The sequence below is a fragment of the Variovorax robiniae genome, from assembly GCF_037889955.1.
Classification (GTDB): domain Bacteria; phylum Pseudomonadota; class Gammaproteobacteria; order Burkholderiales; family Burkholderiaceae_C; genus Variovorax; species Variovorax robiniae.
On sequence record NZ_JBBKZS010000033.1, the window covers coordinates 1 to 44837 of the forward strand.

Sequence of the window (44837 nt, forward strand, 5' to 3'; positions counted from 1 at the left end):
ACCGGCGAGGCCTCCTGGAGCGTGTCCTACGGACACCTTCGACGGGTCATCGACATCTGACTGGTCCGTAGCTGTTCGCCGTCAAGCGACGGGGAAGACCGGACAGACACGCTGATCATCTGGGGATCCGAGGCCAGCGCCAGCGGCGCGTCGGCGGTGCCGACCACCACGATACTGAACTTCAGGTCATTCGCAAGGAACTTGAGCAGGTTCAACGAAGCCCGCTGCTCGCGATAGTTTCCGGCCAGCAGATGGTGAACTTCATCGACGATCAGCATGCGCGGAGCGATGCGACGAAGGAGTTCTCGGGCCAGACGTTCGAGTACCGAGAGGCTTGCAGAAGCACTGTGTGGCGCCCCAAGCTCGAACAGCAGGGCAGAGTAGAACCGATGCTGGTCCGGCGTCGCCGGCATCTGCATCCCGACAACGTCACGCCGCTCCACGCCCTTGACCTCATCGAACCGGTCGGGATGTTCTCGCTGGAACTTGGCCACGATCAACGTCTTGCCGATGTTGGAGTCGCCGTGCAGCACCATGCACGGCATTCGCGCCCTCGGCGGCATTTCCAGCAGCCCCTCGAGCTTCAAAAGCGCCTGGCTTGCCCTCGGGTAGTCGATCCATCGGTCGCGCCGCAGCCCGCGGATTCTTGCGTCGGCTTCCAGCATGGCTTCGGCGCGCTTGGACGCGTGCAGGTGACCGAGGATCGCGGTGCTCACGACATCACCAGACTTCTACGTTGAACGGCCTGAGCGTCTTGCTGTAGTCGACCTCTGCCCGCTGCACGACGGGTTCCAGCGGCGGCGCCCAAGGGGGAGGGCGCGACTTGGGCTTGCGGCTTGGGGTCTCCCGTCGTTGTAGCCGGGTGTCCGCTCTGGCCTTCACAATGATCTGCCGCTGGGCTTCAATGGCCTTGAAGATGGAAGCCTCCGATACCGGCCGCTTGTCGCCGCGCAGCACACGACACATCGCTCGCTGCTCCCACAGCGAGATGGCAGGACGCCGAAGGTCGGCGTACCGCGCCTCGATGTACTGCCTTCCGTTAGTCGACACGAAGATACGCGAGAGATCCTCCGGGTGGTAGCGCACCAGCACTTTCTTTCGCTCGACGCGCCACGCCGTAAAGATCGGATGCCAGTACCTGATGTGGAAGATCGTGACGCCGTCTCCCTGGACAGTGCGATGGGTCAGGGGCATAAAGTGCACCAGCCAGTTCCAGGCTTCCTCCGGGCCGGGGACCAATTGGCGAGGCTGTTGGACCTCGGCGAGCGTCTGCCACGCGTTGGCGGGTGTGGCGCCCATCAGACCGCGGTGCTCGCTGTGGTGATAGCGCAAGGCGACCTCGACTGCCAGCCAGCGCTCGAATTCAACAAGGGTCAGCGCGGCCTTCTCCTCAGGCTTGCCCGCCTTTCGGCCCTTGACCGAATTGCCTGTGGCGCCCGGCACCCCCTTCAGGCGCTGCATGAGCGTACGGTTCAGGCGTTCAATGTGACCGCCGAAGTGCGGTCGACCGACCGGGCGGTACATGAGGTCGATTCCGTACTGCGAACAGCCGACTCTCAGCGCCTTGCTCTTGAACTCGGCGGCGTTGTCGAGATGAAGGATCTTGGGTATCCCCTGCATGGGCCAAGCCGCGTCCACGCCGAGCGTCTTGAGCCACGGTGCCTTGGGCAGCGCAATGCGGCTGAGCAACAGGGCAACTGTGCCGGCATTCGGGCGTTCCATGCCGACATAGCACCCGACGACGCAGCGCGAAGTGATGTCGATCGCCAGCGTCAGCCAGGGGCGGCCGATGGTGCGCCGGAACCATGGGTCCACCACGAAGGCATCGGCTTGCGTGTGATCGATCTGCACGATGTCGAGCAGTGACTTTGCGTTGAAGTTGCCAGGTGCCTTCTGGGCCGCCGGATCTTTTGCGAGCAACGCTGCTTGCTCCTCCCGATAGACCGCCCAACGCGCCGCCACGGTATTCCTGGAGGGCGCCTTGACCTTCGCGGCTTTGCACTGGCGTTTGATCTCAGTGCACAGGTCGAGCAGCGGGTGCGCCAGTTGCCGCTGCTTGGGCAACCACAGGTGGAGTGCCTTCTGCAAGATCGTTTCGACGTCCGGATCCAGCCGAGGCCCGGGCTTGCGACCTGTCTTGCGGGGAACGACCGAACTCACGACCGGGCTCGCAAGGAAGCGCTTGCGCAATCGGTAGACATGAGTCCAGTGAACGTTCAGCAGGTCCGCTGCCACAAGTGCCTGATCGCGGGTGAGGGCGCCCGTACCCAGCGGGCGCAGCACATCTGCAATCTGGATCTCTCGCTCAGTGATCGCGGGCGAACGGGGCATATCAACGGCTCCTGTAGGTGCGCTAGCACCATTTGGCGCCTTGTTGCCCGCGCTAGCAAGATTAGATGCCATCCGAGGGCTCTTGTTGCCCCACAGCAACAACGCCCCAACAGCAACGAGATCCACAATTCCTCAATTAAATCAACAGTCTTTCCGATTTCTGGCTAGCATCATTTGCTGACCTAGCTAGCGGCGTTAACTGACCTCAACACGTCGTGCACAAGATGAAGGCAGCAAACAAGACCGCTGCCGTGGTCCAGGCGCTGATCTCCGGACTGCTGCACTGAGCGCAGCGGCGGACGCACCCAGATCAACACATCCGATGACCGACAAGACGGCCAACGAAGGACGGAGCTCCCGGCCCTTCGATCGTCGCCGTCGTAGGAGCCCGATGACGGCATCCCGTCGGAGGTAGCTGCTCTTCAAGCTTCGTTGCGGCCTTCGCGGCTGGATAGCTACGCAATCGCCAACGATCCGTGTTGCCTTCGGGAAACGCGCAGCGTAGCCGCAAGCGAGTCGATTCCGGCCCGCATGCACGCTTCTTCCAACTCTGCAATCAAGCGGTCGATTCGAGCAAGGAATGCAATCCTGTTTGCTGCCGGCGCCCGGACGCAGAGGCTCCATGCGAGATCTGCCAGCCGCTGTTCGCCCGCGCCCCGGGCCCACGGCCGAACTTCGCAAAAACACAGGGCTGGGAGACGACCAAGGTCATCATGCCTGCGGGCGTGAGCGATCTCGGCCCCGAGATCTTCAAGGCGCAAGCGCGAGGCAAATGTGACGGCGGATGCATTCATGTTGCAATGCAACATTGCCGCCAGCGCGAGCCACCGTCAAGCTCACGACTAGAGTGATCGCCCTACACCGGACCGGTGCGCCGCCGAGCGTTTGTGCAAAGCATCATTGAAGAAGCTCCGGCGTGAAAGGTCGCGCCACTCGATCCGTTGCGTCTGCAATCCCTTCGTTTTTCCGTTCGCGCCGCATCACCAGGGGCGCGGATGCACGTCGCTGTCCATTGCCTCGCGCGGGACGATTGAGGTTGCATTGCCGCAATGGGAACAACTTTGCTGCGCAGATCTCCAGGGCGCCGCTTCCGGTGGAATTGTTTTCGGAAGCTGGTGCCCAAGGCGTCGCGGATCGGGCCGATCTCGGTTGCGTGCATTCTGTGGCGCTTGGCCCGACTTTGCTGGTGTAAATCAGGAAGGTGCAGACCTCTTGACGATGAACAGGTTGGTCAGTCCAAAGAGATCGAACGGCGGCGCCTTGTTCTTCGCGAGGCCGTTGTAGCGAGTCTTCCTGTGTCAGAAGGGGTTCTTCATCACGTGGAACGGAAGCTCGACCTTTTGGCAGTCAGCACTTGTAGGCCCTCGCCAAGGCACGGGTGCTGTGATAGCCCTGCGCCGCTGGGATCCATACGACGCGGTTGGCCCCAAGCAAGCGAGCCTTTTGCAGGGCGTCGGCACGCGCATTGCGGTCGCCAAGCCCAGCGTCCGCGCCGTACAGCCCCGAGGATCCCATCGCCGTTCCGACGTACTGGCAGTCCGCCACCCCGGCCTCGTCGGATGGCTGCACGGCGGCCTCGACCCTTTTGACCTTCTCGACCTGCACTGGCGCGGCTGGCCTCGCGCAGCCACCGAGCGCAACTGCCGCAAGGCAGAGAACGCGGGCGGATTTCATGAAGGCGGTCCAAGTCACCGGGAGGCCTTGAATCACGGGCCAATGAGCCCCTGCACGCGCCCCAGACCAACTCGAATACGGCCACGTCGTGCGGACCACTCGGTCAAGCCGCGCCAGTGTGTAACGGTCGCCAGGTCCTTCGCACGGCTTTCGATGGCGCCGTGGTCTGCCCAATTCGCCGACCAGCCCGAGCCGTTCCAGTGCGCGAAGCAACGCTGACTGCCCGCCGCCAGCAGGACCTCATAGGTGCCCTGTCGCTCGGGTCGGGCAGCCGCCGGATACCACTCGGAATAAATGGGGTCGCTATGCCAGGGAGCCATGCAGTACCTCGTGTGCGGCGTCCGAGGCGCCATCAGGAGCAATCGTACTTCAGTCCCCGTCGCTTGATCCGTTTCCGTACTGCTTCGCGCGTCGCGTGCATGATCACGATCGGCACTGGCGCGTCACATCGACACGTCGAGAAAATTCATGCTGTCGTCTCTGTGCCGCAAGGGATTGCGGGGTGGACGAAGGATGAAATTCGCCCGTATTCAGGTTTAACCGATTGCGTCAATGAATTCGCGCTGTGCGACAGCGGGCTGAGATCCTCATGCGCTACCTGATTCGCAGTGCCGGCCTCACCAACTACGTCAAAGGTGGCGCGCTCGGCGGGCCTGGAGCCGTACCAGCACGTGCGTGCGGCCGGCATCCATCCCTCCGCGCTGTGCTATCCGGATGTGAAACTGTCAGCCGAAGCCATCGGGCGCCTGCTCGAATCATTCACGTGGACCGAACTGCAGGCGATGCAATGGCCGCCGTCACCGTGAGCAAATCAGTAAAGCGAGCCGCTCGCGCAGGCTGCATCGCGGCGATTTCGCGCCCCGAGCGGCATCTGGAGCTTCGCGGGCTGAGATAGCATTGCCTGTCTGAGCCATGCCCAACATCGTGCAGACCATGAGCGATTTCCCCGCCACCTACGGCGAAGTGATGAAGCCGCTGGACCTCGATGCGCTGCCCGGCGAACTGGCTCAGCGCTGCAGCACCAGCCCGATGATCCGCGAATGGGTTCGCTTGTACGACAGGGTCCAGCGTGCAGAAAAGGTCTCGAGCCCGACGCAGTGGAGCCCACTGGAAGTGGTCGCCTACGAGCACGACGACTGGACGTTGTTCTCGCGATTGCGTGGCTACACGACTTGCGAGATTGCGGACTTCAAGGCCTACCTTGCCCTGTGCGAAAGCATCAAGCGCTCAGAGCCCGATGGCGAAGACTTCCTCTTGCAGGCCTCGCTGGCGATCCAGCGCCTGGTGAGCACCGAAGCCTTCAGGCAGGTCGAAGCGCGTTTGCTTGCGATGTCGTACGCCCAGCCACTGGCGCCCAACACAACGGAAGAATCAGACTCCAGTGGCCTTCTCCACGGATGAGTTGCGCTCTGGAGTCCTTGTGGCTTCTAGGTGAAACCGCGGACTGTTCGATGGCCTCAAGGCGCGGCCTGGGTCATCTCGGGCGGAAGCAAAGGTGGTCACGCCGTGGCGCCATGGCCAGAGCCTTTCCAAGGCTGGATGAAGCGATGCCGGCCAAGATCGGAAAGCCAGATCTCGAACGGGGCGTCTATCCCTTGCGCGCCCAGACGCAGAGGACGTGGACTGACCTGGTGGCAGTGGAACGGGACGGGCGCCCCCAAGCAGCACCGGCCCACCGCGGGAGGTCAGCGCCACAATCGCAGCCTGATCAAAGAATTCCCGCGATGCTGCCAAAACAATACCTTCTACTTTCACTTGCCGAACACGGTTCGGCATTGCTGGAGCATCGCGATCACGGCGGCCCGGCAACGCTCTACATCCGCTATCTCAACATCGATGGACGGTGGGCCGTGCACGGGTCACTACATGCGCCTTTGCTCGTGTGGGACATGTCGCAGGCCTCCTCAGCGCAGGCCGCAGCGCAGACAGCCTCCAAGGCCCGCGGCCGAGCCGTTCAGGTGATGACCCGGAGCGACTCGAGTTGGGAAGAAGGGCGCCAGATCAGAGTCTTCTCGACCTCGAATGGCGCCGCGCTTCTCGGGCATGTAGCGCAAGGCGAGGCGAAGGCACGCCGGCTGCGACTCGAAACCGAAAAGCTCGAGGCCTACTGCACAGTGGTGCGCGCGGCCACGGCCGCCGAGGACCACACTGCATTCGCGACGATCAGCCGCGCGGCGGCCACCGCCCTTCATGCCAAGTTCGGCGGCGGGTCGGTCAGCGCTTCATCGTCCTGGCTGGCGGGGAAGAAAGGACGCGCCGCGATGGACAGCGTGCTCGCCGGAGAGGTCGAACTCACGGGGCCGCTTTCAATTCAGCAAGTCGTCGAGACGGTTGAGCACGCGAAAGAGGCCGAGCGGCATCGCGCGTCTTCGTAGAGGTCGTCTCGGTTTGCGTGCATTATCTGGCGCTTCGCGAAAGACGCCTTTCCCGAGAAGCGCACCGTATCGAATGCGACAAAACCGCCAATGTCTCTGTGCGCAACTAGCTCCCCGCCAACAGCGCTTTCAGGTGGCGCGCGTCGGCCGGCTTGAATAAGACCGCATAGCCGGCGCGCTCGATCTCTGCTCGGTGCGCCACCGCCGTCTCGCCCGTCACGATGGCCACACGCCGCACCTTGCCGACGGCATGCAACGCTTGGGCGGCCGCCAAGCCCGACAGGCCGCTGCCCAGCCGAAGATCGCCCAGCAGCAAGTCGTAGTGGCCGGGCTGCTGCCAAGCCTCGTCGGGACTGGCCGCGAGCGCCACGTGGTGGCCCCAGCCGCGCAGCAGGGTGGCCATGGCACGGCGCACCGGCTCCTCGTCGTCCAGCACCAGCACGCGGCGCGGTGCCTCGACTGCGCCCAGCGGTGCCGGCGCAGAAACGGCTGAAGCGGCAGGCGCGGCTTGCGCGGCCTGCAGTACCAGGCTGAAAGTGCTGCCCCGCCCCGTCTCGGAGCGCACGACGATGCGCGAGCCCATCATGCGCGCCATGCTGGCCACCAGCGCCAGGCCCAGTCCCAAGCCTCGGCTACGGTCGCGGCCTGGGTTGTCGACTTGGAAGAAGGCCTCAAAGACCTGCTCGCGGTGCTGTGTGTCGATGCCGACCCCAGAGTCACGCACCTCGATGCGCCAAGCCGGCCCCTCGGCGTTGCGGCTGCGCCGCGCGGCCACTAGCACACGGCCGCTCGGCGTGTACTTGATGGCGTTGTCCACCAGGTTGCCCAGCAGGCGCGAGAGCACCCGCGCATCGGCCTGCACCACCGCCTCGGTGGGCACGAACCGCAATGCCAGCCCTTTGGCCGCCGCTGCGACCGTGAAGCGGCCGCCCAAAGCCTGGAACAGGGGGGCCAACCGCACCGGCTCCGGCACGAGTTTTTGCGCGTCGCCGTCGAAGTGCGCGATGTCCAGCAGGGCGTCGACCGAGGTGCGCAGAGCGTCCACGCTGTCACGCATGTAGCGCAGGGTTTCTGGCGTCGGCGGACGGTCGGGGCGCAGCGCGTCGACGAATATGGACAACGCGTGCATAGGCTGGCGCAAGTCGTGGTTGGCGGCGGCGAAGATGCGCGTGCGCTGCGCCGACAGCTGCGCGACCTGCTTCAGCTGGCGCGCGAGCTCCTGGGTCAAAAGCGTATTCTCGAAGCCGTTCTCCAGCGACTGCACGATCAGCCTGTGCTGCTTGAGCGTGTAGTGCAGCGTGCCCCAGAGCTGAAACAGAGCCAGGCTGCCCATCAGCAGCGTCAGCTTGTCGCCTTCCAGCATGAGCCGCGCCGACAAGCTCACATAGCCGGGCACGGCGAACAATACCGCCGCGCGCCACCACTGCGCCAGCGCGGCGGTCGAGACCGCCGTCACGGTGCTGATGAAAAAGTACATCAGCAGGATGTAAGTAAGGTTCCCGCTGGGGAAGAACAGCCATGGCGCCAGTGCCCACACGATGCCGGGGATCAGCATGCGCGACTCGAGCCGGCGGCGGATCGCAAAGGCCCGCTCCAGACCATAGCCATCGGGCCGCTCGCCGTGCAGGTGGAAGTACATGCTCAATTGCATGCCATGCACCAGCACCGCCCAAATCAGCGTCCCTTTGTCGCCGGTCAGGAGAAGGAAGGTGATCCAGAAGATGGCGGCGGCCACGCCGGCGCTGTAAGGTTGGTCGCGCGTGTCGAGGATGTAGGCGCTCGCCAGCCGCTGGTCGACCAGCGGACTGGGATGAGGCGTATCGGTCCAGAGATGTCGCAGGCCCTGTCGCAGGGCGGTCAGCGGACCGCGCTGGCGGGTATCGGCGGCTTGGAGCATAGGCTGTCCTATTGTTGCCGAATCTTGCCTCGGCGCCTGGGCCCTCAAACCGCCGCGTTGCGATCGAGGAACGTCGGGTGAGGGCGGCTCGGCCATCGTGATCACAAGTGCACCAACCCCGCAAGACATTCCGAGGGCAGCTTTCGGAAACCGCGCTTGGACCGGTAGCCCTTGCTTGCACGCATGGTATCGGTGGACGCTACTTGGTCGGCATGGCATTGCTTTCATCGCGCGACGAGCGCAGGCTGTGCACCTCGCATCGTCAGAGTTCCGCATGCTGGTTCACGCCCGCTTTATCTCAATATGGGTGGCCGCGCTCATCGCCGGTTGCGTACCCCTTTCGCTCCCGTACTACGTGGGCGATGAAAGCGTTGGCCGGCTCACGTACAACAGTTGCTCACTCGGCGCGATTCCCGAAGGACTCGTGGTCTCGCGCGCTGATATCGAGCTGCTGATCCGTGTGCAGCCACGGCGCGAGGACGAGGTGGTCCACGTTCGGTACGACATCGGCAAGGACCATCGCGCGCAGCTTGCAGGTCGTGAGGTGGCCATCGACCTGCGCGACGGCAGCGCGCCTCGGATCGGCAAGATCGGTTGGATCGACCTCTGGGACCGCGTGGAGGAGGACGGGTACGTGCGGCTGCCGGCGCGCCGGGCGGGCTTGGCCGCACCCGACCTGCTGATGGACGATTCACAGTTGCCGACGCTACCGACCGGGCCGCGACCCTTCTTGGCGGTGCGCCACTATTGGGTCGCGGCGCACGTCCAGACAAGACATGCGGATCGCGTCTGGGTGAAGTTGCCCGACCTGACTGTCGACGGCGCGACAATCGTGTTTCCCGAGATTCGCTTCGAACGCCGGCTCTATGTGGGCTTGGCGCCCCTGAACTGCTGAGGAACCCGACGTCAAACCCGACCTGACTTGAAGAACAATGGCGATGAGTTTCCATGCAGCAGAACAACCGGAAAGCGCTAGCAAAACTCGATGAAGCCGTGCTGACTTGACTTCGGCCGACAAACCCAGTTTGCAGTAGTAGCGGCAGGCGTCGTACTCAAATCCAAAGGAGCTCCCATGCCTACACGGCGTCTGGTCACTGGGCACAGTGCAGAAGGCAAGGCGGTCGTTGCGAGCGATGCGGTGATTGAACCACTCACCATCAGCTTCCTGCCGGGCAGCGAATGGCTCGCGCTCTGGTCCGCGCAAAGTCCCCCAGGCCTTCCGGACAACGGCGCCGTACCGCCCCTCTCGACCTACTTTCCACCTCCTGGCGGCTTCAGCTTCGGTGTCGTCACCTTCCCGCCTGACTCCGCGCCGCGCCCGGTTCCGAGCGATCGCAAGGCGGCGTGGCTCGAAATGGAACGGGTGCTGCCCGGATTTGCGGCGCACATGGAGCGCTCGAATCCAGGCATGCACACGAGCGACTCGATTGATTTCGGGTACGTCATCTCTGGCGAGATATGGCTCGAGCTGGATGACGGAAAGCAGACGCTCCTGCGCGCGGGCGACACCTTCGTTCAAAACGGCACCCGGCACGCCTGGCGCAAACAAGGGCAGCGACGCTTGCAAGGTGCTTTTCACGACGATCGGGGTGCACCGCCAACCCACCGGCATCGAAGTCGCGAAGTCGGCAACCTAGAAACTGTTCGTGTGATTCTTTGCCATGACGCCCATGAAACATCCACTCATCTCTTGCGTCAGCAATGAAGTGCAGAGCGGTCTTTCAAATCAACCGAATCGAACTTGCAGTTGACTACTACTCCTGGCCGCATCCCATCAGCGGGCTCGGCTACTAGAAGGTCCATCGCGCGCTGACCCTCGCGCTGCGCGGATCCATCGGATGCACGTGCTTGTCCTCGATGCCGGTGCCGCAGGCGCCGCTCGCGACCTCGCCCGCCGTGCAGGAGGCATAGAAGTATTCGATGTCGTTGCCCTTGCTTCCAGCGATGTTGAAGACGTCGAGGCCCAGCGTCAGGTGCCGGTTCACCGCGTAGCGCGCACCGAAATTCAGCAGGGTGTTCGGACGCGAGCGCACGGTGTTGGTGGTGTCCAGCGCGCGCGGGCCCATGTAGCGCAGCCACAGCGAGGCGGTCAGCGGTCCCTCGATGTAGGTCAGGCCGGTCGACAGCACGCGTTCGACCGCGTTGTCCACGTAGTTGCCTTCGCCTGCGGGCGGCGTGCCCTGGAACCGGGCCTTGGACAACGCGGCGTCGACCTCGAAGCGCCAGGCCTTGTCGACCTTCCACTTGAGCGTGGCCTCGATGCCGCTGCGCTTGCTGGCACGGCCCGGCTCCGTGGTGCCGGCATCGCCGACGTAGACCAACTCCGAGTCGAGTTTCAGTTGCCACACAGCGACGGTGGCTGTGAGGTCCTCGTTCGGCTGGAAGCGCCATCCGAGTTCCGCGCCCTTGCCCTTGACCAATGCGGGCACGCGGTCGGCCGGCAAGCCGGTCTGCGGATCGGTGGAGATGGTCGCGCCGCGCACGTCGTTGCTGTGGAAGCCGACGCCCGCGTTCAGGTAGAACTCGTTGGCCGGATTCAGCGTGTAGACCAGCCCGAACTTGGGGCTCGCGAGCGAGTCGTGGCCCTTGCCGCTGTTGATGGCACCGTACAGGGGCTCGCGGCCCTGCACGTCGTAGCGCAACGCATCGCCGCGCAGGCCGACGTAGCCGCGCCAACTGTCGTTGAAGTAGACGAGTTGCTGTGCGTAGACGGAGAAGAGGTCCTCGCTCACCTTGTCATTGCGCACCGTGGACAGCCGCTCGCGCGCCTGCGTGTCGTAGAGGCCCACTTCCTCGATGCGGTCGCCGCGCCATTGCGCGCCGAAGCTCAGGATGCCGTCGAGGCTACCGAGCTTGACGGGCATCTGGTGCGAGGCTTGCGCGCCGAACACGTTGCGCCGGTCGGTCTGCTCGAACTGGTCGCCGTTCACCGGGTTGTTGAGGAAGTAGGTGAAGTCGGAGAACAGGTCGAAGCGGTAGTTGATCGCGTAGGCGCTGATGTTGGTCTCGCCGGCCGCGCTCTTGTTGAACCACTTGCCCGACAGGCTCACGCGTTGCGTCTCGCCGCCATCGGTCGGGTTGAGCGAACCGTAGCGCGAGAGCTCGCCGCTCTCGATGAGGCGCTCGGGTACCTGGTCGGTCGAGGTCCAGCGACTCTTGTAGGCCATGCCGGTGAGGCTGAAGCCTTGTGACGCCGAGCCTTGCGAATAGCGCAGCACGGCGTTGGCCTTCTTCAGGTTCTCGGGCACGTCCCACGGGCCGTCGTTGCCGACCAGTTCGACCGCGCCGAGCCAGGTCTGGTCTGCGATCGAGCGGGAGCCCGCGGCCAGCAGGCGCTTGTAGTTGTTGCTGCCGAACGTTACTTCGGCGAAGGGCGCGGGCAGAACGCTGAAGTAGTCGAGCGTGGCGCTGCCGGCCAGCGAGAAGTCGCCACTGTCGGCGAAGTAGGGACCCTTGCGGTAGCCCACGCCCGAGACCAGTTCGGGGATCAGGAAGTTGAGGTCGGCGAAGCCCTGGCCGTGGCCGTGCGTGGGCATGTTGACCGGCATGCCGTCGACCTTCATCGAGAAGTCCGTGCCGTGGTCGAGGTTGAAGCCGCGCAGGAAGTATTGGTTGGCCTTGCCGTCGCCGGAATGCTGGGTGGCGACGACGCCGGGCACGGACTCGATGATGTCGCCGGGCCTCAGCTTGGGACGGGCCTGGAACACCTCGCGCTCGGCCGCGCCTTCGCTGGCGCTGGCGGCCGCGCCGATCGTGGCATCGCGCGGGCCGCTCACCTGGATCTCCGGCAGCGACGCTTCCTGCGCACAGGCGGCGGCGCTGCCGAACAAGGCGGTGCAGAGAACGCGGCGGCGGAGGCTTCGCTGGAGTTGCATATTCGGCGGGAGTATGAGGAATTCGATATTGTTCATACAGCGCATGGCCATGCCATACGCCGTATGCCGCATGCCTGATCAATGGCCGAAGCCAGGCGGCGCTTACTTCGGCAACAGCACCTTGTCGACGACGTGGATGACGCCATTCGACTGGATCACGTCGGCGATCGTGACCGTCGCCGTGCCGCCGTTCTCGTCCGTGACCATGACCTTGCCGCCGCTCGCCTTGGCGGTGAGCGTGCCGCCCGAGACGGTCTTCAGGGTGGCGGTTCCCATGCCATCCATGATGGCCTTCAACAACGCCGGGGCGTCCATCTTCCCGGGCACCACGTGGTAGGTCAGGATGGTGGTGAGCTTCGCCTTGTTCTCGGGCTTCAGCAGCGCGTCGACCGTGCCGGCTGGCAGTGCTGCGAAGGCTGCGTTGGTGGGCGCGAAGACGGTGAACGGGCCCGGGCCCTTGAGCGTATCGACCAGGCCGGCCGCCTTGACGGCCGCCACGAGCGTCGTGTGGTCCTTCGAGTTGACCGCGTTGTCGATGATGTCCTTGGTCGGCAGCATGGGCGCACCGCCGACCATGACGTCGGCCATGGCAGTGACGGCGCCGGCGGAAAGGGCGATGGCGAGGGTGAGGGATGCGAGGCGGTGAAGGCGTGGGTGCATGGCTTGACTCCTGGATGGGACCGGCACAAAGGCGTGACGGTTGCAACCAATACGCGCGCATCCACCTGGCGGATTCAGCGAGCTTGGATGTGGAGGCCGCGACTTATGATTCCGCGCACCTCACGCACCCGGTCCGCCATGCAACGCTTCACCATCTCCCTCGACGAAGACCTGGCCCGGCAGTTCGACGAACTCATTGCCCACAAGGGCTACGTCAATCGCTCGGAGGCGGTGCGCGACCTCATTCGCCACGGCCTGGGCAAGGCGGCACTCGATGACCATGCGCGCAAGGCCGCAGCGACCTGGTGCGTGGCGAGTCTCAGCTATGTCTACGACCATCACGACCAGACCGTGACGGCGCGCCTGCTCGACGTGCAGCACGAGCACCATGACCTGGTCGTGAGCAGCCTGCACACCCACCTCGACCATGACCATTGCCTGGAGACCGTGGTGCTGCGCGGCAAGGTCGTGCCGGTGCGTGCCTGCGCCGAACAGATCATCGCGCTGCGCGGCGTGCGGCATGGCCAGTTGCACTTGGTGCCACTGGAAGCCGTTGCAGCAAGCCAACATTCGCATAACCGTCGTCAAGGCAAGGCGCATGGTCACTTGAAGCCTGTCAATTGACGCAGGCCGGAGGTGGCATAGCCCTCCGGTTGCTACGCCACACGGTGTCAACTTGCGGCTTCAGAACTGCCGTCCAATTGGCGCGCACGGGAGTCTGCTCGTGGGCCGTGAAGCGCGGGCGGGCGCCTCGCATCAGTTCGCCTGCTCAGCTGCTGGCGGTTGCCAATGACCTTCCAAGATTTCCACCTTGGGCCAGTAAGCGCGGATGTACAAGGAGAACTCATCGACCGGCGTTGGAACCCAATTGCTCTCCTTCTCCTTGCCGGGAGACTGGTTCTGGAAGTACAGGGTGAGCGATCCGTCGGCGTTCTTCTTCAAGTCCTTGCTCTTGGTGCCCAAAGAGAATCGGTTGAGCGCATTGGGCTCGAACAGATGTTCCTTGTTGTAGACGGTGAGCGACCAGAAGCCGTTGACCGGCGGCGTCTGCCCTGCAGCGAAGGTGACGCTGTAGCGCTTGCTGCCGTGCAGCCGCTGGCCGGCCTTGTCGACATCGGTGTAGATGTAGCGCGTCTCCTCCGGCGCGTTGTCGTACATATTCGAGCGTGCGGTGGCGGCGCGCGAGAGGTAGTCGTAGCCCCAACGCGCTCCATTCGCCGGCGAGTTCCAGCCGTTGCCGATGGGCCGGCCGTTGTTGCGGAACTCGAAGAGCGGCTTGATGACCTCGTCTTCGGCGCTGGCCGCCGTCTGCACGAGCGCTGCCTTGAGGTCCGGGTTCCTGGCCGCAGCGTCAAGTACCGAGCGGATGGTCGAATACAACGCCTCCTCGCCGGGCAGTGGCGGGACCTCATTCATCACAATCGGCAGTTCTTCCCAAAACTTCTCGGGCAAGACCCACTTGGTCTCGCCCGCCCCCTGGCCGGGCGGAGCAGGGAAGGACGGCGTCTTGCTCCAGTCCTTCGTCTTCATCTTTCCGGTGTACTCCGATAGCGGATACACCATCACCTGGTTCACAAGCGACTGGATGGCCTGCTTATCCTGCGGCGTATCGTCCTGGAAGATGCGCGGGAAAACCGCCACCAAGTCGGTGGACGAGCGCAATACCGCCCGAACGCCTTTGGGCACCTGCCCTTTCCAATTCGGCCCCACCACCAGGTAGAAGCCAGGCTTGGTACCGTACTGCTTGCCCAGCTTGCCGAACGAATTGGTCCTCGCGTCAGCCAGTTGGTAAACCCAGAATCGCTGACCGAAGTCGGGGACCTGAACGATGACTGGCTTGCTGTCCACGCGCTGAAAGCCCGCCCCATAGACCGTGTCCTGATTGGGGCACGTGACGAGTCTCTCCCCTGCGTCGATGTAGTCCGTGAGCATGGAGACATAGCCCGGCGGCGCGACCGGGGCAATTCCACCGAGTCGGCCCGGCTCGGGGACATCCTTCATTCCCATGGAGCGATTCAGGTTGTTGACCAATGGCCAGCCCCACACGTAGGCCATGCGCCCGACTGTCGCGACGTACTCCTTGCTCATCACCGTGCCCGCCGGGGTTCCCGCTATGCCGGAAGCGGATAGGGTGACGTTCGTGGGGCTTTGCGCTTGGACTGCGCACCCCATGGCCACAGCGGCCAGCACGGTCAGATGACGCAGGCGGAAAAGTCTTCCAGAGATCATGTCGTATGCCTTTGTTGAGCAGAGGGGCGAGCAGCTCATACCTTGCTGCATGCTTGGCGTGTACAGCGACCGCTCAGCGGGAAATTCTGCCTCACGTCCGGAGGACGCCTCGTGGCCGCCTGTAGCTGGGCGCAGGTTTGGCGCGAAGGGGCCCATCCCAGTCGCCAGCTGTACGTCGGTCAGTGACCGCAGGGAACCTTGATTCGTTCGGCGAGAACGTCTAACCTGCCGCAAGTGACGCTGTCCGTGCGCCGCTGTCTTGTGTCTGTCGGCGGGTTGAAGCCAAGAGCACCTGATGCTTTCTTGCGCTTCCCTCATGCCTTGATCCATCGTCATTGGAAGCACTTCATGTCATTTTCATATCCATGGCGCGCGGGGCTGATTGCCTGCGCGCTGTGCGTATTCGCGTCCCAGCCGTCCCTCGCCCAGACGCCCACGCCTGACCCGGCTGCCGTCCGCGCCATCGCCATGGAGGCCTACATCTACGCGTTCCCGATGATCGAGAACTACAACACGATGTACAAGCAGTTGGCCAATCCCGCGGGGCGCGAGTATGTGGGCGGCTTCGGTCGCTTCCGCCACTACTCCGAGGCTTACACGCCCGACAACCACGATGTCGTGACGCCGAACCGTATTCATGGGCCTGGCTCGACCTGCGTGCCGAACCATGGGTCGTGACAGTGCCCGAGGTACGCGGCAAGCGTTACTACGTCCAGCAGTGGGTCGACCTCTTCACCTACAACTTCGCCTACATCGGTTCGCGCGCCACCGGCAACGATGCCGGCAACTACCTCATCGCGGGCCCGAACTGGAAGGGCGAAACGCCGCCCGGCACCAAGAAGTTGTTCCGCTCCGAGACCGACATCGTCATGACGCTCACGCGCACCGCACTCGATGGCCCCGACGATGTGGCCGCCGTGAAAGCAGTCCAGGCGGACATGCAACTCGCGCCGCTGAGCAGCTACCTCAAGACCGCCGCCCCGCCAGCAGCCGCGCCGGTTGTCTTCCCGCCCTATGACGTTGCCAAGGGGCGCTCGCACGACTTCATCGGCTACCTGAACTTCCTGCTTCAGTTCACGCAACCGCCGGACGCGAGCGAGGTCGACCTGATGAAGCGCTTCCGCAGCATCGGCATCGGCCCCGGCCTGCCATTCGATGCACAGAGCCTGCCCCCCGCCACGCTTGCGGCCATCGATGACGGCGTCAAGGACGCGCAGGCCGCATTGGCCGAGAAGGCGAAGGTGACGCTCTCGTCGAACGGGCTGTTCGGCAGTCGTGCGGAAATGAAGAACGACTACCTGACGCGCGCCATCGCCGCCGAGAAGGGCCTCTACGGCAACTCACTGGTCGAGGCCTGGTACGGGGGCTACGTCGGCGATGGCAGCAAGCTCTCGAGCGTGCACTTCGCGCCCGGCCAACTGCCGCCTGCGAAGTTCTTCTGGTCGATGACGCTCTACACCTTGCCCGACCGCTTCCTCTATGCCAATGACCTGAAGCGCTATTCGATCGGCGACCGCACCAAGGGTCTCAAGCGCGACGCCGACGGTGGCCTGACGCTCTACATCGGCCACGAATCGCCCGGCGCCGACAAGGAGTCCAACTGGCTGCCGGCGCCACAAGGCCGATACAGCGCCGTGGGTCGTGTCTACGGCCCCAGCGAGGAGGCGATGAACGGCACCTGGAAGCTGCCGCCGCTCACGCCGGTCGCAAACGCCAAGTGAATCGAAGCCCATTGCAGACCGAAAGGACGATGAGAATGAACAGACGTGAGACGCTGGCCCTCGTGGCGGCAGGCTTCGCGCCCCTGGTATCCGTGCACACATCGCCGGCGTATGCCGCGGGTACCCCGACGGTCACGCCAGCCGAGGCCCGCGCGATCGCCAAGGAGGCCTACATCTACGGCTTTCCGATGGAGGACAGCTACCGAACCATGTACGCCTTCTCGATCGCGAAAGGCAACCCGGAATACAAGGGGCCGTTCAACTCGGTGCTCAACATCGCGCGAGTCTTCACGCCCGATGACAAGGCCTTCGTCACGCCCAACTCCGACACACCGTATACCTTCCTCGGCCTGGACCTGCGCGCCGAGCCGATGGTCCTCACCATCCCGGCGATCGAGAAGAGCCGCTACTACGTGTTCCAGATGATGGATCTCTACACGTACAACTTCGACTACCTCGGCACGCGCACGACCGGCAATGGCGGAGGCAGCTTCCTGATCGCCGGGCCGAACTGGAAGGGCACCCAACCGAAGGGCATCACGAAGGTGGTGCGCGCCGAGACGGAGATTATCAACGTCATCGGCCGCACGCAGCTCTTCAATCCGGGCGACATCGACAACGTCAAGAAGATCCAGGCGGGCTACAAGGTGCAGCCGCTGTCCGCGTTGCTCGGCAAGGCGGCGCCCAAGCCCGTCGCGGACCCCGACTGGATCAAGCCGCTCAGCCCGGCCGAGCAGCGCAGTTCGCTCGAATTCTTCAATGTCCTGAACTTCGTGCTCCAGTTCGCGCCGACGGTGCCGAGCGAGAAGGCGCTGCGCTCGAAATTCGCGCGCATCGGCGTCGCACCAGGCAAGCAGATCGACGTTGCAGCATTGCCCGCCGATGTGAAGGCTGCGATGCAGGAGGGCATGGCCGACGGCCAGAAGGCGATCGACGCGCGCCGTGCGGAACTCGGCGGCAAGATCGACCGGCTCTTCGGCACGCGCGCGGCCATGAAGAACAACTACCTCGATCGCGCCGTCGGTGCGCAGGTGGGCATCGGTGCGAATTCCCGGGAGGAAGCGCTCTATCCGATCTACGAGAAGGATGCCAATGGACAGCCGCTGGACGGCAGCAAAGGCCGCTACACGCTGCACTTTGCCAAGGGCCAGTTTCCGCCGGTGAACGCGTTCTGGTCGTTGACGATGTACGGGTTGCCCGACCAGCTGCTGGTGAAGAACGACCTCAACCGCTACCTCATCAATTCGCCGATGCTGCCCGATCTGAAGCTCGATCCCGACGGCGGCCTGACGCTCTACGTGCAGAGCGATTCGCCGGGCGCCGACAAGCAGGCCAACTGGCTCCCGGCACCCAAGGGTCCCTTCATGCTGACGATGCGTTACTACCTCCCCAAGCCCGAGCTGCTCAGCGGCGCGTGGAAGTCTCCGGTCGTCCAACAGATTCAGTAGCGACCGAACCCCGGATTGATCGTCCTTGACCGCTGGCTGGTGGAAAGTCGGCTCGTGGCTGTGTTTGTGCTTCCGACGTTTCACAAAGAGCAATCGGGATACCCGGCCAATGCGTCGATGTCGATCGCTTCGCGCTGAATCGGCGATCGAACGGTACGTCGGCCCATCACACTTGCGCGACACAGAGACGAGGTGATAGAAAGGGCGTGGAAGCGATCGGAACATCCCACTGGATTGCCGAGGAGGTCCATGACAAGGAAAGGCCCCATGCCATGTCTTTGCTCCGAGCTACCTCCGCGCGCAAGCCGCGCAGAGGCCACCCGGGTTACCAGCGCATCGCCCCGTTTTCCCTCAGGATCACCGCCCTCGGGGCGTCCGTCTTTGCCGGCCTGATCGCATCGACGGTTTCCAGGCCGGCCCGGGCAGACTGCCTTGCCCAATCCGCCCGCCGATGGCCAGACCGTCACGTGCACCGGACCCGCGCTCACCACTGTCCCGCTCGATGCCTCGGCTGCATCCAACGTGACGGTCAACGTCCATCCGGATGCCGTGATCACCGGACCTGGGAATGCCAACATCATCGTGCTGGGACCGGGGTGCCCAGCTCAACAACTTCGGAAGCATCCAGCCGGTGACGCAGACCATCGGCGTGGTGGCGATCGGCGACAACAGCGTGCTGCGCAACTTCGGGACGCTGGATCGGCGCAACGCAGCACCCTGCCGCATGGAATGCCGGGAAGACGGGGCTCGACGACGAAGCTCGGCACCGAAGAGGGCGCCTGACCCGAAGGCAAAGCCGGCGGGTCGCTGGACAAGGACGGGGTAGTGGCGTCAATTCCGGACATTTGGTGGTCTTGCGCGGCACGGCCGCGCGTTCGAATGCAGGCAAGAAAAAGACCCTCGACCGCTCCGCGTTCTGGAAAAGCCGTTTGTAACGCACTGTTGGCACTTCCAGGGGGCGGGGGCTGGCAAGCTCGCAGCCGCTCGGCTGCTCCATACCATCGCTCAATCGCCGTACATCTTCTCTTTCAGCTCCCGGCGTTGTTGCGCTTCCAGCGAAAGCGTGGCCGTCGGACGGGCCAGCAGGCGGCCCACGCCGATCGGCTCGCCGGTCTCGTCGCAGTAGCCATAGTCGCCGGCGTCGATGCGGTGGATCGACTGTTCGATCTTCTTCAGCAGCTTGCGCTCGCGATCGCGCGTGCGCAACACCAGGGCGTGCTCTTCCTCGATGGTGGCGCGGTCGGTCGGATCGGGCACGACCACGGCGTCTTCGCGCAGGTGCTCAGTGGTTTCACTAGCGCTTTCGAGGATGCCCTGCCTGAGGCCCACCAGCTTGAGGCGGAAGAAGGCCATTTGCTTGTCGTTCATGTACTCGCTGTCGGGCATGGCAATGACTTCGGCGTCGCTCAACTGTTCCGGCGTCCTGGTCTTCCAGTGGTGGGCAAGCTTGGGGTCCTTCCTGGGCGCGACGTGCGGCGGCACCGGCGCGGCCGGCGCGACCCGCGTGAAGCTGGACTTGGCCGCGGTGGAAGCTACCGACTGCGCCATCGAGGGTACCGTCCGTTGGGCAGGGCGCGAAGCGCTAGCCACGCGGCCGGATGACGGGGAAACGACAGATCGCACCGGAGCGGACGTGGGGGCGGCAACGGCTTTTTTCATGACAGCGTCGGGAGAGCAGCCGAAAGGTTTCGCATCGAAGTCCTGCAGTAGCCGGGCCGAGGTGTCCAACAAGAAAGTGGCTCGGCAGGAACACTGACGGGGCCAAAATCTGAAGCGACGCGCTGGTATTCACCGCGCCCCCCTTCGTCAATGACCCTGGGAGTTCAAGAGAGAAATCAGAAATCGGGTAGCGTGCACTGCAGCAGGCATCTCATACGCATCTTTCAATCAGCAATGACTCAGCCCTTTGCGCTGGGTCCGAAAACATAACGGGCAAGCATACGCACCTCATCCTCGTCCTGCATTTCCGCCGTCACTGCGGGTAGCGACTCGCCCACGGCCATGGCTGCCAGCCACCTGCGCGGACATATCCCGAGGCAGCGCGTGCGCACGATACGGACGCGCACCGATGCGTCTTTCCAAAGTGAGGCCGAGGTGGCGCACAGCATGCTGAATACACGGGCCTTCCGCCTGCCGGTGCCGGCCATTCGTACGCAGCGGCGTGTTCATGAAGTCGCTGGGTCTCGGTTTGGGCGGTGTGAAATCGGTGTTCCCTGTGGCCAACGCGGTGTCCCAGGAGCAGTCGTTTACGAACGCCGTCCAGCAAGAAGCCGACTATCGCGTGATCGCAGCACGCTGCGGAACGCCCGCCTTCGAGAAGAACTTCTCCCGTCTGTCGAGGGCGGCCGTCTCGGCAGGGTTGGTCTCGAACACGCGCGACGCTGCCGCTGTCGAGAAATCAATCACCGCCCTCCGGCGCAGTCCACTTGCGCTTGTGTCCGCGTCCTCCGACTGCCCGGCGCAACTCGCGCATCTTGAAACCGTGCAAAGATAACGCAGCGGACACGCCAAGCCTCGGGGAAAGTTTCCGTCGACACCTTGACCAATCAGTAAAGCTCGACGGCCACTCAGACGTTAGCGGTGGCTGGTAGACCAGGGCTCGTGCTATTCGTCTTCCCCGAAGCACGACCTGATCCATTGATACCCCGCATAGGCGGCGTCGGTCTCGTTGGCCTCGAAGAGCGGCTCGAGGTAGCGTTCCAAACAAGGCATACCCTCGCCGCGGCCGCGCCGCAAGCAGTAGACGGCGAATGCGACGTGGCGGTATTCCAGACCCGCAATTTCTTCCGACGTCGGGACCTCTCTCAGCGCGGCCAATATTGCCTTCGCATACAGTTGGCTTGCGCCCATCGTGTCCATCCGCCGCCTTTGGAAAATCCTGGTCAAAAGCCCGGTCAACTTCTCTTGGTCCGAGAAACTTCTGCGCTTTGCACCGGCGCAGTCTTCTGTTCCCGAGCACCCTAAAAAAAACCCGCCGTGGCGGGTCTTGAAAGCGGCTCAGGTGAGAAGCAAGGGCAGTACCCGAGCCGACCCAACATTCTGGTTTCGCAACCTGAAGCGCCCCTGAATGCGCGCGTCGATCTGCCGGCACCACTTCAAAAATTCTCGGTGAACGCGTCGAATCCTCCCAGCTCGCCCTGCTACATCATTTCCAAAACAAGCCCAGTCCCCAAACTGCGAGCTCGGCGGCCCTGCCATATCTGCGGATGGCCGAGCCGCCCTCGCTCCTGGTCCAATAGGCATGTGATCTAATTGGATGACTACATTAGTTTTGTAAACAATAAGGGAATGGGCATGCCAACGAAAAAATCAGAACTTGGCGCGGAGCGGGCCGACAGGTTGCCAGGGCGCGCCAAGAAAGCGGCGAGCCGCCAATTGCAGACGCTGCCGGAACAGATTGCCGAGCACATCTTCACTGCCATTGCGAGCGGTGAATACGCGCCGGGCGATCGCATTCGCGAAGAGTCGCTGGCCGAGGAATTCGAGGTCAGCCGCGGGCCTGTGCGCGAGGCCTTGCGCTTGCTGGAAAGCGACTCGGTGGTGCGCATCCTGCCCAATCGTGGCGCGCATGTCACGCAGCTGTCCATCAAAGAGGTTGGCGACGTCTTCGAGATTCGTCGCACGCTGTCGGGCGCCATGATCGCCCGCCTCAGCGCCGAGGAGGCGGTCACGCTGGCGACGACCCTGGAGGCGGACATCAAGGCGCTGGATGCGCTGGCACAGGATCCGGCTTCTGACGCCGCCGCCTACTTCGACGTCTCATTTCGCTTGGCCCGGACGTTGCGCGACAGCTGCGGCAATGAGCGCCTGGCCGAGATTCTGTCATCGCTGGCACGTCAGACCCTGCGCTACACCCAGCTGGGCCTGGCCACACCTGCCCGGCGCAAGGAATCGGCGCGCAATTGGCGAGCCATGCAAAAGGCGCTGAAAGCGGGCAACGTGGAAGTCGCGGCTGAGTCTGTTGAAAAGCTCATCGAGGATTCGAAGCGCGAGGCGGTCCGGCAACTCCAGGCACGCGAAGCGGGCCAAGGCGCCTGAACCCGCGCGCTGCCAGGCCTCACCCAGGCTTGAAGTCGATCGACTTCAACACCGCACCGATGCGTTCGTAGTCTGAGCGCAGCGACTTCGCCAGTTCGTCCGGCGTGCGCGGCTTGCCGGGCTCCAAGCCGAACTCCGTCAGGCGCTCCCGGGTGCCTGGCTGCGCCATCACCTTCATGGCCGCTTCGCGCAACCTGTTCTGGACAGCGGCGGGCACATCCGGCGTCAACCACAGGCCCACCCAGGCCAGCGCCTCCAGCTGCGGGTAGCCCAGTTCGGCGAAGGTCGGCACGTTGGGCAAATTCGGCGAGCGCTGCGGCAGGCTCACCGCATAGGGCACGACCTTGCCGGACTTGACCAGCGGAATGGCGTTGGGGATGCCGGCAAACATCAGCGGCACGTGGCCCCCCATCACGTCCACCAGCGCGGGCGGCGAGCCCTTGTAGCCGACATGTGTCATGTCGATGCCGGCCGCCTTGTTGAGTTGCAGGCCCATCACATGCGACGCGGTGCCGGCGCTGTAGCTGGCGTAGCTCACCTTGCCGGGGTTGGCTTTCACGTAGCTGATCAGCTCGGGCAGCGTCCTGGCCGGCACGGAGGGATTGCCCACCATCACCAGGCCGCCGCGCGCCAGTTCGGCGATGGGCCTGACCTCCTTGGCCATGTCGTAGCGCAGCTTGACGATATGGGGAATCTCGCTGACCAGTGCGTCGAGCGTGACGACCATCGTGTTGCCGTCGCGTGGTGCCTGCATCAGGTCATTCACGGCCACTGCGCCACCGCCGCCGGGCTTGGCCTCGACGATCACGGACTGGTTGAGTTCCCGCTGCAAGCCTTCGGCCAGCAGGCGTGCGACCACGTCAAGCGTGCCGCCGGGCGGACCGGCCGCGATGATGCGCATCGCCTTGTCCGGCGTCGCTTGTTGTGCGAAGGCGAAGGGCGCTGCCATCAGCGCGAGTGCGGTGACCAGGGTGCGCCAGGTTTTCACGTCATTCATGGGTTGCTCCGGAAGTTGTATATGGGAAGATGCTTCGATGCCCTTTGTGCAGAGGGCCACGCGCGAACGGCTTCGACGGCCGCAGGTGTTCCATCCATCGGGTCGCGAAGGGCACGCGACAAGGCCATGCCCGAGGCCAAGTCCAGGTGGTTGCTCTGGAGGATGAGCTGCTTGGCAGCGCTCACGCCCTCCGGGTTGTTGGAGGCGATCTGGCGCGCGATCGTCAGGGTTTCATCGAGCAGGCGTTGATGCGGGACGACCGCTTCCACGAAGCCGAAGGTGAAGGCTTCCTGGGCAGAGAAGCTTCGACCTGTCAGCACCATGAGGTTGGCGCGGCCACGACCCACCAGCCTGGGCAGGCGGACCGGACCACCTGCGCCGGGAAACGCGCCAACATTTCTCACCTCGGGCAGCGCGAAGACGGCGCGGTCCGATGCCACGCGGATGTCGCAAGCCAAGGCGATCTCGAAGGACCCGGCGATGGCCGGGCCGTTGACCATCGCGATCACGGGCGCCCGCAGTGACTCGATCAGCTCGATGCAAGCCAGCACGGCGGCGCGTGCATTCTGCGTTTGCGCTGGCGTCAGGACTGCGCGTTCCTTGAGGTCCGCGCCGGCGCCGAAGGCCGAACCTTCACCCGTGAGGACCAGCACCCGGAGGTCCCTCTCGTCGTGCAGATGGAGCAGGCAGGCTTCCAGCTCCCTGGCCATTTCTGCGTTGATCGCATTGCGTAGATCGGGCCGGCACATGGTCAGGACGCAGATTTGCGGATCCAGCTTCGCCAGCCGGAGGGTCGACCATTGGCTGTTGTTCATGGCGACTCCGTGCCGAGCACCATGACCATGTACGCCGACATCACCAGGCCGCCTGCCTGCATGAGGCAATTGCGCGCGCCTGGCACCTGGCGGTCGCCGCAGTCGCCGCGCAGTTGGCGTACGGACTCGATCATCAGCGGCATGCCGAACATGCCGCCGTGGTTGAAAGACAGGCCGCCGCCGGAAGTGTTCATCGGGAAGACGCCACCGGGTGCGATGCGCCCGCCTTGCACGAAGGCCCCGCTCTCGCCGCGCTTGCAAAAGCCCAGTTCCTCCAGGCCGATCAGCACGCCGATGGTGAAGGCGTCGTAGATCTGCACGAGGTCGATGTCCTTGTGCGTCATGCCGGCGCGCTGAAGCGCCAGGCGTCCCATGTCGGCGAGCACGCCGTTGTCAATCCAGTCGTCGGTGCCGAAGGGCGTGGCATGCTGGATGTATTGCTCGGCAAAGCCTTGGACCAGCACGGGCTTGCTGGGCAGGTCGCGTGCGTGGTTGGCGCGTACCAGCACGACGGCGCCAGCGCTGTCGGTCACCTGGCAAATGTCGAGCTTGCGCAGCGGGTCGGCCACCATCGGCGAGGCGAGGTAGTCGTCCATCGTGAGCGGACCCTGCGCGATCGCGTTGGGGTTGAGCTGCGCCCAGCGCCGCGCAGCCAGCGCGACTTCGCCCAGGTCTTCCGCCCGCGTGCTGTAGCGGTGCTTGTGCAACTGCGCCTGCATGGCATAGAAGCCGATAGGGCTCAGCATGCCGTAAGGCAGCACGAACTGGCCGCTGGGCATGCGGGCACCTTGCATCGTGCCGCCGCGCGACCGGCTGCGATCCAGGCGCTGCGTGCTGCCGTAGCTGATGAGCGCCACGTTGCACAGGCCCGCCTCCATGGCCGCCATGGCGTGGGCGACGTGCGTGAGGTTCGATTGCCCGCCGACCACGGTGCTGTCGACATAGCTGGGCGTGAGGCCCATGTACTCGGTCACCAGCAGGCCCGCCGCGCGATCGTCCCAGTGCGCGAACACACCATCGATGTCCGAAGGCTTCAGGCCCGCGTCGAGGATGGCCCGGCGCGCCGCCTCGGATTGAAGCGACAGGGCCGTGTCGCCCGGCTGGGCCTTGCCCATGCCCGCCTCGCCAATGCCGGCGATGGCATAGCGCCCGCCCAGTGCCTTGGGATCCATGTGCGTTCCCATCAAGCGGCCACCGACGAAGCCGTGAGCCTGGCGCGCACATCCTTTTTCAGCACCTTGCCCACCGGGCTGCGCGGCAGGGTGGGCCAGAACTCCACCTGCTTGGGCGTCTTGAGGCTGCCGAAGCGCTTCCTGCACATCTCGGTGATCTCCTCGGCCGTGGCGCTGCTGCCGGGCTTGAGTTCGATCACGGCCGTGAGGCGCTCGCCCCAGTCGGCGTCGGGGATGCCGACCACGGCGCAGTCCTGCACGGCGGGGTGGCCCCAGATCACTTGCTCGATCTCGCTCGGGTAGATGTTGAAGCCGCCGGAGATCACCATGTCCTTCTTGCGGTCGACCACGTAGAGGTAGCCGTTGTCGTCGAACACGCCGATGTCGCCGGTGTGGTGCCAGCCGAAGGCGCGTGCTGCCTCGGTGGCTTCGGGGTTGTTGTAGTAGCCGCGCGAGACGAGGTCGCCACGCGCCACGATCTCGCCACGCTCACCCGTGGGCACGATGTTGCCGTCGTCGTCCATCAGTGCCACTTCGCAGGCGCCCGAGGGGCGGCCGGCGGAGGCCAGGTGCTTGTCGAGCTCAGGGTCGTTGTGCACGAAGTGGTCCTTGCGCGACAGGCAGGTGATGACGCCGGGAACCTCCGACTGTCCATAGGCTTGCATGAACACCTGGCCCCAACGGGCGATGCCCTCGCGTAGCTTGTCAACCGACATGGGCGCCGCGCCGTACAGCACGTATTCGAGCGAGGAGCAGTCGCGGGTGGTGACGTCGGGGTGCGCCAGGAGGCGATAGATCATCGTCGGTGGCAGGAAGATGTGCGTCACGCGTTCGCGTTCGATGGCTTCCAGGATCACGGCAGGGTCGGCCGAGGCAGCAATCACGTTGCGCGTGCCGAAGCGTGCCAGCGCGACCATGGTGGCGCCCGCGGCATGCGTGAGCGGTGCAACGACCAGGTGCACCGGGTCTTTCTTCGGTGGTGTGAACTGGTTGGTGATGCGGTAAGCCGTCTCCAGCGAGCGGTGGCTCTGCATGATGGCCTTCGGGCGGCCGGTGGTGCCGCCGGAGGACTTGATGAGGGCGATGTCGTCCGGCCCGCGACGGACGTCGACCCGTTGGCCGGCGAAGTCTGCCAACCATTGCGTGATGGAGGCAGCGCCGGCTTCCAGCGGCTCGACCAGGCCGATGACGCGTTTGAGCGAAGGGATCTCGGCCTTCATCTGTTCGAGGTGGGGCGCGTACTGCGAGTGGCAGACCAGCACCGCGACCTCGCAGAACTTCGCGAACCAGATGGTGTCCTCGATGGGGTCGCGCGCATTGAGCGGCACATAGACCGCGCCGCTGCGCATCACGCCGAGCATGGCAGGCAGCACCATCGGATCGTTGGGCGAGAGCACGGCCACGTGCGTGCCCGGTTGCACATCGCGCACCAGCGCGGCAGCGACGGCGTGCGATGCGTCGGCGGCCTGGGCATAGCTCATCTGCATGCCGGCGCCCTGGACGAAGGTGCGCGTGGGAAACGCCGTGGCGCCGGCGTCGAAGGAATCGATGATCATCTTGTCTCCGGGATCTCTTGTGTTTGTTTGGCAGGCGCGTCGCCGGCCGTGAGCCTGAACATCGGCAGCGCGATGTCGTCGGCGATGTTCTCGAAGCACACCTCCACGGGTGCGCCGACGGCCAGGTGCTGGAGGTCGGGCCCGACGATGCCTGCGAGCATGCGCACGCCTTCATCGAGTTCGATCATCCCGATGGCATAGGGCACGCGCGATTCGAAGGCGGGGTGGGCCGCAACGTGGCACACGGTGTAGGTGTAGACGCGGCCCTTGCCGCTGGCCTGCACCCATTCGATGTCGGTCGTCAGGCAGGTGGTGCAGAAGCGCCGCGGATAGAACTGGTGGCGCTGGCAGGTGGGGCAGTACTGCACCTTGAGGCGGCCTTCGAGGGCCGACTGCCAGTAGTGCGTGGTCTCGGCGGTGGGGATGGGAAGCGGGAGTTGCAACGTGGCGGTCACGGTCGTGCTCCTTCAGTTCGCGCAGAGCGAGAAGCCTGCGCCCGACAGGTGCACCTGCGACTTGCGTTTGGCCTGCGCCAAGCCGGACACGAGGTCGACCACCGGGTGATGCAGGCTGTAGGTGTCGTCGGTGGCGGTCGGCTTCAGCGCATTGATCTTCTCGTCGCCGTACATGTAGCGCAAGAGCAGTTCGTCGTCGCCGATGTCCTTGTAGCGCTGGCGCAGGCCGGGCAGCACCGGTTCGATCACGGGCGGTGTGATGGCCACGTCCTTCGAGCCGTTGGCGATGACTTTGTCCTTGACGTTGCCGTCGACCGGCAGCGGCAGGTCGCCGAAGTAGCCGCAGACGTACTTCTTCACCTCGTCGGGCACGACCTTGTAGCGCTCGCCGTTGAGCACGTTCATCACCGCCTGCGCGCCGACGATCGCGGGGTAGGGCGTGACCATGATGGGCGAGCCCAGTTCCACGCGCACGCGGCCGATTTCTTCCAGCACCTGGGGCATCTTGTCGGACATGCCGGCAAGCTTGAGTTGCGATTCGAGGTTGCTCATGGCGCCGCCCGCGTACTGCGTGATGTAGTGGCTGGGCTCGTACTCGGCGGGGACGCCGACCGGCTGGCTTTCACGTTCGGCCAGCGCGCTGAAATAGTCGCCGACCTCGTCGAGCAGGCGGTCGTCGACCTTGACGTCGAAGCCGATCTCGCGCAGGTTTCGGGCGATCATCTGTGCGGCGGGCAGCGAGTTGCCGTTGGCGAGCGGATCGACGGCGGTGAGGATGCTGTCGGCGCCGTGCACGGCGGCCTCGATGGCCAGCAGCGGGCCAAGGCCTGTCAGGCAGTGGGTGTTGAACTCCAGCTTGGCGCGATTGCCGATGGCCGCCTTGATGGCCGGGATCAGCGTGCGTACGCGCTCCAGCGTCAGGATGCCGGCGGCGTCGGCCAGCGTGACGGTCTGCGCGCCAAAACGCTCGACCGCCTCGCGTGCCTTGCTGGCATACAGCGCGTCGTCATAGCCGGGGGCGATGTTGTAGCCGAGCAGGTAGGTGATGTTGGCGCCAAGCCGCTTCGCCACGCCAATGGCTGGGGCGAGGTTGTCCGAACTCATCAGCGCGTCAAAGATGCCGATGTCGCGCACGCCGTTGGCGATCTGCCGCTCGACGAAGAGCTCGGTGATGTCGTCGGCCACCGGAAAGAAGCCGCGCATCAGGTTGCTGCGGATGGCCGCGCGCAGGGGCGTGCGCGGCATGCGTTGGCGCAACTGGCGGATGCGCTCGAAGGGGTCCTGGTTCAGGAACAGCACGCTCGCATCGAACTGCACCAGCGCAATCGCCTGGATCGACAGGAAGCCGGCGCGGTCCATGCGTTCGGCGATGGGCAGCATGTGCTCGGTGCGCATGCGCGTCGCCCACAGGCATTGCTGGCCGTCGCGCAGGGTGTCGTCGGTCAGGTGGACCGTGCGGCGCTTGCCGGTGCGCGTGGTTTCGGCGGCAACAAGCTGTTTGAGATGGTCGAGCATGGCTTTCAGCCCTCCGTGCCTTGAAGTTGAACCGCCACGCCGGGGCCTGTGACCTCGAGTTGGGCATAGCGCGCCGCGCGCTCGGTGAGACCGGCGATGAGTGCGTCCGTCGGGGTGGTCTGGACGTAGCGAAGGGCCTCGGCCGATGCCGGCGCGGGGTGGGTGTCAGGTTCGACACCACAGACCAGCGCGGTCACGAGTGCGGCGTCGCTGGCCGTGGGGTAGGCCGTGCGCAGTAGTTCGACCCATGGCGATTCCGTTTGGGGCAAAGCACCCACGCGACGGGCGAGCCCGGCATCGACGCTGCCGGGGGCGGCACCGTAGACCTGCTGCAGTGCGCGGCGCACGCCCGGCCGGAGTTCGGCGTAACGCGGCATGCCTTGCAGATGCATCAACGCCTGCTCCGCGATGGGCTGCGCAAAGGGGGCCAGCATCGGCGGCAAACCGAGGTCGTTGCGGATGCGCGCGCATTCGTTGGCGAAGGCGTGCAGCTTGTGCACCAGGCCCGAATCGGTGAGTTGGCGCATGCAGTGCGCGGCGATGTCGCCCGGCAACTGGTGTGCGTAGGGCGCCAGGTCGAAGACCCAGGCGCGACCGGCTTCAAAGCCGTGGCGGTCCGCGATGCTGGTGAGCAGCTTGTCGGCCTCGCGCACGGCGTGCAGGCGTTGTTCGGTCACCGGGCAGCCGGTCCTGAGCAGGCGCAGCGATTTCAGCAGCGTGCCCAGCGCGGGTGTCGAGGCGCCGTTGGCCAGTGGCGCAAAGGCCGTGTCGAGCCCGTCGATGCCGATGCGCACCGCTTCGAGCGCGATCATCGGGCCGAGCGCCGTCTGGCAGCGCAGGTGCAGGTCGAGCGGCGTAGCCCCCAGCCCTGCGCGCAGGGCGGGCAGCAAGCTCGCGAGGCGGTCGGCGGTCAGCAGGCTGGACTCGTCGCGCAGCATCACGCGGCTGGCGCCTGCGGTGGCCAGTCCCTTGGCCTGCGCCCGCAGTTCATCGTCACTCAGCGCTCCGCTGAAGGGCAGGGCGGCGATGGCGGTCAGCCCCATCGACGTGGCGGCCCGCAGCACTGGCGAGATGCGTTCCATCTGCATCAGCGGGTCGATGACGAGGACTTCGTTGACGCCGCGTTGGGAGAGCTCGGCGAGCCACAGGGTGGCCATGTCGGTCGACACCACGTCGGCACCGCGCTTGCCGTGCGAGGTCAGGAGCGAGATTGATGCGCGCAGCGCGACGGCGGGGCAGCGATCGCGGAGCAGTTCGATGCGCTGCCACGGGTTCTCGCCGCGCGCCACGCATTGCTGCATCGTGGCGTTGGAGGCCACCTCGATGGCGGCGGGTTGGGCGGCGGCCAGTTGGCTGGCGACGGCCAGCGCCATGGGCGTGGTCATCGCGCCGGCCCAGCGTGCGCTTTGGCCGTCGGTCAGGCTGACGTCGGTATGGCGCATGGTGCGTTCTGTCATGGCTGCGCCTCCGCCGAGGCTTGCGCAAGCTTGGCAGCCTGTGCCGCCGCCTTCTGCGCCGCCTTGCGCTGGGGCAGGAAGGTCTCTTCGACCCAGCGTGTGGTCACCTTGCCCTGGATGAAGTCCTCATGTGCCAGCACGGAGTCGTGGAAGGACGCCGTGGTCGTCGGCCCCTCGACGTGCAGGCCGCCCAGTGCCTGGCGCATGCGCTCGATGGCCAGCTCGCGCGTGGCCGCATGCACGATCAGCTTGCCCAGCAGCGAGTCGTAATAAGGCGGCACGGTGTAGCCGGCATAGCAGTGCGAGTCGACGCGGATGCCCTCGCCTGAAGGCACGTCCCACGCCGAGATCAGGCCAGGGCGCGGCAGGAAGTTGCGCTCCGGGTCTTCGGCATTGATGCGGCATTCGATGGCGTGGCCTTGCAACTTGACCTCGTCCTGCGTAAAGGACAGCGGCAGCCCGCCAGCCACGCGAATCTGCTCGGCTACGAGGTCGAAGCCGGTGATCATCTCCGTCACCGGGTGCTCGACCTGGATGCGGGTGTTCATCTCAAGGAAGAAGTAGCGGTTGTCGCGCTGGTCGACGACGAACTCGATGGTGCCTGCCCCGCAGTAGTTGGCATTGCGCGTGAGGCTCACGGCGCATTCGCCCATGGCCTGGCGCATGGCCGGGTCGACCGCCGGCGAGGGCGCTTCCTCGATGAGCTTCTGGTGGCGGCGTTGGGTGGAACATTCGCGCTCGCCGAGGTAGACCACGTTGCCGTGCGAGTCGGCCATCACCTGGATCTCGATGTGGCGCGCGTGCTCGATGAATTTCTCCATGTAGAGCGTGTCGTCGCCGAAGGCGGACTTGGCCTCGTTGGCGGCCGAGCTCATCAGCGATTCGAGTTCGCTTTCGTCGCGCACGATGCGCATGCCGCGACCGCCGCCGCCGGCCGTGGCCTTGATGAGCACCGGGTAGCCGATCTCGGCGCCGGCGCGTTTCGCATGCGCCCCGTCGGCCAGCGCGCCCGTGCCCGGAACCCGCGGCACGCCGGCCTTTTGCGCCAGGCCCACGGCCGTGATCTTGTCGCCCATGGCGTCGATCGACTCGGCCGAGGGGCCGACGAACACCAGGCCGGCTTCGACGCAAGAGCGCACGAAAGACGAACGCTCGGACAGGAAGCCATAGCCGGGATGCACCGCGTCGCAACCGGTGCGCAGGGCCGCTTCGACGATCTTGTCGGCGCGCAGGTAGCTTTCCGCCGCGAGCGGCGGACCGAGCACCACCACTTCGTCGGCCATCTTTGCGGCAAGGGTTTCGGTGTCGGCTTCGGACACGCCCACCACGGCCTCGATGCCGAGCGTGCGGCAGGCGCGGATCACGCGCACGGCGATCTCGCCGCGGTTGGCCACGAACACGCGGCGGATGTCGCGCTTGGCGACGGGGATGGTTGCAGTCGTGTTCATGTTCAGGCTCCCTTCGTCGGCTTGATGAGCATCAGGATCTGGTCGTGCACCACGGGCTTGCCGTTGCCCACCAGGATGCGTTCGACCGTGCCCGCCACGTCGGACTTGACCGTGTTGAACATCTTCATGACTTCGACCAGGCAGACCGTGTCGCCGGCCTGCACGGCGGCGCCGACCGCCACGAACTCGGGCTGGTCGGGGCTGGGGCGCAGATAGAAGGTGCCGACCATGGGGGCGCGTACGGCGACCAGGCCTTCGGGCACTTGGGTGAGCACTTCTGCCGCCGCCGCAGTGGTACTCGTTTCTGTTGTTACGACTTCTTGCGCTGCTTCTCCAGCGGTGAGGCGGCTTGCCGGGGCTTGAGCGGCCCGTTCGCGGCTGAAGGCCGCGGCGCCGGGCTTGCGCGCATGGAGTTCGAAGTCACCCACGGTCACGTCCAGCGATTCGAGATGTGCGGCGCTGTCGAGGATCTCGAGGATGCGACGCACGTCGGTATGGGAAAGAGGCACGGTTTTGTCTCCGGTTGCGGCGGGAGTGTCCGCCTTGTCTGCGCAGCTGTCTTGCTGCAGTGAACGAATTAAATCATGCCGATAATAGGATTGTCAACAATCATAATGTCGATTACAGTACGACCACTCCGACACGAAGTCGGGCATTTCAAAAAAGGAAATCGACATGACGACACAGACAACGATTCGCTCCGACATCACCGGCACCGTGTGGAAGATCGTGGTGGAAGAGGGCAGCACTCTCCAGGCCGACGACACCATCATGGTTCTCGAATCCATGAAGATGGAGATCCCGGTCCTCGCCCCCGAAGACGGCCGGGTGATCAAGCTCCTGATCGCCGAGGGCGCGCCGGTGCGCGAGGGGCAGGAGATCGCGATCTTCGAAGAGGCTTGAGTTCGGTGCCTGGCATGCTTGCTTCAGGAAGCGGGGCGAAGCTGATGACGCTGCCCGAGCAGATCGCCGAGCGGATCTTTTCCGCAGTGGTGAACGGCGACTACGCCCCCGGCGAGCGCATCCGCGAGGAAATGCTGGCCGAGCAGTTCGATGTGAGCCGCGGGCCCGTGCGCGAAGCCTTGCGCATCCTCGAGAAAGACTCGGTCGTGCGCATCCTTCCCAACCGGGGCGCCCACGTCACGCAGTTGTCGGTCAAGGAGGTCGGCGACATCTTCGAGATACGCCGTCATCTGGTGAGCGCCATGGTGCGCGGCATGGGCCGCCCGGACAACCGGTTGGTGGCCTGGATCGACGGCAAGGTCAGCGAGCTCGAAGTGCTTGCAAGGGCCACGGATGCAGGCGATGACTACCTTGCCATCAGCTATCGGCTCAGCCGCATGCTGGCGGAGAACTCGGGCAATGAGCGCCTGGCCGACATCCTGACCTCGCTCGCGCGGCAAACGCGGCGCTATTCGAAGCTGGGCCTGGCCACCGCCAGCCGCCGCAGGGAATCGGCACGACTGTGGCGCGCCACCGCCGATGCGATGAAGGCGGGAGACATCGACCGCGCCGCTGCGGCCATCGAAGAAATGATCGACGCATCCGAGCGCGAGGCCGTCCGGCAATTGCAGCCGAGGAAGACGGCCAGCCGCCCATCGACCCGCAAGGCCGGGTCCGCTGCATCCGCAGCGGACGACCACCCCACACAGGACATCCATCCATGAGTTCCACCCGAATCGCAGGGCACGCCCTCTCCTGGGCCGCCGGCCAGTTTCGCGACCGCACCGCGGTCGTGTTCCGTGACCGCAGCTTCACCTACACGCAGATCGAACGGCGCAGCAACCAGCTGGCCAATGTGCTGATCGGCTTGGGTCGCCGTCCCGGCGAACGACTGGCCGTGCTGCTCAACAACTCGGTCGAAAGCATCGAGGCGCAGTTCGGCGCCGAAAAGGCTGCGCAGGGCTACGTTGCCCTCAATGCCCGCCACACCGTGCACGAGCAGGCGGCGATCCTGAACGACGCCGAGGCCTCGGTGCTCATCGCCGGGGCCGAGTTCCGCGACTCGGTGATGAAGGTGCGGTTGCAGGTGCCGTCGTTGCGCGTCGTGATCGGCGTGGGTTGGCAGGATGCCAGCGTGCTCGATTACGACGCGCTGCTGGCGCGCGCTTCCGACCGGGCGCCGCATCTCACGGTGCCGGCCGACCTGCTGCTGCGCATCGCCTACACCTCGGGCACCACCGGCAAGCCCAAGGGCGTGGCCTACAGCATCGAGCGCTGGGAAGCCCGCCTTGCCAACCATTTCGCCGCGATGGAATACGGACTGGGCATCGATGACGCGATGCTGCATGTCGGCCCGCTCACGCATGCCGCCGGCGTGCACCTGCTGCCGTGCTACCTGCGCGGCGCGCGAAACATCGTCGCGGACAAGTTCGATGCCGAGCAGGTGCTGGCGCAGATCGGCAGCGAACGCATCAGCCAGTTGATGATGGTGCCGACCATGATGGGCCGCCTGCTCGAAGCGGTGTCCGCCAACCCCGGCGCGGACCTGTCTTCCCTGAACCGCGTGCACTACGGCACTGCACCGACGCCGACGAGCATGGTCCACGAAGCGCTCGAACGCCTCGGCCCCATCCTTCGCCAGCAATACGGCATGACCGAGGCGGTGCAGCCCCTGTGCGTGCTCTATCCGAACGACCACCTGCAAGACGGCCGGCCGTCGGAGCGCATCACCTCCTGCGGACGCCCGACGATGGACGTCGAGATCACCGTGCGCGGTGCCGATGGCCGCCCGGTGGGGCAGGGCGAAGTGGGCGAGATCGCGATTGCCCACCGCGGCATCGGCGAAGTCGCCTTCTGGCGCCGACCGGACCTCGAAAGCGAATCGATCCGCCATGGCTGGTACTACAGCGGCGACCTCGGCCGATTCGACGAGGAAGGCTTCCTCTACATCGTGGGCCGCAACAAGGACATGATGATCAGCGGCGGCTTCAACGTCTATGCACGCGAAGTCGAAGACGCGCTGCACACGCACCCGGCCGTCGCCGAGGTCGCCGTGCTCGGCCTGCCCGACACCGAATGGGGCGAAGTCATCGCCGCCTTCGTGGTGCGCCGCCCCGGCGAAAGCATCGATGCCGCGGCGCTCGCCCGGCACAGCGGCGAGCTCATCGCCGGCTACAAGAAACCACGCGTGATCGAGTTCGTCGACGCGCTGCCGCGCAACCACGCCGGCAAGGTGACCAAGAACGACCTGCGCGATGCGTACCTCGCGCGCCATCCCGAAGGAGCCCTTTCCAAATGAACACCACACTCACATCCGCACCCGTCGCAACTGCAGTCCAGGCTGGCGACTGGGCAGAAGACCTCCAGGAGCTCGTCGAGCGCCGCGCCATCGCGAATGCACTGGGCGGCGAAGAGCAGGTCGCCAGGCACCATGCGCTGGGCAAGCTCACGGCGCGCGAGCGCATCGCACATCTGCTCGACGCCGGCAGCTTCGGCGAGCTCGGCGCGCTGGCTGGCGCTGTCAAGTACGGCGCGGATCGCAAGCGCGCGAGCTTCACGCCGAGCAATGCGGTGGTCGGCATCGGCAAGATCGATGCGCGGCGCACGGTGGTCGCGGCCGACGACTTCACCATCCGTGGCGGTTCGTCGGAAGGCTCGGTGTCCGAGAAGTGGATCTACGCCGACCGCTACGCCTGGGAATACAAGCTGCCGCTTGTTCGCATGATCGACAGCGCCGGCGGTAGCGTGAAGCTGCTCGACAAGCTCGGCCACACCAAGATCCCCGGCTACGCGATGTTGCCGATGACGCAACTGTTGGGCGTGGTGCCCGTGGTCGGCATCGCGCTCGGCGCCTGCGCCGGTCTGGGGGCGGTGCGCGTGGGCGCCTCGCACCTGGCCATCATGATCCGTGGCAAGAGCCAGATCTTCGCGGGCGGCCCGCCGGTGGTGAAGCAGGCGCTGGGCATCGACATCGACAAGGAGGCCCTTGGCGGCTACGACCAGATGCACCGCTATAGCGGCGTGGTCGGCCTGGCCGTCGACACAGAAGAGGACGCGTTGAAGGCGACGCGCAAATTCCTCTCCTACCTGCCGGGCAACGTGTGGGAGCGCCCGCCGGTGGTGGCTTGCGACGATCCAGTCGACCGCTGCGATCCGTGGCTCAACAAGGCAATCCCCGCTGACAAGCGCAAGGTCTTCAACCCGCGCAAGATCCTGAAGTCCATCTTCGACGAAGGCTCGATCTTCGAGATGTCGCCGGACTTCGGCGGCTCGACCATCACCTGCTTCGCGCGCCTGAACGGCCACGCGGTCGGCGTGCTGACCAACAACCCGATGATCATGGGCGGCGCACTGACCCGTTCGGCGGCCCTGAAGATGGCGCGCTTCGTCGACCTGTGCGACACCTTCCACCTGCCCATCGTCAACCTGGCCGACCAGCCGGGCGTGATGACCGGCGCCGACGCGGAGCGCGAAGGCGCCATCTCGGCGGCATTGCAGGCGATGCATGCGATCGAGCAGTCGGGCGTGCCGTGGCTCGCCATCGTGCTGCGCCGTTGCGTCGGGTTGGCCGGGGCGATGCTGAGCCCCCTGCACGGTCCCTCGGGTACTTCGCTGCCCAACCGCTATGCGTGGCCGTCCGCACGCTGGGGTTCGATTCCGGTCGAAGGCGGCGTGGCCGCGGCGTACAAGAAGGACATTGCCGCTGCCGAAGACCCGGTGGCGCATCGCCTGGACCTGGAGGCGCACTACCACGCGATCTCTTCCCCGATGCGAACGGCCGAACGCTTCGGCGTGCTGGACATCATCGAGCCGGCATCGACGCGCCCCTTGCTGTGCGCCTGGGTGGAAGACGCGTACCAAGCCACCGGCCGGCGCCTCGGCCCGGTCGGCCGCACGATGCGCTGAAGCGGAGGCAGCTCACATGAACTCCACGCTGATGGACATCGCGACCGCGCGCGGCGCCCCTGCTGCCGCAGCCAAAGACTCCAGGACCTACGAAGAGCAATGCGCCGAACTCGATACGCGCACCCGCACCGCACTGGCGATGGGCGGCGAAGCCAAGCTCGCGAAACGCCACGCCAGCGGCCACCTGAACGCCCGGGAGCGGATCAAGCAATTGTTGGACGATGGCTCGTTCAACGAATCGGGCATGCTGGCCGTCTCGGTGGTTCCGAGCGATCGCGACTCTACCCCGGCCGACGCCAAGATCACCGGCACCGGCCGCATCGAGGGGCGCCGCGTGGCCGTGGTGTCGAACGACATGACGGTGATGGGCGCGTCGTCGTCCGCCATCAACATGCGCAAGATCGCCCGCCTCAAAGAGACGGCCACCCGTAACGGCATGCCGCTGGTCTTCCTCGGTGAATCGAGCGGTTCGCGCGTGCCCGACAGCCTGGGCGCCGAGGCGATGGCCGGCGCGGGCCAGGACCCGCAGCAGTATTGCCGCCGCCGCGAGATCCCATGGGTCAGCGCAGTGCTCGGCCCGTGCCTGGGTTCATCGACCTGGTACACCTGCCTGTCGGACTTTGTCGTCATGCGCAAGGGCGCGTTCCTCGCGGTGTCCAGCGCGCGGGTCACCTCGCTGGCCATCGGTGAAGCCGTGGACCCCGAAGAGCTCGGTGGCTGGAAGCTGCACGCCGAGCAAACGGGACTCGTGGACGCGGTCGTCAACAGCGACGAGAAAGCGCTGGCCGCGATTCGCCGCTTCCTCAGCTACCTGCCTTCCCATTCGAGCGCAAGGCCGCCCAGCTTGCCGACCGCCGGGGCGGTCGCACCCGACGCCGACAGATTGCTCGAACTCGTGCCCTCCGCACGCAGCAAGACCTACGACATGCGCAAGGTCATCGCCGGCATCGTCGACGAAGGCAGCTTCTTCAACCTGAAGGACCGCTTCGGCCGCGCCGCCGTCACGGGCCTGGCGCGCCTGGACGGCGAAAGCGTCGGCATCGTCGCGTCGAACCCCATGTTCAAGGGCGGCGCGATGGACCCGGACGCCTGCCGCAAGGTCACTTCCTTCCTGGTGATGTGCGACTCCTTCAACATCCCGGTCATCTTCCTGGTCGACACGCCTGGCTTCCTCGTGGGCCTCGAAGGTGAGCGCAAGGCCGCGCCGGCGCACATCATGAACATGATCCATGCGGTGCAACTGTGCAGCGTGCCCAAGCTGTCGCTGATCCTGCGCAAGAGCTTCGGGCAGGCGTACATCAACATGGGCGGCGGCCGCAACAGCGACGAGTCTGCAGCCTGGACCAGTGCCGACGTCAGCTTCATGGATCCGCACATCGGCGTGAGCGTGCTGCATGGCATCCAGCGTGAAGACGCGCCTGGGCACTTCGACCGGCTCAAGACCGATCTCTCGCGCGACACCTCGGCCTATGCGCTGGCCGGTGCCTTCGGCGTGCAGTCCGTGATCGCGCCGCAGCAGACCCGGGCCTGGCTGATCGACGCCCTGGCCACCCACCGCCGCGACCGCAATGGCGGCATCGGACAGCACGAGATGCGCTCGTGGCCGACCTACATCTGAGCAAGCAAAAGCAGCTCACACCCCAACAAGAGACGACAGTCATGAACCCCACCCTCTCGGCGGAATCCGCCAACCTCGACGCGCTCGACGACAAGCGCCGCATGCCACGCCTCTACGCCTGGTCCGTCTTCGCGCTCACCTTCGGCCTGATGATGTCCGACTACCTGTCGCGGCAGGTCATCGGCGCGGTGATGCCCGCCCTCAAGCTCGAGTGGTCGCTGCTCGACTCGCAACTGGCCATGCTGGTAAGCGTGGTTTCCCTCGTGGTCGGTGTGCTGACCGTGCCCATCTCGCTGGTCGCCGACCGCTGGGGGCGGGTCAAGAGCATCACGCTGATGGCCTTCGTCTGGTGCCTGGCAACCATTGCCTGTGGCATGGCGCATAGCCATGGACAATTGCTGTGGGCGCGGGCCTTCGTGGGCATCGGTGAGGCGGCGTACGGCGCAGCGGGTGCCGCCTTGCTGGCGCATGTGTTTCCTGCCAGGCAGCGCGCCGCAGTGCTGGGGGCTTTCCTGTCGGCGAGCCTGTTCGGCTCGGTGCTTGGCGTGGTGATCGGCGGTGCCGTCGCTGCGCAAGCCGGCTGGCGCATGGCCTTCTTCGTGGTGGGGGCGCCTGGCTTGCTGCTGGCATTGCTCTATCCCTTCGTCGTGCGCGACTACAAGACGGTTGCCCTGGACAGCACGAAGAGCCAAGGCAATGCAAGTGCCGAAAGGCCGGGCTTTCAGCGTGTGGTGCGGGAGGTCTTCGCCTCGCGTGCCGGCAACTTCGCCTTCCTTGCGAGTGGCCTGCAGATGGCGATGCCCGCGATGCTGATCGCCTGGCTGCCGACCTACTTCAGCCGCTACCACGACATCGATCTGAAGAAGGCCGGTTTGATGGCCGGTGTGGCGGTGCTGGCCGCCGGTGTCGGCATGATCTTCGGCGGGGGACTGGCAGACCGGCTGAGCGCCAGAAACCCGAGGCGCCGGGCGCTGGTGCCCGCCGTCTACTCGGTGCTGACGGCCGTGGCGCTGATGGGCGCGTTTGCCTTGCCTCCTGGTCCGCTGAGCATGGGACTGATCTTCCTCGGCGCGTTGTTTGCCGCCGCGCAGGGCGGCTGCTCCAGCGCCATCGTGTGCGACGTGACGCACCCGGGTGTACGGGCCACGGTCGCCGCGACGATGGCCCTGGCCAACAACCTGATCGGCCTTGCACCCGGCCCACTGATCGTCGGCATGCTCTCGGACCACCTGGGCCTGAAGCTCGCGATGACGCTGACGCCCATGCTCGCACTGGCCGCCGCCTTCTTCTTCGTGCTGTCCTCTCGCAGCTACGAGGCGGATGCGGCGCGCATCCGGGCGAGGGTCGCGGCATGAACCTCTCGCTGAGCCTGCCGGCCTGGCGCGAACCGGCGCGCAGCAATTTCCACGGCGTACTGATGTCCGTGGTGGTGGCGGTGGCTGCCATTTCGCTGGCGGAGCACTACCACGTCTCCGCGATGCTCTTCGCCCTGCTGCTGGGCATGGCGTTGAACTTCCTGTCGACCGAAGGGCGCTGCGTGCCGGGCATCCGCTTTTCCGCCAGCACGCTGCTGCGGATCGGCGTGGCGCTGCTGGGTGTGCGCATCACGCTGGGCCAGGTCAGCGCGCTGGGCGCGATGCCGATCGCGATGGTGGTCGTCTCCGTCGCGCTCACCATCGGCTTCGGCATCCTGCTGGCGCGCCTGATGGGCTACCGAAACCGCTTCGGCGTGCTGACCGGCGGGGCAGTCGGCATCTGCGGCGCCTCTGCAGCGATGGCCATTGCGGCGGTGATGCCGGCGCAGGCACACGACAACGTAAAAGAGCGCGCCACCATCTTCACGGTGATCGGCGTGAGCACGCTGTCCACGGGCGCGATGGTGCTCTATCCGATGATCGTCACGCTGCTCGGGTTCGGACACGAGGCCGCTGGCGTCTTCCTGGGCGGCACCATTCACGACGTGGCGCAGGTCGTCGGCGCAGGATACGGCATGTCTAAGGAAACCGGCGACGTCGCGACCATCGTGAAGCTGTTGCGCGTCGCGATGCTGCTGCCGGTGATCCTGGTCATCACGCTGTCGTACCGCAAGGACCACGCGGCGGCTGACGCCAGCGGGGCCAGGCCCCCGCTGCTGCCGTGGTTCGTGGTGGCCTTCGCGCTGCTGGTCGGCCTCAATAGCGCGGGGCTGATCCCGGCGGCGTTGCAGCAGGCATTGCAGACCTTGTCGACTTGGCTGCTGGTGATCTCGATGGCGGCGATCGGCATGAAATCGCACCTGAAGGACTTCGCGACGGTGGGCATGAAGCCGATCGTGCTGATGGTGAGCGAGACCGCGTTTCTCGCCCTGCTGGCCGTCGCCTTCATTTATTTCGCGCGTTAAGAGATGAACATCATGATCACAGCAGAAGAAGCCTTGCAGCGCCTGCGCGAAGGCAACGAACGCTTTGCCTCGGGCATCGGCAGCGCGGAGACCTTCCTACGGCGCGTGCAGCGCGCCCGCACGGACTTCAAGCAGGAGCCCTTCGCGATCATCATCGGCTGCTCCGATTCGCGGGTGCCGGTGGAGATCGTGTTCGACCAGGACCTGGGCGACCTGTTCGTCATCCGCGTCGCCGGCAACATCGTCTCGCCCTCGCAGTTGGGCAGCGTCGAGTTCGCCGCTGCGGCCTTCGGCACGCCACTGGTGGTCGTGCTCGGCCACTCGAACTGCGGCGCGGTGCTCGGCACGCTGGAGCGCCTGCGCCGGCCGGCCGAGGCCCGCTCGCCGCACATGCGCTTCATCGCGGAACGCATCGAGCCCGCGGTGGCTGGCTTGCTGGCGCCGGAGCTGGGCTACGACCGACAGACTTTGATCTGCAAGAGCGTGAAGGCCAACGTGCGCCAGTCCGTCGCGCAGTTGCGCAAGGGATCGAAGATCCTTGAGGAACTGATCGAGGCCGGCAAATTGCGCGTCGTGGGCGCCGAGTATTCGCTCGCGACGGGCCGGGTCGCGTTCCTGGACGACGCGGATTGAAGCCACGTGGCCGCGGATCGCCTGAATGCCGCAGGTCTATTTCTTGCGGCAGAGTGGGTGGCGGGTACAGTGCAAGCCGTAACTCGTAGCTCCCCTCTCACTCGGTTCTGACTGGAGGATGTCGATGTTGAAACCTGATTCCAGACGCCCGCGTGTCGCCGTCATTGCGCTGCTGGTCGTCATCGCCGCCTGCCTGGCCTGGATCGCCCAACAGCGCGGCTGGTTCGAACGCCATGACCTGCTCTACGTCGAGGCCCCCGATGCCGCCGGAATGACCGAGGACATGCCGGTCACGAGCCGCGGCGTGGTGGTCGGCAGCGTTCGCCACATCGCGCTCACATCGTCGCAGCAGTCGGCCGAGCATGGTGCACGGATCGAACTGCGCATCGGACATACGCACATGCAGGGCATTCCCAGGGGCAGCACGGCGAAGCTGGTGCGCGAGTACTACATCGGCAAGCAGGCCATCGACCTGCTGCCTCCCAGCGCCCCGGCGCAGCCCGTGAATTCCGGCGACGTCCTCGCCTTCGAACGCGGCAAGGACAACAGCCGGATCGTCGAGGAGATCCAGGCAGCATTGATGCCGGTGATCGCCGATGCGCGCAAGCTGACCGACAGCCTCAACGATCCCGAAGGGCCCCTCCAGCAATCGCTGAAGGCGGGGCAGGAGGTCGTCGAGAAGCTGCCCGCCCTGGCCGAGAAGACACGTGATGTGATCGACCAGGCCCAGGAAGGCGTGAAGTCCATCGAGAGCGGCGCGCGGGCCACCTTGCAGCAGGCCGGCCGCACCATCGCCCCCGCGCTCGGCGGCCGACATCCGGGCCCAGGGCTACAACACGCAGGGGATGGATCGCTACAAGGCGGGCGACCTGCCACGTGCGCTCAGCTACTTCGAGCAGGCGCTGGTGGTCGCGCGGTCCATCGAGGACGAGGATGCCATCGCCGCCACCCGGCTGAACCTTGCGATGGTCCATCTCGGCATGGGCCAGCAGGACGAGGGCCTGAAGCAACTGGACCTGGTGATGGACGAACGCCGACTTGCGTTCAGCGCCGACCGGCGTGCCGAGGCCGCATTGCGGCGCGCGATGGCGGTGCAGGCCAGCGATCCCGCAGGCGCGGGTCAAGCGCTCGACCGCGCCGGGGTGCTGTGTGGCAACAGTTGCGCTGTCAGGGGAAAGGTCCTCAACCTGAAGGCCTGGCTGGCGTTGAACGCGGGGAAGCCGGCGGAGGGCTTGCGCTTCGCGCAGCAAGCCCAAGGCGCATTGGCCAAGGACGATGCGCTGGAGAAGGCCAACGCACTGCGCCTGCAGTCGAGTGCCCACATTGCCCTCAAGGCGCCTGCTGCGGCGTTGCCCCTGCTGCAGGAAGCCCTCAAGATCGACAAGGCCGCGGGCGCGAGCGGCAAGATTCACCAGGACCTGCTGCTACTGGGGCAGGCGTCTGCGGACCAGCCGGCGCTCGCGACGGACTACCAGACCCGGGCACGCGACGTGGCGATGGCGGCCGGCAATGGGGCGGGGTCCGGGAAGGAGCCCACGAGCTTGTCGGCGCGATTGCCTTAGCCGATGGGTGGCAGCGGTGCGCCGAGTCTCCTGCGGAGGTGAGGCCACACGTTTCGACGACTGGGGGAAAGCGAATCTCCTCAGCACGTCGGCCGATCGCCCACACTCCAATGCGGATTGAGGCGTTCGGCAAAAGTCGGCTTAGTGGGGATGCAGTCACTCGCTGAAAAGACGCGAATGACTGCAGCCAGTCTGCACCGCTAGTTCGCGCCTGCCGCTTGAATTCCCGCTCGTGGCCCACTCTCACCGATCGCATTGCTGCGGTCTCGATCACAAGTCCCCGTGCTCGCGGCCGCGGAGGTCAGGTCACGATCATCCCCGCTTATCGTGACCTATGCCAAGGTTCTACTCGGCCTAACGCGGCGCGACACATCAATCATTCGTGCGAGCCGAATAGGGCACGCTCCACCGGTCGGCAATGGACAGGGGCCCTTGGATCACCTTCATGTGGCGCTACATCTTCTATGAATTCAAGTCGGGTTCGCAGCTTCAGGACTCCGATGGGCCGATGATCGGCGCGACGTTCCGGTGGAAGCGCGACGCTAGACGGGCTGGGTGGCGGTCAATTGCAAAATGTCGTATGGCTCATCTCGCAGTAGCACGAGCAACAATTGACAGCATGACTGTCACCCACGGATCCAGCACTATCGCCGCGCCAATGGCTCGTGGCCCACGGCCGCCAGCGGCTCGGGGGCGCGACCACAGCCAGGCAGCCACCAGCGCCATGCACAGCGGCACGGCGATTCGGGCGGCCAGAGGCACAGGCAGGAACTGAAGCAGGATCGCACTGCCCATCATCCCGATGCTGGCGGCCCATTTGGCCCTGCGCGGCACAAAGCCGCCCTCGCGCCATTGGCGGACATGGACACCGTAGCGCGGATGCCCGACCAGCCACGACTCCAGCGCCGGCCAACCGCGGCCCGCGGCCCACGCTGCGACCAGCACGAAGGGCACTGTCGGCATGACGGGCAGGAAAACGCCCAACAGGCCCAGCAGCAGGCAAAGCACGGCCAACGTACGCCACAGCAGTGTCGCGACAATCCGCCGGAGCACAGGGTCGGCCGGTAGCGGGGACGCCTGCCCGTGCTCCGGCCGTGCCGGCTGCGGCCGCGCCTCGCCCGACACTCGCTCTGTCATGGCCTGACCGCCGCACTGTGCACCACCGGCGGCCAAGCCGGCGTTGGCGGGATTGTCCCTTGCCATGTTGACCTCCGTTCGTGGTGGGGAGTGGCCCCACAATCCCCAAAGTGTCCGGCCGCATTTGCACGAACTTCTGGACACCGTGCGTAGGCATGAGACGCATTGTGCAATCGGAGACGTTGTCGCGCAAAAGGAAGGACCAGTTCGGCCTCCGAACGCACGCTGCTGGCGGCAATGCGTACCAAGGCTTTTGGATGTGTCGTTCCGGCGAGGATCAAGTCGGCCCATTGAAGTCGGGGCGTGGGTGATCATGGGCGTGTCCGCACGCCCGTCAGGCAGATGAGTGTCGTCAGCTTGAGCCCCACCCGCTTGAGGCGACGAACGTCAATGACCTTGATTCCTTGGAGTGGTGGCAATCAAGACGCCATTCGTCGAATTTTCAGCGACAACTCGAAGATCTCGTTGTCAAGCTCTTACAACGAGCTGAGCTCGAACAAGAAGTCGTCCTGAAAGCACGCACCGAAGAGGCAAGTGCCCGATACCCATCGGTTCGTGGCTCCAGTTCAAAATGCCGCGGCATATGGCGCCTGACCGGCAGGTCAATGCGACTTCCCATCAAGATTGCTGCGCGGATCAGTCCGCGTTCGACTATCCCGCGTGGGTCAGGGCGCCTTGACGGCCGAACAGGTCCACAAAGCGACCTTGACAATCCTTGCATTCTCGACGGCTCATGACATGGCGAGCGATCAGTTGTTGGCGATGGTGGCACGCGAAGGAAAGCATCTAGCGCTCGTACGGCATTGAGTCCAAACGGCGAGAACCATCGACTGTATGCGAGTGCGTCCGCCAATGGCGCTCACGCCGTCACGATATGTCAAGATGTGAAGTTGACCCGATTTCGCGGACACCCGATCCTTACGGATGAAGGAGTCCGATATGCCCACACCGAAGCCTCCGTACCCGGCGGAATTCCGTCGACAGATGGTCGAGCTG

The 44837-nt window shown here is 65.2% G+C and carries 39 protein-coding genes and 2 pseudogenes; 21 read left to right on the forward strand and 20 right to left on the reverse strand.

The window, feature by feature from the left end; genetic code table 11:
• Positions 1-26: 26 nt before the first annotated feature.
• The 4 genes and pseudogenes from WKW79_RS34075 to WKW79_RS34090 form a co-directional block, all read right to left on the reverse strand.
• The gene (locus tag WKW79_RS34075) at positions 27-716 is read right to left on the reverse strand and encodes a TniB family NTP-binding protein (protein ID WP_340339668.1); all 690 of its coding nucleotides are present in this window, start codon (positions 714-716) and stop codon (positions 27-29) included.
• Positions 717-720: 4 nt separating this feature from the next.
• The gene (locus WKW79_RS34080) at positions 721-2331 is read right to left on the reverse strand and encodes a Mu transposase C-terminal domain-containing protein (protein WP_340339669.1); all 1611 of its coding nucleotides are present in this window, start codon (positions 2329-2331) and stop codon (positions 721-723) included.
• 1193 nt (positions 2332-3524) lie between these two features.
• Positions 3525-3671 (reverse strand): annotated as a pseudogene (locus WKW79_RS34085) (IS5/IS1182 family transposase); the annotation flags it as partial.
• A gap of 7 nt (positions 3672-3678) precedes the next feature.
• Positions 3679-4005 (reverse strand): DUF4156 domain-containing protein, encoded by a 327-nt coding sequence (locus WKW79_RS34090; protein WP_340339670.1) that lies wholly within the window; start codon positions 4003-4005, stop codon positions 3679-3681.
• A 912-nt stretch (positions 4006-4917) separates the two neighbouring features.
• On the opposite strand from WKW79_RS34090, the gene WKW79_RS34095 reads away from it, so the two are divergent.
• Positions 4918-5406 (forward strand): hypothetical protein, encoded by a 489-nt coding sequence (locus WKW79_RS34095; RefSeq protein ID WP_340339671.1) that lies wholly within the window; start codon positions 4918-4920, stop codon positions 5404-5406.
• Positions 5407-5729: 323 nt separating this feature from the next.
• Complete coding sequence (locus WKW79_RS34100; RefSeq protein WP_340339672.1) at positions 5730-6380, forward strand: hypothetical protein; 651 nt, start codon at positions 5730-5732, stop codon at positions 6378-6380.
• Positions 6381-6486: 106 nt separating this feature from the next.
• Here the strand turns inward: WKW79_RS34100 and WKW79_RS34105 are convergent, their stop codons facing one another.
• Entirely contained in the window at positions 6487-8277 is a 1791-nt protein-coding gene (locus WKW79_RS34105; protein ID WP_340339673.1) for a hybrid sensor histidine kinase/response regulator, read from the reverse strand.
• Positions 8278-8551: 274 nt separating this feature from the next.
• Between WKW79_RS34105 and WKW79_RS34110 the strand changes: the two genes are divergently transcribed.
• Both WKW79_RS34110 and WKW79_RS34115 read left to right on the forward strand, forming a co-directional pair.
• A complete protein-coding gene (locus tag WKW79_RS34110) occupies positions 8552-9172 on the forward strand; it encodes a hypothetical protein (protein ID WP_340339674.1) in 621 nt (206 codons plus the stop codon).
• 177 nt (positions 9173-9349) lie between these two features.
• On the forward strand, positions 9350-9982 hold the full coding sequence (locus tag WKW79_RS34115) for a cupin domain-containing protein (RefSeq protein ID WP_340339675.1): 633 nt from the start codon (positions 9350-9352) through the stop codon (positions 9980-9982).
• Positions 9983-10067: 85 nt separating this feature from the next.
• Here WKW79_RS34115 and WKW79_RS34120 read toward each other — a convergent pair whose 3' ends face one another.
• Complete coding sequence (locus WKW79_RS34120; protein ID WP_340339676.1) at positions 10068-12152, reverse strand: TonB-dependent receptor; 2085 nt, start codon at positions 12150-12152, stop codon at positions 10068-10070.
• Positions 12153-12254: 102 nt separating this feature from the next.
• On the reverse strand, positions 12255-12812 hold the full coding sequence (locus WKW79_RS34125) for a fasciclin domain-containing protein (protein ID WP_340339677.1): 558 nt from the start codon (positions 12810-12812) through the stop codon (positions 12255-12257).
• A 138-nt stretch (positions 12813-12950) separates the two neighbouring features.
• Here WKW79_RS34125 and nikR point away from each other — a divergent pair, with 138 nt between their 5' ends.
• Positions 12951-13436, forward strand: a complete 486-nt coding sequence (nikR, locus tag WKW79_RS34130; RefSeq protein ID WP_340339678.1) for a nickel-responsive transcriptional regulator NikR — start codon at positions 12951-12953, stop codon at positions 13434-13436.
• Positions 13437-13568: 132 nt separating this feature from the next.
• Here nikR and WKW79_RS34135 read toward each other — a convergent pair whose 3' ends face one another.
• Positions 13569-15041 carry a DUF1254 domain-containing protein gene (locus tag WKW79_RS34135; protein ID WP_340339679.1) on the reverse strand — a complete coding sequence of 491 codons (1473 nt, stop codon included), beginning with the start codon at positions 15039-15041 and terminating at the stop codon, positions 13569-13571.
• A gap of 348 nt (positions 15042-15389) precedes the next feature.
• Between WKW79_RS34135 and WKW79_RS34140 the strand changes: the two genes are divergently transcribed.
• The 4 genes from WKW79_RS34140 to WKW79_RS34155 all read left to right on the forward strand — a co-directional run bounded on the left by WKW79_RS34140 (position 15390) and on the right by WKW79_RS34155 (position 19036).
• Positions 15390-15719 (forward strand): hypothetical protein, encoded by a 330-nt coding sequence (locus WKW79_RS34140; RefSeq protein ID WP_340339680.1) that lies wholly within the window; start codon positions 15390-15392, stop codon positions 15717-15719.
• Positions 15716-16762 (forward strand): DUF1254 domain-containing protein, encoded by a 1047-nt coding sequence (locus WKW79_RS34145; protein WP_340339681.1) that lies wholly within the window; start codon positions 15716-15718, stop codon positions 16760-16762. The genes WKW79_RS34140 and WKW79_RS34145 overlap by 4 nt, the downstream gene beginning before the upstream one ends.
• A gap of 35 nt (positions 16763-16797) precedes the next feature.
• The gene (locus WKW79_RS34150) at positions 16798-18210 is read left to right on the forward strand and encodes a DUF1254 domain-containing protein (protein WP_340339682.1); all 1413 of its coding nucleotides are present in this window, start codon (positions 16798-16800) and stop codon (positions 18208-18210) included.
• Between the two features lie 568 nt (positions 18211-18778).
• On the forward strand, positions 18779-19036 hold the full coding sequence (locus WKW79_RS34155; RefSeq protein WP_340339683.1) for a hypothetical protein: 258 nt from the start codon (positions 18779-18781) through the stop codon (positions 19034-19036).
• Between the two features lie 179 nt (positions 19037-19215).
• Here WKW79_RS34155 and dksA read toward each other — a convergent pair whose 3' ends face one another.
• On the reverse strand, positions 19216-19938 hold the full coding sequence (gene dksA / locus WKW79_RS34160; protein WP_340339684.1) for an RNA polymerase-binding protein DksA: 723 nt from the start codon (positions 19936-19938) through the stop codon (positions 19216-19218).
• Between the two features lie 439 nt (positions 19939-20377).
• Between dksA and WKW79_RS34165 the strand changes: the two genes are divergently transcribed.
• Complete coding sequence (locus WKW79_RS34165; RefSeq protein ID WP_340339685.1) at positions 20378-20704, forward strand: hypothetical protein; 327 nt, start codon at positions 20378-20380, stop codon at positions 20702-20704.
• A 110-nt stretch (positions 20705-20814) separates the two neighbouring features.
• Here the strand turns inward: WKW79_RS34165 and WKW79_RS34170 are convergent, their stop codons facing one another.
• Entirely contained in the window at positions 20815-21069 is a 255-nt protein-coding gene (locus WKW79_RS34170) for a hypothetical protein (protein WP_340339686.1), read from the reverse strand.
• A gap of 393 nt (positions 21070-21462) precedes the next feature.
• Between WKW79_RS34170 and WKW79_RS34175 the strand changes: the two genes are divergently transcribed.
• Entirely contained in the window at positions 21463-22248 is a 786-nt protein-coding gene (locus WKW79_RS34175) for a GntR family transcriptional regulator (RefSeq protein WP_340339687.1), read from the forward strand.
• 19 nt (positions 22249-22267) lie between these two features.
• On the opposite strand, the gene WKW79_RS34180 is transcribed toward WKW79_RS34175, so the two are convergent.
• Genes WKW79_RS34180 through accB form a run of 9 tightly spaced genes read right to left on the reverse strand, consistent with a single transcriptional unit; the run spans position 22268 to position 32172 of the window.
• Entirely contained in the window at positions 22268-23245 is a 978-nt protein-coding gene (locus tag WKW79_RS34180; RefSeq protein WP_340339688.1) for a Bug family tripartite tricarboxylate transporter substrate binding protein, read from the reverse strand.
• Entirely contained in the window at positions 23242-24060 is an 819-nt protein-coding gene (locus WKW79_RS34185) for an enoyl-CoA hydratase/isomerase family protein (RefSeq protein WP_340339689.1), read from the reverse strand. The genes WKW79_RS34180 and WKW79_RS34185 overlap by 4 nt, the downstream gene beginning before the upstream one ends.
• On the reverse strand, positions 24057-25232 hold the full coding sequence (locus WKW79_RS34190) for a thiolase C-terminal domain-containing protein (protein ID WP_340339690.1): 1176 nt from the start codon (positions 25230-25232) through the stop codon (positions 24057-24059). The genes WKW79_RS34185 and WKW79_RS34190 overlap by 4 nt, the downstream gene beginning before the upstream one ends.
• 11 nt (positions 25233-25243) lie before the next feature.
• Complete coding sequence (locus tag WKW79_RS34195) at positions 25244-26788, reverse strand: AMP-binding protein (protein WP_340339691.1); 1545 nt, start codon at positions 26786-26788, stop codon at positions 25244-25246.
• Positions 26785-27243 (reverse strand): Zn-ribbon domain-containing OB-fold protein, encoded by a 459-nt coding sequence (locus tag WKW79_RS34200; protein ID WP_340339692.1) that lies wholly within the window; start codon positions 27241-27243, stop codon positions 26785-26787. Before WKW79_RS34200 ends, WKW79_RS34195 begins: the two co-directional genes overlap by 4 nt.
• Before the next feature lie 12 nt (positions 27244-27255).
• Positions 27256-28758, reverse strand: a complete 1503-nt coding sequence (locus WKW79_RS34205; RefSeq protein ID WP_340339693.1) for a carboxylase — start codon at positions 28756-28758, stop codon at positions 27256-27258.
• A gap of 5 nt (positions 28759-28763) precedes the next feature.
• The gene (locus WKW79_RS34210; RefSeq protein WP_340339694.1) at positions 28764-30215 is read right to left on the reverse strand and encodes an acetyl-CoA carboxylase biotin carboxylase subunit family protein; all 1452 of its coding nucleotides are present in this window, start codon (positions 30213-30215) and stop codon (positions 28764-28766) included.
• A complete protein-coding gene (accC, locus tag WKW79_RS34215; RefSeq protein WP_340339695.1) occupies positions 30212-31663 on the reverse strand; it encodes an acetyl-CoA carboxylase biotin carboxylase subunit in 1452 nt (483 codons plus the stop codon). The genes WKW79_RS34210 and accC overlap by 4 nt, the downstream gene beginning before the upstream one ends.
• Positions 31664-31665: 2 nt before the next feature.
• Positions 31666-32172 (reverse strand): acetyl-CoA carboxylase biotin carboxyl carrier protein, encoded by a 507-nt coding sequence (gene accB, locus WKW79_RS34220; protein ID WP_340339696.1) that lies wholly within the window; start codon positions 32170-32172, stop codon positions 31666-31668.
• A 166-nt stretch (positions 32173-32338) separates the two neighbouring features.
• Between accB and WKW79_RS34225 the strand changes: the two genes are divergently transcribed.
• From WKW79_RS34225 to WKW79_RS34270, 10 genes and pseudogenes are all read left to right on the forward strand, one after another.
• Entirely contained in the window at positions 32339-32566 is a 228-nt protein-coding gene (locus WKW79_RS34225) for a biotin/lipoyl-binding carrier protein (protein WP_340339697.1), read from the forward strand.
• Positions 32567-32580: 14 nt separating this feature from the next.
• Positions 32581-33330: a GntR family transcriptional regulator gene (locus WKW79_RS34230; protein ID WP_340339698.1), complete on the forward strand. Its 750-nt coding sequence runs from the start codon at positions 32581-32583 to the stop codon at positions 33328-33330.
• Positions 33327-34904, forward strand: coding sequence for an AMP-binding protein (locus WKW79_RS34235; RefSeq protein ID WP_340339699.1), 1578 nt, complete (start codon positions 33327-33329; stop codon positions 34902-34904). The genes WKW79_RS34230 and WKW79_RS34235 overlap by 4 nt, the downstream gene beginning before the upstream one ends.
• Positions 34901-36511 (forward strand): acyl-CoA carboxylase subunit beta, encoded by a 1611-nt coding sequence (locus WKW79_RS34240; protein WP_340339700.1) that lies wholly within the window; start codon positions 34901-34903, stop codon positions 36509-36511. The genes WKW79_RS34235 and WKW79_RS34240 overlap by 4 nt, the downstream gene beginning before the upstream one ends.
• A 16-nt stretch (positions 36512-36527) precedes the next feature.
• A complete protein-coding gene (locus WKW79_RS34245) occupies positions 36528-38129 on the forward strand; it encodes an acyl-CoA carboxylase subunit beta (RefSeq protein ID WP_340339701.1) in 1602 nt (533 codons plus the stop codon).
• A gap of 41 nt (positions 38130-38170) precedes the next feature.
• On the forward strand, positions 38171-39484 hold the full coding sequence (locus tag WKW79_RS34250; RefSeq protein ID WP_340339702.1) for an MFS transporter: 1314 nt from the start codon (positions 38171-38173) through the stop codon (positions 39482-39484).
• Positions 39481-40509, forward strand: a complete 1029-nt coding sequence (locus tag WKW79_RS34255; protein ID WP_340339703.1) for a YeiH family protein — start codon at positions 39481-39483, stop codon at positions 40507-40509. Before WKW79_RS34250 ends, WKW79_RS34255 begins: the two co-directional genes overlap by 4 nt.
• Before the next feature lie 12 nt (positions 40510-40521).
• A complete protein-coding gene (locus WKW79_RS34260) occupies positions 40522-41142 on the forward strand; it encodes a carbonic anhydrase (protein WP_340339704.1) in 621 nt (206 codons plus the stop codon).
• 283 nt (positions 41143-41425) lie between these two features.
• Positions 41426-41563: pseudogene (locus WKW79_RS37135) on the forward strand (hypothetical protein); the annotation flags it as partial.
• Positions 41564-41957: 394 nt separating this feature from the next.
• The gene (locus WKW79_RS34270; protein WP_340339707.1) at positions 41958-42704 is read left to right on the forward strand and encodes a tetratricopeptide repeat protein; all 747 of its coding nucleotides are present in this window, start codon (positions 41958-41960) and stop codon (positions 42702-42704) included.
• Between the two features lie 585 nt (positions 42705-43289).
• On the opposite strand, the gene WKW79_RS34275 is transcribed toward WKW79_RS34270, so the two are convergent.
• Positions 43290-43907 carry a YbaN family protein gene (locus WKW79_RS34275; RefSeq protein ID WP_340339706.1) on the reverse strand — a complete coding sequence of 206 codons (618 nt, stop codon included), beginning with the start codon at positions 43905-43907 and terminating at the stop codon, positions 43290-43292.
• Positions 43908-44837: the final 930 nt, after the last annotated feature.

Bases quoted from the DNA above. Each gene is read 5' to 3' on its own strand.
- WKW79_RS34205 (WP_340339693.1), bottom strand. From the start codon at position 28,758: ATGCTCGACCATCTCAAACAGCTTGTTGCCGCCGAAACCACGCGCACC.
- WKW79_RS34210 (WP_340339694.1), bottom strand. From the start codon at position 30,215: ATGACAGAACGCACCATGCGCCATACCGACGTCAGCCTGACCGACGGC.
- WKW79_RS34250 (WP_340339702.1), top strand. From the start codon at position 38,171: ATGAACCCCACCCTCTCGGCGGAATCCGCCAACCTCGACGCGCTCGAC.
- WKW79_RS34235 (WP_340339699.1), top strand. From the start codon at position 33,327: ATGAGTTCCACCCGAATCGCAGGGCACGCCCTCTCCTGGGCCGCCGGC.
- WKW79_RS34155 (WP_340339683.1), top strand. From the start codon at position 18,779: ATGCCAACATCATCGTGCTGGGACCGGGGTGCCCAGCTCAACAACTTC.
- WKW79_RS34255 (WP_340339703.1), top strand. From the start codon at position 39,481: ATGAACCTCTCGCTGAGCCTGCCGGCCTGGCGCGAACCGGCGCGCAGC.
- WKW79_RS34230 (WP_340339698.1), top strand. From the start codon at position 32,581: ATGCTTGCTTCAGGAAGCGGGGCGAAGCTGATGACGCTGCCCGAGCAG.
- WKW79_RS34185 (WP_340339689.1), bottom strand. From the start codon at position 24,060: ATGAACAACAGCCAATGGTCGACCCTCCGGCTGGCGAAGCTGGATCCG.
- WKW79_RS34180 (WP_340339688.1), bottom strand. From the start codon at position 23,245: ATGAATGACGTGAAAACCTGGCGCACCCTGGTCACCGCACTCGCGCTG.
- WKW79_RS34165 (WP_340339685.1), top strand. From the start codon at position 20,378: ATGAAGTCGCTGGGTCTCGGTTTGGGCGGTGTGAAATCGGTGTTCCCT.
- WKW79_RS34245 (WP_340339701.1), top strand. From the start codon at position 36,528: ATGAACTCCACGCTGATGGACATCGCGACCGCGCGCGGCGCCCCTGCT.
- nikR (WP_340339678.1), top strand. From the start codon at position 12,951: ATGCAACGCTTCACCATCTCCCTCGACGAAGACCTGGCCCGGCAGTTC.
- WKW79_RS34080 (WP_340339669.1), bottom strand. From the start codon at position 2,331: ATGCCCCGTTCGCCCGCGATCACTGAGCGAGAGATCCAGATTGCAGAT.
- accC (WP_340339695.1), bottom strand. From the start codon at position 31,663: ATGAACACGACTGCAACCATCCCCGTCGCCAAGCGCGACATCCGCCGC.
- WKW79_RS34240 (WP_340339700.1), top strand. From the start codon at position 34,901: ATGAACACCACACTCACATCCGCACCCGTCGCAACTGCAGTCCAGGCT.
- WKW79_RS34095 (WP_340339671.1), top strand. From the start codon at position 4,918: ATGCCCAACATCGTGCAGACCATGAGCGATTTCCCCGCCACCTACGGC.
- WKW79_RS34120 (WP_340339676.1), bottom strand. From the start codon at position 12,152: ATGCAACTCCAGCGAAGCCTCCGCCGCCGCGTTCTCTGCACCGCCTTG.
- WKW79_RS34110 (WP_340339674.1), top strand. From the start codon at position 8,552: ATGCTGGTTCACGCCCGCTTTATCTCAATATGGGTGGCCGCGCTCATC.
- WKW79_RS34170 (WP_340339686.1), bottom strand. From the start codon at position 21,069: ATGGACACGATGGGCGCAAGCCAACTGTATGCGAAGGCAATATTGGCC.
- WKW79_RS34135 (WP_340339679.1), bottom strand. From the start codon at position 15,041: ATGATCTCTGGAAGACTTTTCCGCCTGCGTCATCTGACCGTGCTGGCC.
- WKW79_RS34150 (WP_340339682.1), top strand. From the start codon at position 16,798: ATGAACAGACGTGAGACGCTGGCCCTCGTGGCGGCAGGCTTCGCGCCC.
- WKW79_RS34225 (WP_340339697.1), top strand. From the start codon at position 32,339: ATGACGACACAGACAACGATTCGCTCCGACATCACCGGCACCGTGTGG.
- WKW79_RS34260 (WP_340339704.1), top strand. From the start codon at position 40,522: ATGATCACAGCAGAAGAAGCCTTGCAGCGCCTGCGCGAAGGCAACGAA.
- WKW79_RS34115 (WP_340339675.1), top strand. From the start codon at position 9,350: ATGCCTACACGGCGTCTGGTCACTGGGCACAGTGCAGAAGGCAAGGCG.
- WKW79_RS34140 (WP_340339680.1), top strand. From the start codon at position 15,390: ATGTCATTTTCATATCCATGGCGCGCGGGGCTGATTGCCTGCGCGCTG.
- WKW79_RS34190 (WP_340339690.1), bottom strand. From the start codon at position 25,232: ATGGATCCCAAGGCACTGGGCGGGCGCTATGCCATCGCCGGCATTGGC.
- WKW79_RS34125 (WP_340339677.1), bottom strand. From the start codon at position 12,812: ATGCACCCACGCCTTCACCGCCTCGCATCCCTCACCCTCGCCATCGCC.
- WKW79_RS34195 (WP_340339691.1), bottom strand. From the start codon at position 26,788: ATGATCATCGATTCCTTCGACGCCGGCGCCACGGCGTTTCCCACGCGC.
- WKW79_RS34105 (WP_340339673.1), bottom strand. From the start codon at position 8,277: ATGCTCCAAGCCGCCGATACCCGCCAGCGCGGTCCGCTGACCGCCCTG.
- WKW79_RS34090 (WP_340339670.1), bottom strand. From the start codon at position 4,005: ATGAAATCCGCCCGCGTTCTCTGCCTTGCGGCAGTTGCGCTCGGTGGC.
- WKW79_RS34100 (WP_340339672.1), top strand. From the start codon at position 5,730: ATGCTGCCAAAACAATACCTTCTACTTTCACTTGCCGAACACGGTTCG.
- WKW79_RS34275 (WP_340339706.1), bottom strand. From the start codon at position 43,907: ATGGCAAGGGACAATCCCGCCAACGCCGGCTTGGCCGCCGGTGGTGCA.